This window comes from Erysipelothrix aquatica, assembly GCF_009828775.2.
In the GTDB taxonomy this organism is placed as follows: Bacteria; Bacillota_I; Bacilli_A; order Erysipelotrichales; family Erysipelotrichaceae; genus Erysipelothrix; species Erysipelothrix aquatica.
Genome location: NZ_WTSY02000014.1, coordinates 1 through 57,085, shown reverse-complemented (window position 1 = coordinate 57,085; position 57,085 = coordinate 1). Strand labels below are relative to the sequence as shown.

49 protein-coding genes and 1 riboswitch are annotated in these 57,085 nt (G+C 38.4%); of the genes, 35 read left to right on the top strand and 14 right to left on the bottom strand.

Annotated elements, in window-relative coordinates; translation table 11 throughout:
- Nucleotides 1–194 precede the first annotated feature (194 nt).
- The 3 genes from GVV20_RS05560 to GVV20_RS05550 all read right to left on the bottom strand — a co-directional run bounded on the left by GVV20_RS05560 (nucleotide 195) and on the right by GVV20_RS05550 (nucleotide 1,435).
- Nucleotides 195–401, bottom strand: a complete 207-nt coding sequence (locus GVV20_RS05560) for a hypothetical protein (protein WP_159740428.1) — start codon at nucleotides 399–401, stop codon at nucleotides 195–197.
- 130 nt (nucleotides 402–531) lie between these two features.
- Nucleotides 532–993: a hypothetical protein gene (locus GVV20_RS05555; protein ID WP_159740427.1), complete on the bottom strand. Its 462-nt coding sequence runs from the start codon at nucleotides 991–993 to the stop codon at nucleotides 532–534.
- A complete protein-coding gene (locus GVV20_RS05550; protein ID WP_159740426.1) occupies nucleotides 974–1,435 on the bottom strand; it encodes a VanZ family protein in 462 nt (153 codons plus the stop codon). Before GVV20_RS05550 ends, GVV20_RS05555 begins: the two co-directional genes overlap by 20 nt.
- Nucleotides 1,436–2,167: 732 nt before the next feature.
- On the opposite strand from GVV20_RS05550, the gene glpK reads away from it, so the two are divergent.
- From glpK to GVV20_RS05535, 3 genes are all read left to right on the top strand, one after another.
- Nucleotides 2,168–3,658 carry a glycerol kinase GlpK gene (glpK, locus tag GVV20_RS05545; protein ID WP_159740425.1) on the top strand — a complete coding sequence of 497 codons (1,491 nt, stop codon included), beginning with the start codon at nucleotides 2,168–2,170 and terminating at the stop codon, nucleotides 3,656–3,658.
- A gap of 261 nt (nucleotides 3,659–3,919) precedes the next feature.
- Entirely contained in the window at nucleotides 3,920–5,407 is a 1,488-nt protein-coding gene (locus GVV20_RS05540) for a sensor histidine kinase (RefSeq protein ID WP_159740424.1), read from the top strand.
- The gene (locus GVV20_RS05535; protein WP_159740423.1) at nucleotides 5,379–6,062 is read left to right on the top strand and encodes a response regulator; all 684 of its coding nucleotides are present in this window, start codon (nucleotides 5,379–5,381) and stop codon (nucleotides 6,060–6,062) included. The genes GVV20_RS05540 and GVV20_RS05535 overlap by 29 nt, the downstream gene beginning before the upstream one ends.
- 11 nt (nucleotides 6,063–6,073) lie before the next feature.
- On the opposite strand, the gene GVV20_RS05530 is transcribed toward GVV20_RS05535, so the two are convergent.
- The gene (locus GVV20_RS05530; RefSeq protein ID WP_159740422.1) at nucleotides 6,074–6,463 is read right to left on the bottom strand and encodes a tetratricopeptide repeat protein; all 390 of its coding nucleotides are present in this window, start codon (nucleotides 6,461–6,463) and stop codon (nucleotides 6,074–6,076) included.
- 373 nt (nucleotides 6,464–6,836) lie between these two features.
- Here GVV20_RS05530 and GVV20_RS05525 point away from each other — a divergent pair, with 373 nt between their 5' ends.
- Nucleotides 6,837–9,131, top strand: a complete 2,295-nt coding sequence (locus tag GVV20_RS05525) for an InlB B-repeat-containing protein (RefSeq protein ID WP_159740421.1) — start codon at nucleotides 6,837–6,839, stop codon at nucleotides 9,129–9,131.
- A gap of 60 nt (nucleotides 9,132–9,191) precedes the next feature.
- Here GVV20_RS05525 and GVV20_RS05520 read toward each other — a convergent pair whose 3' ends face one another.
- Both GVV20_RS05520 and GVV20_RS05515 read right to left on the bottom strand, forming a co-directional pair.
- Nucleotides 9,192–9,626 (bottom strand): hypothetical protein, encoded by a 435-nt coding sequence (locus tag GVV20_RS05520; RefSeq protein WP_159740420.1) that lies wholly within the window; start codon nucleotides 9,624–9,626, stop codon nucleotides 9,192–9,194.
- 77 nt (nucleotides 9,627–9,703) lie between these two features.
- Complete coding sequence (locus GVV20_RS05515; protein WP_159740419.1) at nucleotides 9,704–10,129, bottom strand: GNAT family N-acetyltransferase; 426 nt, start codon at nucleotides 10,127–10,129, stop codon at nucleotides 9,704–9,706.
- 164 nt (nucleotides 10,130–10,293) lie between these two features.
- Between GVV20_RS05515 and GVV20_RS05510 the strand changes: the two genes are divergently transcribed.
- Genes GVV20_RS05510 through GVV20_RS05500 form a run of 3 tightly spaced genes read left to right on the top strand, consistent with a single transcriptional unit; the run spans nucleotide 10,294 to nucleotide 13,670 of the window.
- Nucleotides 10,294–10,854, top strand: a complete 561-nt coding sequence (locus tag GVV20_RS05510) for a DUF1697 domain-containing protein (protein WP_159740418.1) — start codon at nucleotides 10,294–10,296, stop codon at nucleotides 10,852–10,854.
- 11 nt (nucleotides 10,855–10,865) lie between these two features.
- Nucleotides 10,866–12,209 carry an FGGY family carbohydrate kinase gene (locus GVV20_RS05505; RefSeq protein WP_159740417.1) on the top strand — a complete coding sequence of 448 codons (1,344 nt, stop codon included), beginning with the start codon at nucleotides 10,866–10,868 and terminating at the stop codon, nucleotides 12,207–12,209.
- Nucleotides 12,210–12,266: 57 nt separating this feature from the next.
- Entirely contained in the window at nucleotides 12,267–13,670 is a 1,404-nt protein-coding gene (locus GVV20_RS05500) for an amidase (protein ID WP_159740416.1), read from the top strand.
- A gap of 17 nt (nucleotides 13,671–13,687) precedes the next feature.
- Here GVV20_RS05500 and GVV20_RS05495 read toward each other — a convergent pair whose 3' ends face one another.
- Nucleotides 13,688–14,107, bottom strand: a complete 420-nt coding sequence (locus GVV20_RS05495) for an Rrf2 family transcriptional regulator (protein WP_159740415.1) — start codon at nucleotides 14,105–14,107, stop codon at nucleotides 13,688–13,690.
- Nucleotides 14,108–14,246: 139 nt separating this feature from the next.
- Between GVV20_RS05495 and GVV20_RS05490 the strand changes: the two genes are divergently transcribed.
- The 4 genes from GVV20_RS05490 (at nucleotide 14,247) to GVV20_RS05475 (ending at nucleotide 19,130) form a co-directional block, all read left to right on the top strand.
- On the top strand, nucleotides 14,247–14,879 hold the full coding sequence (locus tag GVV20_RS05490) for an NAD(P)-dependent oxidoreductase (protein ID WP_159740414.1): 633 nt from the start codon (nucleotides 14,247–14,249) through the stop codon (nucleotides 14,877–14,879).
- Nucleotides 14,880–15,009: 130 nt separating this feature from the next.
- Nucleotides 15,010–17,805 (top strand): cation-translocating P-type ATPase, encoded by a 2,796-nt coding sequence (locus tag GVV20_RS05485; protein ID WP_159740413.1) that lies wholly within the window; start codon nucleotides 15,010–15,012, stop codon nucleotides 17,803–17,805.
- A 5-nt stretch (nucleotides 17,806–17,810) separates the two neighbouring features.
- Nucleotides 17,811–18,455: a potassium channel family protein gene (locus GVV20_RS05480; RefSeq protein WP_159649287.1), complete on the top strand. Its 645-nt coding sequence runs from the start codon at nucleotides 17,811–17,813 to the stop codon at nucleotides 18,453–18,455.
- Nucleotides 18,456–18,467: 12 nt separating this feature from the next.
- Nucleotides 18,468–19,130: a potassium channel family protein gene (locus GVV20_RS05475; RefSeq protein WP_159740412.1), complete on the top strand. Its 663-nt coding sequence runs from the start codon at nucleotides 18,468–18,470 to the stop codon at nucleotides 19,128–19,130.
- A gap of 26 nt (nucleotides 19,131–19,156) precedes the next feature.
- Here GVV20_RS05475 and GVV20_RS05470 read toward each other — a convergent pair whose 3' ends face one another.
- Nucleotides 19,157–21,274 (bottom strand): InlB B-repeat-containing protein, encoded by a 2,118-nt coding sequence (locus GVV20_RS05470; RefSeq protein WP_159740411.1) that lies wholly within the window; start codon nucleotides 21,272–21,274, stop codon nucleotides 19,157–19,159.
- 333 nt (nucleotides 21,275–21,607) lie between these two features.
- On the opposite strand from GVV20_RS05470, the gene GVV20_RS05465 reads away from it, so the two are divergent.
- The 3 genes from GVV20_RS05465 to GVV20_RS05455 all read left to right on the top strand — a co-directional run bounded on the left by GVV20_RS05465 (nucleotide 21,608) and on the right by GVV20_RS05455 (nucleotide 25,572).
- Nucleotides 21,608–24,349, top strand: a complete 2,742-nt coding sequence (locus GVV20_RS05465) for an LPXTG cell wall anchor domain-containing protein (RefSeq protein ID WP_201287536.1) — start codon at nucleotides 21,608–21,610, stop codon at nucleotides 24,347–24,349.
- Nucleotides 24,350–24,450: 101 nt separating this feature from the next.
- The gene (locus GVV20_RS05460; RefSeq protein ID WP_159740410.1) at nucleotides 24,451–24,900 is read left to right on the top strand and encodes a nucleoside deaminase; all 450 of its coding nucleotides are present in this window, start codon (nucleotides 24,451–24,453) and stop codon (nucleotides 24,898–24,900) included.
- 21 nt (nucleotides 24,901–24,921) lie between these two features.
- Entirely contained in the window at nucleotides 24,922–25,572 is a 651-nt protein-coding gene (locus tag GVV20_RS05455) for a Type 1 glutamine amidotransferase-like domain-containing protein (protein ID WP_159740409.1), read from the top strand.
- Between the two features lie 28 nt (nucleotides 25,573–25,600).
- On the opposite strand, the gene GVV20_RS05450 is transcribed toward GVV20_RS05455, so the two are convergent.
- Both GVV20_RS05450 and GVV20_RS05445 read right to left on the bottom strand, forming a co-directional pair.
- Nucleotides 25,601–26,320, bottom strand: coding sequence for an SIS domain-containing protein (locus GVV20_RS05450; RefSeq protein ID WP_159740408.1), 720 nt, complete (start codon nucleotides 26,318–26,320; stop codon nucleotides 25,601–25,603).
- A complete protein-coding gene (locus GVV20_RS05445) occupies nucleotides 26,321–27,502 on the bottom strand; it encodes a hypothetical protein (RefSeq protein ID WP_159740407.1) in 1,182 nt (393 codons plus the stop codon).
- A gap of 87 nt (nucleotides 27,503–27,589) precedes the next feature.
- On the opposite strand from GVV20_RS05445, the gene GVV20_RS05440 reads away from it, so the two are divergent.
- The 11 genes from GVV20_RS05440 to GVV20_RS05390 all read left to right on the top strand — a co-directional run bounded on the left by GVV20_RS05440 (nucleotide 27,590) and on the right by GVV20_RS05390 (nucleotide 39,240).
- Complete coding sequence (locus GVV20_RS05440) at nucleotides 27,590–28,300, top strand: GntR family transcriptional regulator (RefSeq protein ID WP_159740406.1); 711 nt, start codon at nucleotides 27,590–27,592, stop codon at nucleotides 28,298–28,300.
- 165 nt (nucleotides 28,301–28,465) lie between these two features.
- Nucleotides 28,466–28,762 (top strand): hypothetical protein, encoded by a 297-nt coding sequence (locus GVV20_RS05435; RefSeq protein ID WP_159740405.1) that lies wholly within the window; start codon nucleotides 28,466–28,468, stop codon nucleotides 28,760–28,762.
- 36 nt (nucleotides 28,763–28,798) lie between these two features.
- Nucleotides 28,799–30,463, top strand: a complete 1,665-nt coding sequence (locus tag GVV20_RS05430; protein WP_159740404.1) for a hypothetical protein — start codon at nucleotides 28,799–28,801, stop codon at nucleotides 30,461–30,463.
- A 99-nt stretch (nucleotides 30,464–30,562) separates the two neighbouring features.
- Nucleotides 30,563–31,306, top strand: coding sequence for a MurR/RpiR family transcriptional regulator (locus tag GVV20_RS05425; RefSeq protein WP_159633140.1), 744 nt, complete (start codon nucleotides 30,563–30,565; stop codon nucleotides 31,304–31,306).
- Nucleotides 31,307–31,426: 120 nt separating this feature from the next.
- Nucleotides 31,427–32,980: a PTS transporter subunit EIIC gene (locus GVV20_RS05420; protein WP_159740403.1), complete on the top strand. Its 1,554-nt coding sequence runs from the start codon at nucleotides 31,427–31,429 to the stop codon at nucleotides 32,978–32,980.
- Nucleotides 32,980–34,317: a family 4 glycosyl hydrolase gene (locus tag GVV20_RS05415; RefSeq protein WP_328597879.1), complete on the top strand. Its 1,338-nt coding sequence runs from the start codon at nucleotides 32,980–32,982 to the stop codon at nucleotides 34,315–34,317. Before GVV20_RS05420 ends, GVV20_RS05415 begins: the two co-directional genes overlap by 1 nt.
- The gene (locus GVV20_RS05410; RefSeq protein ID WP_159740401.1) at nucleotides 34,314–35,480 is read left to right on the top strand and encodes an NAD(P)-dependent malic enzyme; all 1,167 of its coding nucleotides are present in this window, start codon (nucleotides 34,314–34,316) and stop codon (nucleotides 35,478–35,480) included. Before GVV20_RS05415 ends, GVV20_RS05410 begins: the two co-directional genes overlap by 4 nt.
- Nucleotides 35,480–35,959 (top strand): PTS sugar transporter subunit IIA, encoded by a 480-nt coding sequence (locus GVV20_RS05405; RefSeq protein WP_159740400.1) that lies wholly within the window; start codon nucleotides 35,480–35,482, stop codon nucleotides 35,957–35,959. The genes GVV20_RS05410 and GVV20_RS05405 overlap by 1 nt, the downstream gene beginning before the upstream one ends.
- A 237-nt stretch (nucleotides 35,960–36,196) precedes the next feature.
- Nucleotides 36,197–36,586 (top strand): RidA family protein, encoded by a 390-nt coding sequence (locus tag GVV20_RS05400; RefSeq protein WP_159740399.1) that lies wholly within the window; start codon nucleotides 36,197–36,199, stop codon nucleotides 36,584–36,586.
- A 275-nt stretch (nucleotides 36,587–36,861) separates the two neighbouring features.
- Nucleotides 36,862–38,451 carry a hypothetical protein gene (locus GVV20_RS05395; protein WP_250690173.1) on the top strand — a complete coding sequence of 530 codons (1,590 nt, stop codon included), beginning with the start codon at nucleotides 36,862–36,864 and terminating at the stop codon, nucleotides 38,449–38,451.
- Nucleotides 38,452–38,568: 117 nt separating this feature from the next.
- Nucleotides 38,569–39,240 carry an ABC transporter ATP-binding protein gene (locus GVV20_RS05390; RefSeq protein WP_159740397.1) on the top strand — a complete coding sequence of 224 codons (672 nt, stop codon included), beginning with the start codon at nucleotides 38,569–38,571 and terminating at the stop codon, nucleotides 39,238–39,240.
- 54 nt (nucleotides 39,241–39,294) lie between these two features.
- Here GVV20_RS05390 and uvsE read toward each other — a convergent pair whose 3' ends face one another.
- The gene (gene uvsE, locus GVV20_RS05385) at nucleotides 39,295–40,569 is read right to left on the bottom strand and encodes a UV DNA damage repair endonuclease UvsE (protein ID WP_159740396.1); all 1,275 of its coding nucleotides are present in this window, start codon (nucleotides 40,567–40,569) and stop codon (nucleotides 39,295–39,297) included.
- A gap of 208 nt (nucleotides 40,570–40,777) precedes the next feature.
- Here uvsE and GVV20_RS05380 point away from each other — a divergent pair, with 208 nt between their 5' ends.
- The 8 genes from GVV20_RS05380 (at nucleotide 40,778) to GVV20_RS05345 (ending at nucleotide 51,148) form a co-directional block, all read left to right on the top strand.
- Nucleotides 40,778–41,500 (top strand): LytR/AlgR family response regulator transcription factor, encoded by a 723-nt coding sequence (locus tag GVV20_RS05380; protein ID WP_159740395.1) that lies wholly within the window; start codon nucleotides 40,778–40,780, stop codon nucleotides 41,498–41,500.
- Nucleotides 41,497–42,801: a GHKL domain-containing protein gene (locus tag GVV20_RS05375; protein ID WP_159740394.1), complete on the top strand. Its 1,305-nt coding sequence runs from the start codon at nucleotides 41,497–41,499 to the stop codon at nucleotides 42,799–42,801. The genes GVV20_RS05380 and GVV20_RS05375 overlap by 4 nt, the downstream gene beginning before the upstream one ends.
- A gap of 88 nt (nucleotides 42,802–42,889) precedes the next feature.
- A complete protein-coding gene (locus GVV20_RS05370; protein ID WP_159740393.1) occupies nucleotides 42,890–43,447 on the top strand; it encodes an accessory gene regulator B family protein in 558 nt (185 codons plus the stop codon).
- 263 nt (nucleotides 43,448–43,710) lie between these two features.
- Nucleotides 43,711–44,145 carry a VOC family protein gene (locus GVV20_RS05365; protein ID WP_201287535.1) on the top strand — a complete coding sequence of 145 codons (435 nt, stop codon included), beginning with the start codon at nucleotides 43,711–43,713 and terminating at the stop codon, nucleotides 44,143–44,145.
- Between the two features lie 268 nt (nucleotides 44,146–44,413).
- Entirely contained in the window at nucleotides 44,414–45,952 is a 1,539-nt protein-coding gene (abc-f, locus tag GVV20_RS05360) for a ribosomal protection-like ABC-F family protein (protein WP_159740392.1), read from the top strand.
- Between the two features lie 172 nt (nucleotides 45,953–46,124).
- On the top strand, nucleotides 46,125–49,376 hold the full coding sequence (locus tag GVV20_RS05355; RefSeq protein WP_159740391.1) for a glycoside hydrolase domain-containing protein: 3,252 nt from the start codon (nucleotides 46,125–46,127) through the stop codon (nucleotides 49,374–49,376).
- Between the two features lie 105 nt (nucleotides 49,377–49,481).
- A complete protein-coding gene (locus GVV20_RS05350) occupies nucleotides 49,482–50,279 on the top strand; it encodes a GNAT family N-acetyltransferase (RefSeq protein WP_159740390.1) in 798 nt (265 codons plus the stop codon).
- Between the two features lie 11 nt (nucleotides 50,280–50,290).
- On the top strand, nucleotides 50,291–51,148 hold the full coding sequence (locus GVV20_RS05345; protein WP_159740389.1) for a hypothetical protein: 858 nt from the start codon (nucleotides 50,291–50,293) through the stop codon (nucleotides 51,146–51,148).
- 34 nt (nucleotides 51,149–51,182) lie between these two features.
- Here GVV20_RS05345 and GVV20_RS05340 read toward each other — a convergent pair whose 3' ends face one another.
- The 3 genes from GVV20_RS05340 to GVV20_RS05330 are packed head-to-tail and all read right to left on the bottom strand — an operon-like array spanning nucleotide 51,183 to nucleotide 54,670.
- The gene (locus GVV20_RS05340; protein WP_159740388.1) at nucleotides 51,183–52,361 is read right to left on the bottom strand and encodes a M20 metallopeptidase family protein; all 1,179 of its coding nucleotides are present in this window, start codon (nucleotides 52,359–52,361) and stop codon (nucleotides 51,183–51,185) included.
- Entirely contained in the window at nucleotides 52,361–53,107 is a 747-nt protein-coding gene (locus tag GVV20_RS05335; protein ID WP_159740387.1) for an amino acid ABC transporter ATP-binding protein, read from the bottom strand. Before GVV20_RS05335 ends, GVV20_RS05340 begins: the two co-directional genes overlap by 1 nt.
- Before the next feature lie 15 nt (nucleotides 53,108–53,122).
- On the bottom strand, nucleotides 53,123–54,670 hold the full coding sequence (locus GVV20_RS05330; RefSeq protein ID WP_159740386.1) for an ABC transporter substrate-binding protein/permease: 1,548 nt from the start codon (nucleotides 54,668–54,670) through the stop codon (nucleotides 53,123–53,125).
- Nucleotides 54,671–54,738: 68 nt separating this feature from the next.
- Nucleotides 54,739–54,905, bottom strand: a riboswitch (Lysine riboswitch).
- Nucleotides 54,906–55,229: 324 nt separating this feature from the next.
- Here GVV20_RS05330 and GVV20_RS05325 point away from each other — a divergent pair.
- Nucleotides 55,230–56,423 (top strand): coenzyme F420-0:L-glutamate ligase, encoded by a 1,194-nt coding sequence (locus GVV20_RS05325; protein ID WP_159812815.1) that lies wholly within the window; start codon nucleotides 55,230–55,232, stop codon nucleotides 56,421–56,423.
- 179 nt (nucleotides 56,424–56,602) lie between these two features.
- Complete coding sequence (locus GVV20_RS05320) at nucleotides 56,603–56,917, top strand: antibiotic biosynthesis monooxygenase family protein (protein ID WP_159741709.1); 315 nt, start codon at nucleotides 56,603–56,605, stop codon at nucleotides 56,915–56,917.
- Nucleotides 56,918–57,085: the final 168 nt, after the last annotated feature.

The following is a 57,085-nucleotide window of genomic DNA, read 5'->3' as shown; positions in this document are numbered from 1 at the left end:
CTAGCACCTTTCTTGGAGTGTAGTAACCTAAGTATATCGTGTTTGTCATCTATGTCTTTTATTATGTTCGAAATTAAGCATTAAAAAGTGTTGATGATTTCTCACCAACACTAGAATATGTAGAACCTTTTTATCGAGTATCAAATCAGATAATACTTTGATTTTGGGACTAATCTAAAGTGTGTTATATCTGACTAAACTATTTCGTCATAAAGGCTTTCATCTTTAAATATTAAACGCTCGCGTTTTCCAGTGATGAGATGTACGTTATTTATCAAAAAATTCCAAAGTAAGCCGTTTGCTTCTGATGGGCAATATCCATTCTCTTTCAAAAGTAACATTAAAGTAACGTAAGTACTATCAGACATTACGCGGATGTGTTCGTTGGGTGTGTTTGTCATAATTTTCTCCTAAGATATTGTCTTGTTGTCAATTTTTTACTGTAAGTGGAACTGCCCCAAGAAAAACTCAGGACAGTTTTAGTGCGTTTTGTATTGGTTGAAGATCTATACGTCACCTTTCCATAGAGTTTTAACGTGGGTTGTAGCTAATGGTGCCCATTCCAGTCTTATTTACGTGTTTAGATCCAGTAGAAACATGGAGGTAGTAGCGCTTATTGAAGTCACCAACTTGCCATGAAACATCAAAGGGTTTTCCGTTGCTCCAACTATTGTTGTCATATGAGTTCATCATCCCTAATGATTTTGTTTCGTACTGAATCGATGCAGGCCAGTTATCGCGCCGAAGTTGCATATACATTGTAGCCTCTCTGTATCCATTAATGGGCATCCAGTGCTTGCCTCGAACTCTAATTGTTCCCGGCCCTGCGTACCACATCTTGTTTTCATCGTAACCATTGGAGTAGCCCTGATCAAAGCTGACATAGTATGTACGACCAGATTCAGAGGCATGAATGTCGTTGCTAAAGAACGGGAGTGATGCCATCACGCATAAGGCAAAGATAAGACATGTTCTAATGTTTCTTGATTTCATAAATTGAGGCTCCTTTTGTGATTTTTGTATAAAACGGGGAAAGTACATATTTCAATAAAAGAACTCCAATGATGCCTCCAAGCGTATTCATGATAACATCATAGATATCAGCGATTCCCACCGGTGCATCGAGGATGAATGCGAGAACTATCTGGGAAGTATCCAGAATCATTGCTGTAAGAAATACAATCATAAACAATTTCTTTAAACTTAAGGTGTCTTGGAATAGTGCAATAAGCATGCCAAAGGGGACAAAGAAATAGAACTGTAAGAGCCAATTATTGATAACGCGAGCATTTAGATCTGTAAGTGGGGTTAGTAGATCGAAATGGTACGCAATATGAAGAAAATTGAAGTAACGTTCTCCTGACCTAAACATCTGATTAAAATCGAGAGGAAAGTACGTGACTTCTAAGATGGTGGAAGCATAGATTATCGCCATCGTGATAACGATTCGATAAGATACTTTTCGTTTTCTAAGAAAGAACAGTACAAAGGGGATGATGAGCAGCGTAAAGGGGTAGATCGATAAAATCTCCCATCCTCTACGATTGGTCAGTAAGGTGCCGATTAAAGTAGTTCTAAGAATGATATTAATCCTTCCTTTCTGTGCAGAATAAATGTGGGTAATTCTGAGTAGGCATGATTCCACAGGATGTATGTGTTATACATTGTACGAATCAGACCCAGCGATTTTGATACCAATTATTTTGATCCCTGCCTTTCTGGTTATGTAAAAAATTAAATCAATTTATGAATGATTTGTTAAGACTGTAATTTAATTTTTTTATATGCTAAAATCGTTGTTGAAATTACTATGATAATAATCTTAAAAACACTCTTATACGGCTTTAAGAGTGGACGATTTACAGTTTTGTTGTGGCTTTGATTTTGATGTTTTTTTCCTTTATCTGCGCATGAAATATGTCTAAGTGGTATAATGATTTTTTTCACATTATTTTGAACTTAATCTTAAACGAAAATATGTTCGAAAGGTAACCCCGGTTTTTAGATTATGAGGGTATAACCGACACAGGTTACGGACATTTCATTCGTAGGATTTTTTAAGTATAATTAAGAGAGAACTAAGTAGTATAACGCCTATTTTGAAAACACATCATCCACTACTGAGCTACTTGATAAGTTGGAATGATGATTGAGGAGATTATAACGTATGGAAAAGAAATATATTATTGCTTTGGATCAAGGAACGACAAGTTCACGTGCGATTATGTTTGATCGCGATCAAAACATTATTGCAGCCGCGCAAACTGAATTTACACAATTTTATCCGAAGGCGGGTTGGGTGGAGCATGATCCGATGGAGATATGGGCTACGCAATCAGCGGTTTTAAATGATGTAGTGGCACGCTCGGGTGTAGCGCTTGAAGATATTGACTCTATTGGCATCACGAATCAGCGTGAAACAACTATTGTTTGGGATAAGCATACGGGTCGTCCGATTTATCATGCGATTGTTTGGCAATGTCGTCGTACATCACAAATTGCTTCACAACTGGTAAGTGATGGTCATAAAGACTTAATCCAAGATAAGACAGGGCTCGAAGTCGATGCGTATTTCTCTGGCACTAAGATTCAGTGGATTCTTGATAATGTGCCCGGGGCTCGGGAAAAAGCAGAACGCGGCGATTTGTATTTTGGTACGGTAGATAGTTGGTTAGTCTACAATCTCAGTAACAAAAAAGTCCATATTACGGATGTCACTAATGCGTCACGGACGATGCTTTTTGATATTCATACATTGCAATGGGATGAAACGCTTTGTCATTTGATGAAGGTTCCGATGGTAATGTTACCGGAAGTGCGGAGTAGTTCGGAGATTTATGCTTATGCGAATATCCAGGGGCATGAAATTCCGATTTCTGGTATTGCGGGTGACCAACAAGCCGCATTGTTTGGACAAACAGCGTTTCATCAAGGGGAAGCGAAAAACACATATGGAACAGGGTGTTTCCTACTCATGAATACGGGAGCGACACCGGTCCGGTCTCAGAATGGTTTGCTTACAACTATCGCCATCGGATTAAAGGGAGAGGTTCAATTTGCCTTGGAAGGGTCAATCTTTGTCGGAGGAGCGGTAATTCAATGGCTGCGTGATGAACTTGGTTTGATTCGATCATCCGCTGAATCTGAACTTTGTGCCCAACGAGTTCAGGATAATAATGGCGTTTACCTGGTTCCGGCATTCACAGGTCTTGGTGCACCGCACTGGGATATGTATGCGCGGGGAAGTATTTCAGGTCTAACACGTGGATCGAATCGGGATCATATTGTCCGTGCTGCTTTAGAGTCGATTGCCTATCAATCGTATGACGTTATTAAAGCTATGGAAAAAGACAGTGGGGTTGCGCTCAAAGCACTGCAAGTCGATGGTGGCGCATCATCGAATGATTTCCTCATGAAGTTTCAAGCGGACATCTTAGGGATTGCAGTCCGTCGCCCAACGGTTTCGGAAACAACCGCATTGGGTGCTGCCTACCTTGCTGGACTCGCAACTGGATTCTTTGAAAGTCAGGAAGCAATTCGCCAGATGCATAAGTATTCGCAAACCTGGAATCCTACCATGGACTCTGAACTGCAATCACAATACCTGAAAGGGTGGCATAAGGCAGTAAGTCGTGCTGTTGCTTGGGAAGAGGCGTAGTGCTGATCATAATTGCTTCTAACTAAACTATGCGTGGTTGTCCAAATTTCCTAAGAATATAGAAAAATTCAAACATGAACACCGTCAATGATGTTGTATCCGATGATACATCACCCAAAGGCGGTGTTTTTTTTTTTGGAATGACGAGGAATTGTTTAAAATCCTTATTAAGGCGGTATTAAGAATGTTCAAACTGGGTATTCAAGGCGAAGAAATTTCCATATAATGGGGGCACATAAGCAAACAGAAAGGACAAACTTTATGAATACACGCCGTTTTCGTAATGTTGTGAGTATGATATGTATTCTCGCAGTCGCAACTGGAATTGGGATGATACTAAAGCATCAAGGGTATCAAGATATTAGTATCATACTTGTTATCTTTGTTGCGATTCAAATCATCGCTTGGCTGAATTCTTCGAAAATATCTGCAATTGTAAGTTCAATTTTAGGAACACTGCTGTTCAATTATTTCTTTACGAGTCCGCATTTTTCCTTACAGTTTTATGATCGATCGTATTTTGCAACGTTTGTTGTTATGACCAGTACTGCTGTTCTGATGAGCATCTTATCGATTCATGAACGGACATTACGCAAGAATGCTCAAGAAAATGAGCGTCTTAATTTGAGTTTGTTTGAGTACACACAAGCGCTATTGAAAGGGCATGATCTGGAAAGTATTGCGATACAAGCACAAGCAAGTGTTGAAGCGGTGATGGGTGTCTCCGTTGATGTTGTACTAAAAAATCAAAGTGACAAGCGTTTAATCGCAAGCATACACACAGGCAAGGACGTTGCTGTATATTCCGCATTATTAAATGAAGAAGATGTTACGTATCCATTACATGACATTCATTATCATATGATGAAATTTACAGGGCAGTCCTATGGCGTAATCGCGATGCAGCGAGTCCAAGGGTTTTCTTTGACACCTGCTCAGGTTCGATATCTTCAGGCAATGAGTGGTGCCATGTGTTTGAAAATCAATGAGATTTTCAAACATGAGATGAATGATGTGTTACAAGTGCAAATGCGACATGAGAAAAATAGAAGTCTGTTACTTCAATCGATTTCTCACGATCTTCGGACGCCTCTTGCAGCAATCTTGGGAACAAGTGATATGCTCTATAATACGTTGCGAGATCACGATCACAAAATTAAAGTTGGGCAAATCATGGCTGAAATTCAGTTGCTCCAACGAATCGCTGACAATATCCTGAATCTTATCAAAATGCAGGACGGGGCCATGAAGGCTTCGGTGCAATTGGAACCTGTCGATGAATTGATGGAACTTGCATATCAAACGATTAAGAGCCGCCACCCATTGTGTCGTTTAGAGGTTCAGCTTCCGCGAGAAACCGTGCTTGTAATGGTAGACAGTTCACTGATGCTTCAAGTCTTAATCAATCTCATCGAGAATGCATATGAGAACGATAACCAAGCGTGGATTAAACTTTCGGCTAAACGGGTCGACGATTCGTTGGTAATTCGTGTTTCCGATTCTGGTACAGGATTGAGTCCGACAAGTTTGGAACACTTTTTTGATCCGTACCCTTCAGATAAACCGCAGTCAAATTCTAAGCACTTGAAAACAGGAATTGGTATTGGTCTGGCTATTTGTAAAATGATTGTCGATATGCACCAAGGGCTGATCACAATCGAAAAAAATGATACATCAGGATGTACGTTTGCTATCAAACTTAAAGATGCGGAGGTGATGGATGATTATGGATCATGTACTGATTGTTGAAGATGATATGAAAATTAATGCGTACATTCAGTTTTTGCTCAAAAGTAATGGTTATCAATATACCGGTGTTGCATCTGCCAAGGAGGCGTATGAAGCCTTAATTGCGACATCCATCGATGTTATCATACTTGATCTTGGACTACCTGATGAAGATGGTACACAGGTTATGCGTCAGATTCGATCGTGGTCGGATGTTCCGATTCTTGTCGTATCAGCACGCAACCATGAAATGGAGAAAGTAAGTGTACTGGATCTGGGGGCGGATGACTACATGACGAAACCATTCTCTGGTCAAGAACTCTTGGCACGCGTCCGTTTAGCATTACGCCACCGGTACCGAGAACATCCAACAGATCCTGTGGTCCAGATTAAAGAACTTTCGGTTGATCGGGATAAGAAATTAGTAAAGCGTGCTGGTGTTGCTTTGCATCTTACCGAGATGGAGTATCGGTTATTGGATACGTTACTTCAAAACCAGGGAAAAGTCCTGTCATCGCAATATTTGATTCGCGAATTATGGGGGATGAATTATGGACCAGATACCCAAGCATTACGTCGGCTAATGGCAAACCTGCGACGTAAAATAGAAAAAGATCCTGCCATTCCTGAATTTATCATCACAGAAATAGGTCTGGGATATCGGTTTCTAGATTAAACGTCACAGAGCTACCGATTGAATAACGATGGTGAACGATGTATCGGTACAATAATTGAAGCGTTTCCGTGCTTTTCAAGGCGTATAGAGGAAAAGGTATGCTCTACCACACAGTCAGCTGGGGTTAGAGCATATTTTTTTGTGCGAAAACGGCTATCGAGAAGTGAAAGATTATAGTTTACAACGTGACTATGGGGTTCAAGAATCCAAGCAATGCGAAAGTGTATTAAGGCAAGCTTTGAGTCCCCCATTGCATCCAATACAACTGCTAACAAATTTTGTGGCATTGCAGCATAAGGGTTTTGAACAATGAGTTGACTCACGAAGTGATGCGCTTGATTGAAATCTCTTGATTCAAGTAATTGTCTAGTTTGCGATATTTCTATTTCAAAATGGTTCATGATGAATCTCCTTATGAAACGATTGTAACGAACTTTGCGTGACGATGCTGTTCGCTATCAAACGTTTTCTGTGAGTTTGGTGTGATTAATTGCGTATTATGTCAATAATCGTAAAGGTTTAAGCGCTTTAAGGCTTTCAATACACTAAATGAGTCGTGGTGAAATCAAGAGGATGTATTTCTTATCGGTCTTGCTAAATGAAAAGTAAACGAGAGTATCGCGTATTACTAGAAACAACTAGAAATATCTGTGTATGTCACAAAACATTAAATTTATGTGAGTAAATTCAAAAACAAGTGTCGTAAACAATTAATTTAAGTAGATTAAGTTATAATTAAGTGTAATATCGAAATAATCTTGGGAGGGAAATGAAATGAAAAAATTATCGATGCTATTCCTAGCATTCTTAATGCTTATCACACCAATACACGCGCAGAGTGATGAGGCGAATGCCGCAAAGCAAACTATTGTGACGCGTGAGGAAGCGCTAGCAGAAATACCGAGCGACATGCACGAGAAACTGAGTGCTGATCTTATTGAGTTATATATTTTAGGAAGAACAGGAGGACCTGCAGGAAACCCAACTTCTATTTTTGAACAGTATATTTCATACTTTGATGACTTTGAAAGTTTTCTTAATGTTGATACGTTATCGAACTATGTTTATACCGGACGGTACCTATCCTACGAAGAAGGTCATGACTTTTACATTCGTGATTTTTCAGGAATTGAACACTTCAACAATATTCGGGCATTGTTCTTTGTGTTAGAGACGAAATCTGATTTAGATTTCACCCCACTAGAATTACTCAAACAACCGACAGAAGATAAGTACGATCCTAATACAGGAACTTCCGACCCGAATCAACAAGTACCGTCAGACTTGGTTGTTAATTATTGGGCGAAACCCTTTAAACCGTTAAGTCATGGTGGTAAGGCAACTGTTTACGAACAAGAAAAAGAAATGCGTTTCATGGATAACTATGAACGTTTGATTCAAAGTTTGAGCACGCTCACATTTACTGATGGAAAGGCTGTCTATTTGTCGAACTCCTTTTCCGGAACCATTTTACCTGTATTAACGCAATATCAGCGTTTCAATTCTATCAATGCACCGTACACCGAATATGATCCATCTAAAACACTCCAAATCGTCGTACCTTATGACACAATTGGGGTCACGCAGCATTATACAATTGAAGATTTGAATGAGACAGATTTTAGAATTAGTTATACATTACCCTTCGAAACAGCAGAGCATGTGGATCCCATACGAAACCCTGAAGGGGAACTCGGTCTTCATTTTATGATAGAGGTGAAACGTCTTTATTTAGATGGTGTGGAAGTTGTGTCTGAGTTTGGATTTGATAACCAGTATCCGGCTATGAAAACGATTGCCTTTGATGTAAGTAAAGAAGATTACTACACCTACTTATCGTCATATGAAGCATCTTTAACTAGCATTTCAGAAGACAATCCAGATGTCAGAGCTGCTGAAATGAGTCATAATGCACTCATGATGATTACACAATATGCATCCAGTTATTCCAGTGCTTCACTGAAAATGATTCCCCACCGCTTAAGCTATGATGTGTTCTATACATTGGGTGCTATCAATCCCGGAGAACGTGTGGAAGTGATAGGAACACTGCCAACAGATATGGAGTACATTGAAAGTACGAAACAATACTATACACTTAGAGAGACTCTTGGTGAGAATGTCTTTGTCCCAAATTTAAGTTTAAAACGTGAAGGTTACACGCATGTTGGTTGGTATGACTATGTTAATCAAAAAATGTGGAATTTTAATACTGATAAGACAGCAACTGATTTATTCCTCGAAGCAGTCTGGGTTCCAAATGATGAAGTTGAGTCGGTATATGTTGATGTTGTTTTTGATGCTCAAAATGGGCAACCTACTACAACTCAACGTATCTTAAAGGGTTCGACAGTTACGCAACCAAGTGACCCAATTCAAGATCATTTCGTATTTTCAAGATGGTCAGCTAAGAAGAGTGGTCCAGCTTGGGAATTTCAAACACCAGTTCAAGAATCTATGACACTCTATGGTCAATGGGATACAACCGATGTTACAGTGACGTTTGTTGATGCGGAAACGAGAACTGATGTAGAAGTACCTTATAATACTGCAGTAGCACCAGGCGATGTTCCAAAAACAATCAAACCAGGTTCTACATTTAAAGAATGGAATACGCAAGCAGATGGAAAGGGCAGTGTCTTTAATACTGATCAATCAATCACTGAAGATGTGACAGTTTATGCCATCTACACGCAAGACCTACTACCAGTACAAACGCACACAGTCACATTTGTTGATGGAGTGGTTAAAACGCCGGTAGTCGTCGCAACGCAAACTAAAGTGCCTCATGATAAAGTTCCACAAACGCATGGCGAAGGAAAAACGTTTCTGCATTGGAATTTAAAGGCAGATGGAAGTGGCGATGTCTTTGATCTTGATCAAGTGATTGATTCAGATCAAGTTGTTTATGCAATTTACGCTGAAATTACGAAACCAAATCCTGAAATTCCAAATGAAAAGCTTCCTGAAACGGGGGTTTCGAATCAAACTCAAGGTTTAGTGATTGGTATTGCATTTGTGATAACGGGAACATTACTTGCTATCTATACTCGACGTCGTAAAGTGTAAACGAATCAACTCTAAAAACTCAAGAAAGGCTAATTTACCAATCTTGAGTTTTTTTTATTGTCAGTTATAAGAAAACGCATAGTATTCTATGCGTTCAGGATTATTGCTGTTGAATTTTGGTGATCGTAGGTGTAATTTCAAAGAAATAGTGCGTTTGGGATTTCGCAGATTTATGGTTAGGGCGTTATCGTTACTTTCTTTTAAATGTACATTCCATGTCTCATTGTTTTTATCAAAGACGACAGTATGATGCAGTTTCTGCTTCAATAAATCAATGTAGAAGCTAATACCTTGAATTGTGCATTGCGCATCGTCAGTATTTTGTAATATCACATGAATCTGTTGATCTGAGCGTGCTGTATATTTTTTGTGATTAAACGATGATACAACGCATCTCGCCGGCGGTGCGGGTTGATTCTTGTAGTGCCAAAAGACGGCAAAGCAGATAATCATTGTGGTTGTCAGTACAATACCAATTACAATGTTTCGTTTCATAAAAACTCCTTAATGGATACAAGTATAGCCATTTAGACATCAAAATTAAAGTTTTTATGTTTAAGCGGTAATTTTTTTTATATTGAGTCGTGACGAATCATTTTCACATAGGTGTGGCCATTTTTGTCATAAGGATAACCATAACTCTCAAAGCCGAATTTTTGATAAAACGATACTTTTTCGATGCGTGCGTTTAAAAGCAATGGTCCGCTGTATTGTTCGATAATATAGTTTAAAAGCACTGTCCCTATACCGTGATTTTGATATGTCTTAAGTGTCGCGAATTTTCGGATTTGAAACGCTGAATCGGTCTTGAAAACAGAAAGTACACTCACACATTGATTATCCAGAAAATAGCCATAGTGAACTGCTTCATGATCGCCAGGGACAAAGACACGATCGCGGGAGTCGAAGGGATACATTACAGTATGTCGCAGTGTATAAACCGTTTCAAGATCGACATAATCGATTCGGCCATTCAGAGTTTCAATCTTATTTTTCATCGTCATCCTCCATCTGTTTTTACTATTATAAATAAGCCATCACGTATACGCAACAGTGATAGGTTTTTAACAAAGAAATAGTTTCCAAAAACGGAACAGATAAACGATATAATGTTTGCTTTCCAGAAAGAGGTATGGCACGATAAAAGCATGAGGTGACGGTAATGACACATTATGTAGCTTTTTTAAGAGGGATTAATATTGGTGGTAAAAATATCATTGCGATGAAGGCATTAAAAGAGGCATTTGAAACGTCGGGATTTCGTGAGGTTCAAACGTATATAAATAGTGGTAATGTTATTTTTAGAACGGAAGAAACCGATGAAATACATTTGATTGGAAAGATCGAAGCCTTAATTCAAGTGTCTTTTTCACTTACCATTCCAGTCACCATTAGAAGTTATGAAAATTTAATACGTATAGTTCAGGAAGCACCGGAATGGTGGGGAACAAAAGATAAAAGCACCTATCACAATGCATTATTTGTTATCGAACCATTGACACCCCAAGATGTTCAAGACATCTTAGGACCGCATAAAGAAGCAATTGAAACAATGGTTATTGGTGATGGTCTTATTTATTGGAGTTGTGACCTTGCGTCTTTTAATAAAACTGTTGGTTCGAAACTTGCAAGTTCTAAAGCCAATCACGGTGTTACCGTTCGCACTGCAAATACTGTAAAGAAAATTATTGCACTTGTTGAACGTGCGGATCAAAAAAGGTAAGGGGTTTATCGATGGATTTAAAAATTGTAAGTATCGACATTGGAACGACAAATATCAAAGCCGCATATTTTGAAGGGCCCCGATGCCATGAGGTGAGACAGGTAACGATTGAAACCAGGACACGTGATAGAGAACAAACTCAAGATGCACCAGCAATTCTTAAACATGTTCAAGAACTCATTGATTATGGCGTACGTCATTTTGAAATTGGCCACGTTGTTTTAACCACAGCAATGCATTCGCTTATTTATCGTGATGAAAATCAGCGCGATGAACCAATGATTTTGTGGTCCGATAATCGATCAGAGCCGAGTATTGAAGCGTTACGGGTGATGGACATTCCATTTTATGAGTGCACTGGAACACCTTTGCATCCAATGTCGCCCCTCACAAAATTGTATCAGAATCGTGCTAAACCCATAGCGTTTGTCTATGATCTGAAGGCATATCTCATGGAGGCCTTAACGGGATTATTTGTAACTGATATTTCGAGTGCTTCGGCTTCGGGGTGCTTTAACATCCACACTCATACATGGGATTTGGAAATTCTAAATCTTATTCGCAAAGACATTACACAATTTCCGCGTGTCGTTCCCGTAACCTATCAAGCGCCAATGCAACACGGTGATCGCGTTTTAACAATTACGATAGGAGCAACGGATGGTGTGATGGCGTCAGCGTTCTTCATGCAAGATGCTTACCGCCATCAGACAAAGTATGTCATGAGTATTGGCACAAGTATTGGTGTTCGGTACTATGCAACGAAACCTGTCCTATCATCGACCCATACAACGTTTTGTTATATTTTTAAGAAACAGGCCTATTTATGTGGGAATGCTTCCAATAATGGCGGCAATCTCTATCAATGGGTAAGTGATACGTATTTTAACGGAACCTTGCCTTTTGAAAAACTCGTTGATTTCCTTGAAATCGCAAATCCCGAACATATCGAACTCTTGGCAAAACCGTATGTATTTGGGGAGCGCGGTCCTTTTTGGCGAATCAATCAGAACCTACAATTTAACATACAAAGCAGTGATCATACGATGACAGCTCAAGCAATATTTTTAGGGATGATTGCGAATATTGATCTGATGTTAGAGAGTATTGGATTTGATCATAATCACGCTATCTTTTTGACTGGGGGATTTTTGAAAAATTCGCGCATGGCCCAACGGGTAGCAGACTTACTAAATGTTACACTCTTGTATCTCGAGGATGAAAACAGTGTATGTGAAGCGGCTGTATCACTTTTAGGAGTAACATTACCAACCAAACCTATTATAAGAATTACACCGCACTCCATGCGTCAATCACTCCATCGGCAAAAACAATACATTCTGCAAGAACCTTAACAAGATGTGATGTAAGCATCAATGCCAAATATATCCACAACAATTAAAGGAGAAATTATGAATCTAAAACAGACACTTCAAGCTTTAGAACATGGAGATGTAACCCCTAAACAATTAGTGCAAGCATCCATCCAAGCAATTGAACAAAGCAATAAGAACTTCAATGCGGTGGTACATACACGATTCGAAGCGGCGCTTTCTGAATCCGAAAGAGATTTTAGCCAGACGGTGTTTAAAGGGACTCCAATCTTGCTCAAAAGCTTGGGTCATAGTCTCAAAGGAGAACCAAGCACGGCAGCATCATGCCTCTTTAAAGATATGAAAGCACAGCACACGAATAACTTCGTACAAGCCATCTTAGACCTTGGATTTATTGTTGTGGGACAGACCAATAGCCCTGAGTTTGGATTTAAGAATATTACAGATTCTAAACTTTATGGAATCACACGAAACCCACGAAATCGTGAGACGACACCTGGTGGTTCAAGTGGAGGCGCAGCTGCAGCGTTGGTTGCGGGATTTACCCCTGTTGTCGCAGCGAGCGATGGTGGTGGTTCCATTCGAATTCCGGCGAGCTATACTGGTCTAGTCGGCCTTAAACCAACACGTGGAAGTATTCCGACTGGTCCCTATTCGCATCGCGGATGGCAAGGGGCATCAATGAATTTCTTTTTAACACAAACCGTAACAGATACGGAATTATTGTTTGAAGCAATCAAGCAAAATACGGTCGCATCACCTTTTAATTATGTGGCGGAAAAAGCAAAACCGAATCGGCCGTTGCGAATCGCATATTCTGATGTTTCACCTGTAGGCAGTGTCGTCAGTGATGACGCTAAAGCTGCATTAATGCAAACAGTCCAACAACTTGAATCATTAGGTCATACACTTGTTTATGAGGCTCCTGATTATGATGGGATGACATTGATGGAAACGTATTACATGGTAAATGGTGTTGAAACGGCAGCGATGTTCAAAGAAATTGAATCATCAATGAACCGTTCCATACAAAAAGATGACATCGAACTCATGTCATGGGTACTCTATCACTATGGTCTGAAGGTTACGGGGTGGCAAATGGTGGATGCACTCAATTACTGGGATCGTGTCAGTGACATTATGCACCAGTTTCATCAAACGTATGATCTATATTTAACACCAACAACGGCTAAGGCGGCACCGTCTGTAGATTACATCTATCACACCGATGCGTTCGTGAAAAAGATGGAAAATATTGAAGATGATGCTAACCCTTATCAAGTGGTCTGGGATATGTTTGAAGTGTCTTTGGCTTATACACCATTTACGATGCTTGCGAATATCACTGGACAACCGGCATTAAGCCTTCCTGTATATAAGAATGAAGATAATGAACACTTTGGAGTCCAACTGATGGCGAGCAAAGGGAATGAAGCATTGTTGTTTGCAATTTCTAAGCAACTTATGCATGAAAAGGACTGAGATAAACTCAGTCCTTTTTAAACTTCAACTTTATGAATGACATCTTCGAATGTAGTTTTCTTTAATTCACTGATCATTGCGTTTTGAACATCATCAAGGTATCCATCAAGTACCGTGTGAACTTGTTTTCCGACGGGGCAATTAGGATTCGGATTATCATGAAAGGCAAAGAGATCATCCTGAATACTGTCGACGGCAATGAAAACATCATACAGCGTAAAAGCCGCAGGATCTTTCGCAATGTGGGCACCGCCAGCACCCCGTTGAATTGCGACAAGATCTGCTTTTTTTAATTGACCAAGAACATTTCGGATGATGACCGGATTGACATTGACGCTATCTGCAATAAAATCACTGGTGATTTTATGATCGCCATCAAATGTATAAATACAGATTAATGAATGTAAAGCAATGGTGAAACGGCTACTTATTTGCATAATACTACCTCTTGTTATGTATAAGTATAGGTACAGTAAGTTGTAATGTCAAAGGTTGTAACTCTTGACATTACAACAAAAGAGGTATAATCTATTGTTGTAATTGTTGTGGTTACAACCAAACACCAGGAGGAAAATTATGAAAATAGCAGTAATAGGAGCAAGTGGAAAAGCAGGAAGATTAATTGTTGATGAGGCGATTGCTCGAGGTCATGAAGTCACCGCTTTCGTCCGCGACGCAAATAAAGTAACCAATAAGGGTGCATCCGTGTTTGAAAGTGATTTATTTGATTTAAAATCAGAAGATTTAAAAGGTTTTGATAGTGTTGTTGATGCATTTGGATTTTTCGGTGAAGATCAAACCGTCCACGTTACATCACTTAATCACATCGCAAATCTTGTAGCTGGAACACCCACACGACTTTTAGTCGTTGGTGGTGCAGGGAGTCTCTATGTTGATGAAGCACTAACAACCCAACTGATGCAAACAGAAGGCTTTCCAGAAGCATATTTGCCAATGGCATCCAATATGGGGAAAGCACTAGATCAACTTCGCGAAAGAGCAGACGTGCAGTGGACATATGTCTCTCCTGCAGCGGATTTTAGAGCTGATGGAATTCGTACAGGTAGCTATACTTTGGCAGGTGAAGTGCTAACACTAAATAGTCAAAACGAAAGCACCATTAGTTATGCTGACTATGCCATTGCAATGGTGGATGAAATCGAACAAGCGCATCATATTCAAAAGAGAATATCAGTCGTCTCAAAATAAAACGAACCCCCTTTAAAAGAGTATCAAGGATACTCTTTTTTATGTTTTCAAGTCAAAAAATCAATCTTAATACCGTCTTAATACCGGTGGTGTTAGAATACTTTTATCTTTTGAAAAGAAGGGGAATAACATGAAGAAATATGACAATGAATCAGTCTATAAAGTTACGCCACAAGATGTCTACGAACACCTTGATGTTGATCGTAATGGATTAAGTACTGATGAAGTAAACAAACGTCAACACGAATACGGAAAAAATGTGCTTAGAGAAGTGAAAGGTGAACCAATGTGGAAGAAATTTTTACATCACTTTTCCAGCTTGATGGCTATTTTGTTATGGTTTAGTGGGGGAATCGCAATCTTTGCAGATATGCCTCAGTTAGGTATTTCTATTTGGCTTGTCAATGTCATCAATGGTGTTTTTGGTTTCTGGCAAGAATTCCAAGCAGGGAAAGCTACTGATGCATTGAAAAAAATGTTGCCGTCCTTTGCACGTGTTGTACGTGATGGTGAAGAACAACAAATTCTTACTGAAGAACTCGTTGTGGGTGATATATTAATTATTGCGGAAGGCGATCGTATCTCCGTTGATGCACGTCTTGTTGAATGTAGTGATTTGAATGTCGACCAATCGACCTTAACGGGCGAATCAAATCCCGTCCGCCGGAATGCGGATGCCGTTTTGGGTGATGATTTATCACGATTTGAAATTCGAAACTTAATTTTCGCTGGAACTTCAGTTTCAAGTGGAACCGGAAAAGCAATCGTCTATGCAACGGGTATGAATACAGAATTTGGAAAAATTGCTGATCTTACCCAAAACATGAAAGAAGAGAAAAGTCCACTCCAACAGGAATTAGATGTTCTAACGAAACAAATCTCTATTATTGCTACATCAATTGGTATTTTGTTCTTTATTATCTCAGTGTTCTTTGTCCAAGAAACACTTGCAAAATCATTCATCTTTGCCTTGGGGATGATTGTTGCCTTTATTCCAGAAGGTTTACTACCGACTGTAACGTTGTCACTTGCGATTGCTGTGAAACGAATGGCTAAAGAAAACGCATTAGTTAAGAAATTATCAGCAGTTGAAACCTTGGGTTCGACTTCCGTTATCTGTTCAGATAAAACGGGAACATTAACCCAAAACGAAATGACCGTTAGCAACGTTTGGACTTTGGATCATGAATATGATGTTAGCGGCCTAGGATATGCCCCCGAAGGTCAAATTACACTCGATGGAGAAGCTATCAAGGTGTATGACCACACTAATCTTCAAACAATTCTTCGTGCGGCTGCACTATGTAGTAATGCGAAAGTAGTTGCTCCAAATGAAGATAATGATCGATATACAGTCTTAGGAGATCCTACAGAAGCATGTTTGGGTGTTGTAGCTCAAAAGGGTGGCATCAATCTTGATTCCTTAACCACAGAGGCTTTACGTCTTCGCGAACTTCCTTTTGATTCAACGCGTAAACGCATGACGACGATTCATGATTATTCCTACAAGATTCATGGTGACCAACGGATTGCTTTTGTCAAAGGAGCACCTCGTGAAATTCTAGAAATCTCAAGTCACGTTGAACGTAATGGTGAACGCGTAGCGATGGAATCAGTGTTCTTTGATGAAGCAATGGAAGCAAATGATATGTACGCTCGTAATGGGTTGCGTGTCTTAGCAGTCGCTTATCGTGCTTTAGACCATGAAACGTCCCTTCCAAACACAATGAGTCAATATACACCTGAAATCATCGAGGACGACCTCACGTTCTTAGGTTTAGTTGTTATGTCCGATCCAGCACGTCCAGAAGTCAGTGATGCCGTAAAAATCTGTCATGATGCAAGTATCCGTATTATAATGATTACAGGAGACTATGGTCTAACGGCTGAAAGTATTGCTAAAAAAATTGGAATTGTAAAAACTGAACATCCACGTGTTATTACTGGATCTGAACTTTACAAACTTTCTGATGATGAACTAAAACATGCTCTTGAGGATGAGGTAATCTTTGCCCGTGTTGCACCAGAGCAAAAATATCGCGTCGTCGCAACGCTTCAAGAACTTGGACATATTGTTGCGGTTACAGGGGATGGGGTTAACGACGCACCAGCGCTTAAAAAAGCTGATATAGGGGTTGCTATGGGAATCACCGGAACTGATGTTGCTAAAGAAGCAGCCGATGTTATTCTAACGGATGACAACTTTGCATCAATCGTTAAAGCAGTTGAAGAAGGCCGTGCAGTTTATAGCAATATCCGTAAATTCTTAACATATATTCTCAACAGTAATATGGCAGAAGCCATTCCTTCTGTAGCCTTCCTATTATCACGTGGTGCAATTCCATTACCACTTACAATTATGCAAATTCTTGCAATTGACCTTGGAACAGACATGTTACCAGCACTTGGACTTGGTACCGAGCAACCTGAAGAAGGAATTATGAACAAACCACCACGTAAACGCGGTGAAGCACTCTTAAACAAGAAAACATTCATTATTGCCTTCTTCTGGTATGGCTTGATACTTTCAGCATTCGCAATGTTTGGTTACTTCTTTATCTACTTTATGCACAGTAACTGGCCACAAACAAGCCTTCTTCAAAATGGCAATGTCTACCGCCAAGCAACAACAATGGCACTTGCAATGATCGTGTTTGGTCAAATAGGGATGGTACTCAACTGCCGTACGGAAAGCCAATCAATCTTTAAACGCGGGATTTTCACCAATTCAAAAGTATTGATCGGAATTGTTGTAGAAATACTGTTGATTGCATCACTCATGTATGTACCAGCTTTACAAAATATCTTTGATACTGCACCATTGGGTTGGATGGAGTGGATGATCTTAATCCTAGTTCCTATTCCTGCTATCTTACTGGATGAATTACGTAAAAAATATATTCGCAATCATATCGTGAAAGGATAATTAAAATGAAAATTATAATAGTTGGATGTGGACGTATGGGAACTGAACTAATCCACACACTAAGCCAAGACAACAATGACATTATTGCTATTGATACCGATGCATCGGTATTAAAACGATTACCAGAATATGATAATGTTACCTACATGGTAGGCGTTGGTTTTGATAAAGAGGTCTTAGAAAATGCCGATATTAATCACGCAGATGCAGTCGTATCATGCACAGATAGCGATGAAACTAATGCTTTAATTGGTCGAATTGCCCGCAATCTATATGCAGTTCCTAAAGTAATTGCGCGTCAATACAATACAAAGAATGCTTCAATTTATGCAATGTTGGGTGTTCAAACTGTTTCGACGACAGAATGGGGAACACGCCGCGTTGTGAAACTCTTAACCAAAACAGATATGGATAGTATTGCAACAATTGGTAATAGTGATGTAGAAATTATTAAACTTATGGTTACACCGTTATTAATTGGGAAGAACATTGAAACAGTTAACAATTTAGGTGTTCAGGTTGTGAGTGTTATGCGTAATAACAACGCATTTATTCCTGAACGAGGTGCAGTGCTCGAAGCAAATGATGAACTGTATATTGCGGTACAAAACAATGACCTGGACACATTAAAAAGTGTCCTAGGTCTTTAGGGGGAAATCATAATGAAAGCAATAATTATTGGTGGTGGACAAGTAGGTTCATATGTTGCGAAGCTCCTTATTCAGAATGGCTACGATGTTTCAATCATTGAAAATCGTGAGAAACCTTTGGAAAAAATTAAGAATGATTTTCCAGAAAAAATGCTTGTACGCGGAACCGGAAGTGATCCAGATACATTAGAGCGTGCTGGAATCGTTTCTGCTGATGTTGTCGTTGCGGTAACAGGAGAAGACCAAGTTAACCTTGTGGTCGCTACCATTGCGAAATATGAGTATGGGATTAAACGCGTTATTGCCCGCGTGAACAATCCACGCAACACATGGTTGTTTAATCAATCCATGGGCGTGGATGTCGCTGTCAATCAGGCAGACCTTGTATCACGGATTGTTATGGACGAAATCGATATGAAGAGTTTATCAACACTCTTAAAAATCAATAAGGGAAAAAATTCTATCATTCAGATGGGAATTCAAGAGGGTTCTGCTGCTGCAAATAAACAAATTAAAGATCTACAGCTACCAGATGAAACGATTCTAATTACACTAATTCGCGAAGATGATGTGATTGTTCTTAACGGAAGTGTTGAACTCAAAGCCAATGATACAGTACTTGCGCTGACAAATGAAAAAGGGCAATTCGCTCTGAATGCACTTTTCTCAAAATAAAAGGACCCGAGGGTCCTTTTTTTATGCTATTGTTTATTTCTACGATTTGTAACAAATAATGCAAATCCACCAAGGATTAGGAAAGCACCAGCTGCTTGGAACGATTTATTGGCAATTCCAGTGTTAGGAAGCGTTTCAACTTCTTCAGGTTTTACAACCTCAGGTTCAACAGGGGTGATTGGAATAATCGGATCAATCGGATCAATCGGATCAATCGGATCAATCGGATCAATCGGGTCAATCGGGTCAATCGGGTCAATCGGGTCAATCGGGTCAATCGGGTCAATCGGATCAATCGGGTCAATCGGGTCAATCGGGTCAATCGGATCAACCGGATCAATCGGATCAATCGGATCAATAGGGTCAATCGGATCAATCGGATCAATAGGGTCAATTGGATCAATTGGATCAATCGGGTCAATTGGATCAATCGGATCAATTGGTGCATCTTTTACCCATTTGGCATATAATACAGTATCTGAATCAAGTAGGGTATCGAAATCAAATGGAGTTTCTAATGCTTCTGTCGTATACCATCCATCAAAAGTATAGCCTTCGAATGTTGGTGCTTCAGGAAGTTCTGCTGTTGTATTCTTATCAATGATTTGATTGTCAACATCAGATCCTCCCATACTATCAAATGAAACCGTAATTTGTTCCACGACGTCATTCAAGTTAATTAGAAGGCGGTATCGTGTATCGATATAGATGTTCTCATCAGGTAAAAGCCCCCCACCTGATTGAGTATCTTCATATGGAATTTCAGTACGTGCTGAGAATGAACCAATATATCCAGGGTGATTCACAAAGTCAACACCATTTTCATTTTGATCAAATTCTTTTTTCATCATTGAATACTGAAGTTCGGTTAAATATATATTGATTGATTTAAAAGTAATGTCATTTAGTTGATTATCAGAATCTGCTTCGATTAGAGATCCATCGGGTAAGATGTATTCAATTAAAACAGGCGCTTGTAGAAGTTCTAGATCTTCATCGCTAATTTCAAAACTGAAATTAGGGAAATAGTTAATGGATGAATCTGAAGTTTGATACATGTAGTTTGAATCGAGTGCAAGGTTATTGTTTTGATCCAAGTATACAAACATATTTGGGTTATTCATTGTGATCTTGTACATTGAGATTCCATTCTTATCAACCGCTTCAGCATCTGCATAGAAAGTGTTATAGATTTCTCCTGCATTGATTGATACATTGATTGGTAAATTCTCAACATTCCAATCCATTAGGAACGTTTGGTCAAAGAAACTTAAACTATAATCAAAATTGAGATATAAGGGATAGTCCTTTTGTCTTGTGGCTTCAAAATCCATGGCATTTAGATAGCGTACGATTTCATGTTGATAGAGAGTAGCATTGTCCTTATTATTTAAATTATCCGCAATATACTGTTCATACTCCATCCAAGATCCAGTGTATTCAATTGGTAAAATATCTTTAAATGTAAGGTATTGCACATTTTTAAGGGCACCAAGATATTCGAGCGAATCATCAGAAACTAAGTGTTCTTTATCGATTCCGAGTGTTAAGGTCTCAATATTCGTAAGATATTGAATCCCTTTGTAGTCATAAACAGCAACGTTCTCATATTCATTGGTGTCTTCATTGAAGAACAATTCTGTAGAGTCAAACGAATTGATGTCTTGTAACTCCAAATCACTGATTTGACCTGTTACTCCATAACTTAGTTCGAGTTTTCTTAGCATATCATCAGAGAATGCATCACGACTGATTTCACTACCCCAACGGGCATAGAGCGTGATGTCTTCTGTCAACCGTTGCCAATCAAAAAACATGTTTTCAAGTTCAGGATCGGTATACCACATATAGAAGACTGCATTTTCTTTTGACGGATCCAATTGGCTTGTATCAATCTTCGAGTTTTTTGGTATCTCAAGTTGTGTCTCTGACATTTGTCCACCATTTAAGTCAAATGTTACAGTGATTGTATCTTCATTTCTAGTTGTTATGTTCAATTCATTACGTGGTTGCTCGGCACTTTTTTGGTCTACTGAGACATCCGGTTTTGTAGTGGGTGATTCTTCTGCTTTAAGTGTTGTAAAGTTTGTAGTACCCAAAATAACCATACAAATCGTGCTAGCAGCAATAATTATTTTTTTCATCGTGTTTCCCTCCATGTTTAGCAACGAAAATATGATAAATATTACACATTGTTTTCGCCGGTACACAAATATTAACGGAAAATGAATTTTGTTTGGATGTGATGTCATAAAAAACATCTGTAATGTTACAAAAAGACCTTGAAAACAATATAATCTCAATTACAGAAGATTCAAATGTTAAGACGTTTAGCCTAAAATCTTTGATTCAAATGTGATAAATTTCAAAATATGATCAAACCTCAATTTAACATAAGGATTAAGCAATAGGGTGATAGCGGTTACAACAAAAGTTTCGATACAATAACTGTGCACATAAGTGTTTAGGAGGAACTGATGAAGTTAAGAAAACTTATAATAGCGATTGTTTTTTCGTTGATGATGGTTGTATGTGCTGTACCGATTGCGGCGCAAGAAACTTACCCTTCAACATCAACAATCTATTACATTGACAACATTCTTGGAAATGATGCCAATAGTGGAACTGCACCAGAACAAGCATGGCAATCACTTGAACGCGTTAATAACCATGTGTTTGAACCTGGTAATAAGATTTTATTCAAACGTGGTGGCAATTGGCAAGGAGGGCTTGCTCCACAAGGGAGCGGTACTCAAGGGAATCGTATTGTTATTGGAGCGTATGGAAATGGGGCATTACCACGACTAGACGGTAATGGCGTTGAAAATACCATTCTCTTGAAAAATCAAGAACATTGGGAAATAAGTCATTTAGAGATAACCAATGAAGATCCGAGTGGGTTAGCACCGCAATCACCACGACGTGGTGTTCACCTTTTAAATGTTAACTTTGGTGGTGAGGCGTTGACGGAGCATAATACAAAAACAACCACAACATTAAATGACTTCTATATTCATGATTTATACATCCACGATGTCAAGGGTGAAGATAAGAAAGATGCAAAAGGAAGTTCAGGAATTCAAGTAACTGTTAATATTCCAGATATGGTTGATGGAAAAATTCATAACAAAGACAGTATCAACCAACGGACAACATTTGATAATATTGTGATTGAAAACAATATTATTGATGATGTCCATCGTTCCGGTATTCTTTTCTGGACCGACTGGAAAAATAGAGACTTACTTCGACCAGAGGATCCTGCCTTCAATGAAAACTCTGTAACGCCATGGACGCCAATCACAAATGTTAAGATACGTGGAAATAAACTTTATAATATTGGAGGTGATGGTATTGCGCCGCACATGACTAAAGGAGCTCTTGTAGAATACAACTACTTAGATGGTTATAACTTAAAATCTACAGGTTATAATGCAGGAATGTGGGTATGGAATGCAGACGATACATTGTTCCAGTACAACGAAGTTACAGGTGGTTTCTCAACCCGTGATGGGATGCCATGGGACTTTGACCAAGGATCTCAAGGTGTAGTGTATCAATACAATTATTCATATAATAATGATGGTGGTACATTGTTACTGTGTGCTGAAAGCCGTGGTGGTGTTAAGGATGGAACCTTCAGATACAACATTAGTTATAATGATAAGTATCAAACTTTGACGGTTTGCCAAGGAAATAATCTTGAAGGAATTAATATTTACAACAATGTTTTTTACCTTGATGAAACGATGAGCACTGCACCTCTTGTCAACCAAGGCGGGAACGTTCAAGCAAATATTTACAATAATATTTTTGTAAATAATGGACGTGGCGGCTATGCAACTAAACCACGTTGGGAGTACTCAAACAATATCTTTGCGGGAAGTAATGTTCCAAAACCAAATCAAATTCCTGGTAACAATCTAACGGGTGTTGATCCGATGTTTGCGGATGTAACATTCCCAGGTACAGTTCTTAATAAGGATATGGAAACACGTGATGTAACTGATTGGTCTGCACTTGATGGATTTAAAATTAGTGCAACATCGCCTGCAGTTAATGGCGATCGATTTGTCAGTCTTGATATTGACAAACATCCTGGAACGACAGGAACAGATTTCTTTGAAAACTCAATTCATGACGGAGACTATGCTTACAATGGTCTCCCCGATATTGGAGCTCATGAATTTTCAGACGTTGAATTTGAGAAAGTAACACCATTCATACCGGCAACAGAGATTGAGCCTTCAATTCCACCATTCGAGGTAAAACTAGAAAACGGGACATTTGAAGATACAACGAAACACACAAATAAAAATCCTTGGAATTTCCAATGGAATGGCGCAATCACTTCAAATAATCCATTTGATGGAAAATATGCAGGGGAGATAAAGGCGGTTAATGGTGGCGCATCAATTGAGCATATTATCACTGTCGCCCCTAATACAGAATATCGCATTGATGCGATGACGATGCGTGGTGATGCGAATCAAAAACTGACACTTGGTGTGAAATGGAACGATAAGCAAGGTAAGGAAGATAAGCAGTTTGTGGAAATTAAACATACTGAATATCAACCAAGTTCCCTCACATTCACAACGCCTGAAGGTGTTAATACAGTGACTTTGTATTACTACAAAGCGTCTGGACCGGCCGTAGCTTCATATATTGACAATGTGTCCATTGAAAAAGTTGTTAAGGTTGATACTACAGAATTAGTGGCATTAATTCAAGAAACCGATGCAATAGACTCATCATTGTACACACCAGAAAGCATAAGTGTGCTTAAGACAGTGTCAGATAAAGCAACTAAACTTTTGCAAAGTGAGTCATTGAACCAAGAAATGATTGATAATCTAATCTTGGAAATCAGAAATGCAAAAAGTAACTTAGTAAAAATCGACCCAGTTGACCCAGTTGACCCGGTTGACCCAATTGACCCAGTTGACCCGGTTGACCCAATTGACCCAGTTGACCCGGTTGACCCGGTTGACCCAATTGACCCAGTTGATCCGGTAGACCCAATTGATCCGGTAGACCCAGTTATGCCGATAGAGCCAAATGAGCCCGCAACACCAATTACGGATGAAAGTAACAAAGAGACCGTACAGACATTACCAAACACGGGAATGAGTAACTCAGTGCCATTTAGCGCACTAGCACTTTCAAGTGTTGGGATTGTAATTGCTCTTGCTGCAAGAAGGAAAAATAAATCGTAAAAATTAAAAGGGGCGCAATAGCCCCTTTTGAGTCGATTCAACCACCATTGTATTATTTAGGTGATATAAATGTGCTAAAATGGATGAAAAGGAGCCGAAAGATGGATAAACATACAGTATTTATGATGGAGGCATTAGACCTAGCAAGACAAGCGATGCGTGGTGGTGACGAACCTTTTGGTGCGTTGCTCGTGAAAGATGGAAAATGTGTTGCCACATCTATGAATCGAATAAAGTCGTTTACTGACCCAACAATGCATGCAGAACTTGCGTTGATTAGTGAATTTTGCCGTATGAATAAAATTACAGATTTATCTGAGTATACACTTTACACGAGCTGTGAACCGTGTTTCATGTGCTCTGGTGCAATGGTGTGGTCGACGTTAGGAACACTTGTATTTAGTGCAGGAAGCCGTGATTTGAATTACATTTTAGGTGAACCTCAGGTTAATAGTAGCGAAACAGTCTTTGCACATTCGCATTATCAACCCAAGGTCATTCAACATGTACTTCATGAAGAAGGAATTGCAATTCTAACGTCATACTTTTAAAAGTGAAAGGATATCACTATAATGAGCACACATTATTACTTAGACTGGTATTATGACACGATGCCTTCTGACATTCAAAAATCGTTGCAACAAGTCATTTGTCATCGTGAGACAATTGCTTTGATTTCAGGAGACCCTCTTTACTATGAAGGAGACAATCCACCACTTGCTGAATGTGAATGGCTTCTTCAAGCAGGTATTGAGTTTAGAAATTATGTTTTTGTTGACCATAAATTAAGTGCTGAAGAGGCGCGTACAGTGGTCAGCCAAGCATCAGTTGTATTTATTCTAGGCGGCTATAATCTCGAACAAAAGAAAATGATTAATGACCTGGAACTTGATGATGTGATTCGCAATCATGAAGGTGTCATTATCGGAACTAGTGCAGGTGCCATAAATATGAGCGAAAAATGGATGTGCTCACCGCGAAATAAATATGACGTCAAGACAGCATCACTTCAAGTAGGATTAGGATTAAATAAATTATCATTTGAGCCGCACTTTGATTTAGAAAATCATGATTACATTGAAACAGATCTGATGCCGTTTTCGTATGAACTTCCAATTTACGCGCCTACAAAAAATGGTGCGATAAAAGTAGTTGACGGAATCGTGGAAGTGTTAGGAACCGTTTATAAGTTGTCGAACGGGCAGCTCCAAAGAATCAAGTAAAAAAGGGACGTCAGTCCCTTTTTATTATCTAACGAAGGTAAGTATCGAAGAGAACATCATTATATGCATCGGCACCGTCTAAGTTGGAACTTTTGAATACAGGTGGAACGATATTTCTGTGTACGAGTTCGTCAATGACATTCACAACAAGTGTCTGAGCAATTGTGAGACCAATAATGTTACTTAAGGCACCGGTTGGTGTTTCGAATCCATCAATGTAGAAAGCCGCATCTCCTGCAGGTGAAAGATTATCAATGGTAATATCTGCGATTTCAAACATGCGAAGGCCACTCTCATGGCGGGAAGTGGTGTGGCTTGAGTGCTTCAAGGATGTAATTGCAATAACATGCATTCCTAGGGCTTTGGCCTCTAAGCACATTTCAACTGGTACGTTATTTCTACCGGAATTGGATGTAACAATAATAACATCTCCTGCCCGAGGATTGTGAAGGTCAAGGATTGGTTTGGCATACCCAGAGATTCGTTCTATTTGAGTGCTTTTTCCGACAGTTCCGTGAAGCATAAGTTCTGATGGAAGTATCGCCTCAATCGAAGCAAGACCTCCAGCGCGGACATAGAATTCTTCCGCAATCATATGTGAGTGACCACTCCCAAAAGCAAAGATACGATTTCCTTTGGAAAGAGCCTCCGCCATGCAGGTGCTTGCTGCATCAATTGCGGGTGTTTGGGTTGTTGCAAGTTTAGCGATAGTTTCATTGATATATTCAAGATAAGTAAGTGTTTGCATTTAATGTGCCTCCATAGTTTTTTTTAGAAAATGTATCATTCGTTCTGCCTCACCATGATCAATCACACTTGCATAAGATTCATAGGTGTTTTGATCAAAAGATTCGCAGGTTGTGAAATAGGATAAGTAGCCATTAGCAAGTGTCACAAGCTTTGTATTGGCTAAGGTGAATGCGTGTGATAACTCCGCCGGAATCGTGACAATTCGTATGTTTTCAAGATTGATGATTTGAAAATGTACAGAGATTGTTGATGGCGGATTTGATGATAAGAAACTACGTTCAAGTATTAATCCATCCAATTGGGTAAGTAGGTGAGGATTTTTAGTATGCTCATACGCTAATTGTAGTTGTTCGATTTGACGATCATGATTCGTTGATGTTGGCTTTGTTTTCAGATCATAATAGCAGTCAGTAACTTCAAGATGCTCCACCCTAACAGGCGTGGCCGTGTCTCGAAGCTTACCTATTTGCTGCCACAATATGAGTCCCATACGCTCAATCTCGGCATATGAGGATTCTTGTCGCGTGAAACGGGTACTGATATCAGCGGAAGGTCCGTTCATAAACATGAGAACATCAACGTCTTTCGCAAGGTCAAGGCCATAAAGCAGATCTTTGCTATAGTGTTGATTTTGATTATTTAGAACTGTTGGATGACAAGGGAAAGAAAGCATCATTGTTGTCTTCGAAAAGGTTTTAAACTCAATAAACCATAATGCATTATTAATTGTTTTTTGAGGATGGATACGATGTGTCCATAAATTCTCAATAGAACTTTCCGCAAATGATGCCTCAAATGGTTCCATGGAAGCTAATGATTTGTTGATGGCATCAAGAACTTGAACGGCAACAAATTCAAGATAAGTATGATTGATATCTTGAAAAACATTTTGCATGCCATGGAGTACGGATGATGTATCTAAGGTTCCAATAGGACCTGCATGCGTGTGTGTAGCGAAAATAGAGATAGAGTAACCATCGGGTAACCGACACTTAATGTAACGATAAAGATACTCATCAATACCAACTAGATCAAGTGATACAAAAACATGGTTTTCGATAATAACTACAGTTGCATTCAAGGAATCGTGGCTGCCAAGAGCAGGCCGATGTCCCATGTAACCAGATAAAGGTAAGAGTTCGTTTGGAACAATAGAATTTACTGCAGAACCTATTCTCATAAAGTACCTCCTAAAATCATCATATACAGTTGTTTTTAACTTGTCAATACAAGTTGACTTGAAGTGTTTGTGAGAGATTGCTATAATATGACTATGAAAAATAAATACGAAGTTGTAATAGACTATATTAACCAAAGAATAGATTCGGGTTTCTATAAAGCACATCAAATGATTGATTCAGAAAATGAACTTGCGGAAGCCCTTAATATTTCACGGGTTACAGTTCGACGTGCGATTGACGAACTTGTAAGTGATCGTGTTTTGTATCGCCAACATGGACGTGGAACTTTTGTTCGAAGTATTCCGTCGTATAAAGAATTTCGAAATGGTGTTGGATTCACACGCGAGGTACTACGTCGTCATGAAATACCCAGCTCTAAAGATATGGAGCTACGTCGTATTTTTGCAAATGAAGAAATTGCGCAACAATTACAAATTATTGTGGGAGATCCTGTTTGGGAGGTTAAGCGAACACGATGTGCCAATAATGTTCCAATTGTCTTTGAACATGTATACTTTCCAGAAAAACTAGTTGGTATTCTTGTTGAAGATGATTTAAGTGGATCGCTCTATGCCCTACTAGAGGCAAGAGGCATTCAATTTGATTATGCGGATCAGGCGTTACAGGCTATCTTGGCAGACGCACCATTATCGAAACAACTTAACATTTCGGTAGGAGATCCCTTAATTAAAATGGAAGTTATCGCATATATGGAAAATGGGACACCCTTTAATTCAGGAAGCTCATACTATCAGACATCAAGTTTCAAGTTGTACCAAACTGTTTTTAATTCTTAAAGCTCACCAGGGTGGGCTTTTTTTTATGATTGCACAGCGCAATAAACCACTTAGTCGCAAAAAGGTGCCTTCGAGACATACCTCGAAAAAAATGAAATAAAAACATGATACTATGCGATAGGAAAAAGTTTAAAAAGAAGCTATTTGATATTAGAGAGGTGAATCATGAAGAACATTATGATAATGATTGCATTACTGTTAACAATGGCCACTGGAAATATTTCAGCAGATAGTGGTTGGTATAACGAAGGATGGTCGAACATAGACTTTGCAGGGAAAGCATGTAATTCCAAGACAACCGTCTATAGCCCAAACTACGAATATATCCGAACATGGGTTAAAATGGGGAATCGACGCCATACCAATACAAAGTATTTTCCAAATGAAGGTGATTCGGTTCATACCTGGATTGTTGGACGCTTCGACCAAACATGTGAATATGGCGGCGATGCTGATGATTAGATAATTTAAAGGAAGAATGTATTTTGGGGAGAAAATATGAAAAAACATGTAGGATTATGGATTAGCAATTTAATCGTTTCAAGTGCAGTTATCACAGCAACGTATGCTCTCATTCATCTTGGTGTAAAGCACTGTACGAGAGACTCTATAGCTCGAAGTTCATGTTCAATATTTACTTTTATAAATGAACAGAAGCTTCTGTCCTTGTTGATAGTGTTAGTGATCGCATCAGCAGGTTTGTTTTTCTTTAAAGTGTTAGAATACTGGATTTTTATTACGAAGGATATCTATAAGATACAACATATCGTTGGATACAGTCTTAGTGAGCAACGTAGGTACATGGTTCGAAAAACGATCATTAATTATCTATCAAGTTTTGCAGGAGCATTTATGTTGTTTATCATATTTATCCGACCTGCTAATGCTACCGCGGCATTTAGTGAAATTGTCGCAATAGTGATAGAAAGTGTTGCAGTCCTATGGGGAATTACCAGAATTCTACTTGAAATTGGTAAGCCAGACGATCATACAAGTCCTCGCTGCATACGTTATATTTCGAAATCGTTTAATGTAAGTTTAAATATTATTCAAGTAACATTAACTCTACTAGTGATTGCTTTCTTTACAACAGTGCTTGGAGACAAATTAAAAGATACTAAAGCATATCAGCAGTACACGAATAATGAAAAGTTATATGCCATACGTTTAATCGAAGATAGTGGTCCGAACAATATGTTCGTTCATAAACTACGTAAGCAGACAGCAGAAGAGAATTTATCGTTTCTTCGTAATTTTAAAGCGATGCTTATTGAACACGAACAGGACATGTTCACGTTCTATGAATCTGCTGGAAGTCCAACTTCAACACTCAAAACAAAAGTTGATCATTACTACAGTTCCAGTGAGTATGTAATGAATGCCAATGAGATTCAAGTTGCGTCGGGACGCATGATCAAGAATGGTGATTTTACGAGCGTTAGGGAACCAATTCCGGTTTTAATCGGATCAGAATTGTCGGATACGTTACGAATTGGACAAACGTATAATATGATGGGAAGTACCTATCAAATTGTTGGAGTTATGAAAGCAGGGGAAACTGTCTTTGCACCAAATGACTTTAAATCAACACCAGTAAATAAGAGTATCATTGCACCGTTTAATCCACGTTTAATCCGTGACGATACGCTTAAATTTCATGAAGCGATCTACAACAATCTCTATGTTAAAAATATGAATGAATCAAAACTAGAATATAATATCCAAAACATATCAATGAGTTCATTAAAGCACGAAGCTGTGGATATAAAGAACTCTGTAACGACGACGTATCAAGCTGCGCTGAAAATCGCATATTTTTGGTTAGTGTTAGCGGTGGTTTTCTTAGTGTTTGTATTTTTCACATTCACAAGCAGTGCAATCATGGAAATTGATAAAAAGGCATACAGAAATGCTATCTATCTGAAAGTTGGATATCGGGTGAAATACATTATTTACAAAACAATAATACCAACGATACTCTATTGTTTGGCTGGGTATATTGTTGCGGGTGCTTTACTTACTGGAATGGGTATTTTTACGTTACCCTATGCACTTCTGGCGGTTTATGTTTGTTTCTCAATTATTGGTGCAACAGTAATATGCCTCCAAATCAAATATAAGAAGCAATCGCTAAGTCATGATATGGGAGCACTTGAAGACTGAACACAATACAAATGTAACCGCTATCGAATTTCGTTGCATGACGGATAGAGACATAGTATGATTGACACAATCAGTATGTGAGTTAAGAAAGGATCTACTATGAATCGGATAATTGAAAAATTTGATACCTTAACTGAAAGTGAACGTCGTGTATGCAATTACATCGTGCAAAATATGCATGAGGTTGAAACCATTAATATCAACGAATTGGCGGACAAATCATTAACTTCGAAAACAGTTGTGATTACGATGTCCCAGAAGCTTGGGTTTTCAGGATTCTCGGATTTGAAGTATTACATTAAGACCTATAATGCGTCACAACATGAACATATTACAACGGAGGCATTCAACGATTCAGTCATTGCACTTACAAAAATGACGGGTAACTTAGTGAATTACAGTAATTTACAAAAATCTGCAGAAGCGATACTAAACGCTAAAACAGTTTACATAGCTGCTAGAGGAACATCAAAATCCGTTGCGCAGCATCTTAATCATTTACTGCTAACCATCGGATTAAAATGCATTATTTTAGATGACTATAATTTGCTATCAATTATTACGCCCACGATTGATCCTCGAGAAGTTATTATTCTGATTTCATTATCAGGAGAAACACGAAAAATAGTTGAAGCAGCTAAAATTGTTAAGTCACGAAATGTTCCTATCATTTCCATTACATCGTTCACACATAATGTGCTTGCTCGAATGTCTGATATTAACCTGTACACTGCGTCAGATTCTGTCGCGACAGCAACGAATGATGGTATCTCTCGGGTAGGGATGTTTATGATTGTCGAGATGCTCGCAAACGAAATTTTGTATCAGAAAAATCCGACCTAGGTCGCAAGACACGACCTAGGTTTTCTAATGCGTCCAAATCCGTGAGAATAAAAGAGTAAGCGGTTACGAGGTTTTGTATTATAGTCTTAGAAACGTGATATACGTTACAGGAGGAAGAAGATGTTCAAGAAGTATAGTAAGCAAATTCAGACATTTGGTCGATCACTGCTTCTTCCAATTGGAGTATTAGCTCCGGTTGGAATGATTCTTGGTATTAGTGGTGCGTTCGTACAACCGTACATGATTGATAAATTACCATTTCTCGGAAATGAAATTATTCAGACTACGCTAAAAAGTACGCGAACGATTATGAGTGTTGTCTTTGACAACATTCCATTACTATTTGCAATGGGGGTTGCATATGGTATGAGTAAACGCGATAAGGGGATCGCGGTCTTTGCATCTGTTGTTGCCTATTTGGTGCTTATCATTACGATGAGTGTTTGGCTCACGGTTACTGGAAACTTAGCAGATCCAGAACTTATCTCACAAATGGGACAAATCAAAGTACTCGGTGTTCAAACCATGAACCTGAACACGGCAGGAGGTATCTTTGCCGGGTTAATGGCTGCATGGGCTACTGACAAATTCTACAACTTAGAATTACCGATTGCATTTGCTTTCTTTGGAGGAAAGAAATCGGTTCCAATTATTACATCAGCACTTATGATTGGATTTGGTTTGTTAATTCCATTTGTATGGCAATTCTTTGTTCAAATGCTAACGCATCTATCAGTTGTTATTTTAAGTCCACTTGGACCACTCTTTACAGCAGGTGGAGAACGTTTATTCATTCCATTTGGTTTACATCACATTTGGAATGCAATGTTCCGCTTTACCGAAGCCGGGGGGACTTACGTTATTAACGGTACAACCTTTGTAGGTGTTGTTCCTGCGATGCAAGAAATTCTATTCAACCTTGGTCCTAATAGTGAATACTGGTCAATGATGCCTAGCCTCACTCGTTTCATGGCACAACAACAGATGTTAGTCACGTTGTTTGCTTTCCCAGCAATCTCATTGGCGATGTATCATACAGCAAAACCAGAAAACAAGAAATTTGTAAAACCATTACTGATTACTTTATGGATGACCGCATTGCTTGGAAACGTCACTGAGCCGCTAGAATTCACATTCGTGTTTATAGCACCTTTCTTATACGTAATCTACGCACTCATAATTGGTATTAGTGCAGCAATTTTACCACTCTTTAACGTTGCGATTGGCTACATTCGCGGAACTATCTTTGATTTTGCAATCTTCGGATTAATGTATGAAGATACGCAATGGATTTACTTTGTTTTAGTGGGAATAGTGATGGCGGTCGTCATGTATTTTGTATTCCGTTGGTACATTCTCAAGTTTGATATTAAGACACCTGGACGTGAAGATGAACAAAATCTCGACAATACACTCATCAAAGAAAAAAATTATAAACGAATTGCTGAATTAGTAGTTGAAGGGCTTGGTGGAAGCGGAAATATTGCCCATGTCGATAACTGCATCACTCGACTTCGCATTGATGTTGTGGATACCCAATTAATTAATAATGATATCTTGAAGGAATCTGGAACAACCGGTATTTTCCTTCCTTCAAAAAACCATATACACATTGTATTTGGTCCATTAGTAGAGTTTGTGCGTAATGCAGTAGATGATGAAATTAGAAAGTAGTGATAACCGTGAGACAAGCATATTCAATCACAATAGTAGGGGCAGGGAGTTCGAGAACTCCCGCTCTTGTAGGATCAATAGTGGACTACAAAGAACGTTTTCCATTAAAACAGGTGGTATTCTTCGACATTAACAATGATCGTATGAGCAAGATGGATGATTACATTCGATTAGTGTTGGCACACGAAATGCCAGAAACTGAAGTAATCTTTACGACCGATAAAGCGGTCGCCTATCAACAAGCAGATGCTGTGCTTGTACAAATGCGCGCTGGCGATACTCATATGCGTAGTTTAGATGAGAAAATACCCTTACAATTTGGTCTTGTAGGTCAAGAAACATGCGGTCCAGGCGGCTTTGCATATGGAATGAGATCCATTGGTGCTATGGTTGAAATGGTCAATGACATTCGCGCTGTTAATGAAGACGCATGGATATTAAACTATACGAATCCAGCAGCGATTGTTGCTCTTGCTCTTCATAAGATTTTTCCGAATGATAAGCGATTGCTTAACCTTTGTGATCAGCCGTACTCAATGATGCGTTCATATGCGAAAATTTTAGATGTGCCTCAGGAAAGTCTACGGGCCACGTATTTTGGACTGAATCATTTTGGATGGTTTACGGATATATATGATACCGAAGGAAATTCGCATTTTGATAGCTTAAAAACATTCTTAAAAGACAATGAATTCAAACCGTATAATGCAGAACAACGATCGGCATCATGGCTCGAAACCTATAAGCGGGTAAATAAATACCTTCAGTTTTTCCCAGAATATCTGCCGAATACATATCTGCAATATTACTTCTTCCCAGAAGAAATCGTTGCTGAAAGTAATCCGACATATACTCGCGCAGATGAAGCAAAAGATAGTCGCGAGAAAGAAGTATTTGAATTGTGTGCTCAAGCAGTTGGTCGAGATACACTCGGCGATCTTGAAATTTTAACTGGATCGGTTTTCGGTAACTTGATGATTGAGATAGCGGAGTCAATTCTGCATAATCTAAACAACGAGTTTGTGATTATGGTACCGAATGACGGATTAATTCCGAATTTCCCACAAGAAGCGATTGTTGAGCTTGCGGGAAGATTAGGCTCTAATGGTCCAGTATGTAAACCGTACGGTGACATTAAGCCGTTCTACAAAGGGCTCATGGAAGGACAATACGCATATGAATTGTTAACAGTGGAGTCATGGATAGAACGTGATTATACGAAAGCACTTCAGGCTCTAACTTTAAATCGTAGTGTTGTTGATCCGCAAAAAGCAAGGGCAGTTTTAGATGCACTCATGGAAGTCAATAAACCGTATTGGACGCTTGAAGTGAAATGAGTAGAGCATTAAATTTACATGCTAAACTTCAAGGAAAACTAACGATTGAGGCGAAGTATGATATAGACACTGCCGATGATTTAGCTTTAGTTTATTCACCAGGAGTTGCAGATCCATGTCTTGAAATTAAAGCAGATGTGACGCAAGCCTATACCTATACATGGAAGCAAAATACAGTTGCAGTTATTTCTGATGGTAGTGCGGTTCTCGGGTTAGGAAATATAGGGCCCGAAGCTGCACTACCCGTTATGGAAGGCAAAGCTATACTTCTCAAACGATTTGCAAACATTAACGCAGTTCCAATTGTTCTAGATACTCAAGATACGGAAACGATTATTGAAGTATGCAAAGCGATTGCTCCTGGATTCGGTGGAATCAATCTTGAGGATATTGCCGCGCCCCGCTGTATAGAAATCGAACAAAGGTTAGAAAAAGAACTAGCAATCCCCGTTTTTCATGATGATCAACACGGAACCGCGATTGTGACACTTGCGGCACTCATGAATGCCCTAAAAATCGTCAACAAATCTGCGGACACAATAAAAGTAGTGGTAAGTGGAACCGGTGCCGCTGGGAGTGCAATTATTAGACTCTTAAAGGACTTCGGTATAAAAACTATCTATGCATTTGATGTTCACGGAATTGTTACTTTAAAAACTGCGATCACAGAGCATCAAAAAATGATCGCAACCTTAACAGAAAATCTAGATAATGTGTTAACAGTGGACGAAGCATTAGTTAATGCGGATGTATTTATTGGTGTGTCAGCTGGAAATATTATTAAATCTTCAATGATCAAACGTATGGCAAGGCGTGCTATTGTCTTTGCGATGGCAAACCCAATACCAGAGATTTCTTACGAAGATGCACTTGCTGCAGGTGCAGCGGTTGTGGGGACAGGACGTAGTGACTTTCCCAATCAAATCAATAATGTACTCGTTTTTCCCGGGCTTTTTAAAGGACTTCTCGAAGTTAAGGCGGCATCTGTTCCACAATCAATACACCTCGCAGTCGCTAAGGCAATTGCAGAATGCATTGATGAAACAGACCTTAATGCAACAAATATAGTGCCTTCAGTATTTGATCCGCGTGTTGTAGATAATGTTGCGTATGCCGTTACGACTACCGTCAAGACACTCAGAGCAAAAGGAGCGACAATTTAATGTTAAAGAAATTATTTGGAAAGAAGGAACTTGAATTTTTTGCACCAGTCTCTGGCCGTATTATTCCATTAACTGAAGTATCCGATCCTGTTTTCGCATCCTTTGCAATGGGTGATGGGTTTGCTGTAATTCCAATGAGTCATGAAATCTATGCACCTGTTTCAGGAACTGTTGTTGCAGTATTTCCAACAAAGCATGCGATTGGCATAAAAACACTGAACGGTACTGAAGTGTTAATCCACATTGGTATTGATACAGTGACGCTTCAAGGAAAGGGCTTTAACAACTTCGTTGATGTTGGCGATGAGGTCACAGAGAATTCAAAGATTGCAACGGTGGAATTAGCGCTACTTCAAGATAAGAACATTGAGGCAACGACAATGGTCATTGTTACGAATCAGCCGACCACACGGTTTAGGGCCGCAGAGAATCATAATGATGTAAACCAAGGACAACGCATTCACCTTCAAAAAATATAAAAGGAAAAGCTCAACTGGCCTGTCCTTTTAGTATTTTTGTTGTCAAAAGAAAACGGGGATGATATGATACAGAAAATGCAGAAGGAGTTGCTGATGAAACGTATCAATAAATTATCTTTATCATTTGGAATCAGTAATATGACTGCTGTTTTCTTCGAAAAATCCCATTAAGATGGGATAAGTGCGTCCAAACTAAGCCGAAATTGCACTCAGCAGGATTAGAATAGAGGACTAGTTATGAAAAAAATAATAAGAAAAACACCACATAATGTAAATCAACCAGTCGGCAAGTACGCGCATATTACGCGTATTCCCGCAGGTCTGGACACCATTGTATTCTCAGGACAAATTGGGGTCCAAGAAGATGGAACACTACCAACTGATTTTAAAAAAGAAATAGAACAGATGTTCGCTAATATTCGCGATTTACTCGATCATGAAAGCATTACACCTGAAGATATCACAAAAGTTAATATATGGTCTGTTAAGGAAATAGATTGGGACCATTTCTATGCTACATGGGATGTATTCTTTAGTTACGATTATCCTTCCATGACAATCGCATATATTAGCGCGCTTGGTTTGCCAGAAATCAATATCGAAATCGATATTTGGGCAGCTAAATAGTTTTAAAGGCTTAGTTTAATTGGGTTACCCGTAGGTAACCCTTTTTTGTGCGAACGGCTGTTCAAATAACCCTTTATACAAAAAAATATGCCGTTCATTATCAAAGTGTCAATCATTTTAAAAAAAGTGATACAGTGATTGGGTAATTGCAGGAAAATCATAATCTCACGAATATTTAAAGTAGAACAGATGAAAGGAGATTGAAGCTGGGGTTTCATACCTGATAAAAAGACATTATGACTTCCAGTTTTTGAAAAGAGCTTAGGAGATAATTAATGAACTTTGATAAGTCAATTAAACTAAAGATACTCATGTGGGCAAATCAGTTTATAACCTCGATACTCTTCATTTGCATTATCGAAGTTATTATGTCAAGTTTTGAAGATCACTGCTATCATCAATCAAAAAGTACACCACCACAGCTATGTACGATGCAAAGTTACATTTTGGAACAAGGATTTATCTTGATAAATGTCATTGCATTGGTAACTACAGGAGTGGTAGCTTTGAACCTCGTCATTAAATACTGGATCTACTATCATGCTGATATTACAAAGGTGCTTAGACTTGTTGGATATTCGACTTTGGAGCAGGTTCAATATCATAGCGTTGCTCTTAGTTGGATCACCGTAAGTGCGTACTTAGTAAGTACTTTGGTAATCAGGTTTCATTACGGAAGTTTGAAAATAAACATTCTAGTTGCATTATTTCTGAGTTTTTTGATTATTCATATTTTAACGTACATCAAAGTACTTTTTTGCGTTAGAAAAGAATACATTAATATCACAGTAGGTATTAACAAATACAGGAATCGATGCGTTAAAGTGCTTGAAGGTATCATGAGTATAATTCAAATTGCAGTTCCTCTGACATTTACTATGTTTCTCGTTATAAATATGCAAAACGCATATACTGATTTTCAAATGCAGCAGACATTTAGTAAGAGTAAATCGTTAACTCATTTCGACCCAATAGAAAACGATGCATTACATGAAAGCTTTGAAGGTCATATTGAAAAACTTAATGATACTCAATTAAATCAGTATAAAACGCGGATAGAATATTTACTCAATCAACATGAGAAGCAACTAGTTCTACTTTTTGAGCAAGTTGATCAAGAAAAATTTAACTTGAGAGTGTCCATAGAAAAATATCGATCGATGAGCAAACTGGTTGGTGAGTTCAATGACTTAGAAGTAGTAGCTGGAAGGGGTTTGATGGAAAAAGACTATGAGTTTGAAGATGGAAGAATTCCAGTATTAGTTGGATATAATTTGAGGAGAAATATTTCCATAAATCAGACATTTGAGAAGGATACGATGCAGTTTGTCGTTGTAGGGATTATGAAGCAACATCAAACAATTACATCACCTCAGTATTTTCTACCAGAAGTTATCGATAACGATATTGTGATTCCGTTTCATCCAAAACACATACAAATCATGAATTTTGAAATAAATCATCACATATTAAAAAATATAATCATCAATGACTTATCTGACAATCAAATTAAGCAAGTACTCCAAACGATGAATTTTTCGCCAATTTCATTTAAAACGATTGATGGGCAAAAAGAACTTGCAGAGGCTTTAGAATCGAAGCTTTCCTATGCAATGGTTTGGGTATATATCGGTCTATTCACAATGTTTTATGCGCTACTTTGCTACTTTATTTCTATCTTTCTCGATTTGGAAATAAGTAAATACAAGTATGCAGTTATGCAAACCGTTGGTTACTCAAAAAAAACAGATTACGATTCACTTAATCATGAAAAAACTAATACAACTTATGATGGGTTTGTTTCTTGCACAGCTCATAACGACAGGAATGGGTGCTGCAACGCAAATAGGGATCCTCACAAATAGCATTATTGCGCTAACAATAATTGCTGGTATTTGGTATCTTGCGTGGGGAAAAATCGAGAACTTAGAGATTACTAAAATCATTGCTGGAAAACGATAGCAAGATAGGAAAGGCAGTTTATGAAAATATACGAAGTGAGGCGCTTGGAAAAAGTGTATGGTAAAAATGCTGCAACAGGAACAGCATTAGATGGCATTAACCTAACAATAAATAAAGGTGAGATGGTTGCAATCATAGGAAAATCTGGTTCCGGAAAGAGTACACTTTTGAACCTACTTGCAGGGCTTATTCCGTTGACACAGGGGACTATTTTATTTAAACAAGAAAATATGGACACATTCAAAGATAAACAAATGGCATCATATCGAAATAAAAACATTGGATACATCGTGCAAAATTTTGGACTAATATCAACGATGACTGTACTCAAAAATGTCCTGCTACCGATGAAGCGTAAGAAAGACGCATTGAAAGCGCTAGGTATTTTGAAACAACTGGGAATGGAAGAGAAAGCTGACAAATATCCTCACGAACTCTCAGGCGGTGAACGGCAACGTGTCGCGATTGCACGGGCTCTCATCAATGATCCGGATGTCATCTTGGCTGATGAGCCTACAGGTGCCTTGGATAGTGAGAATGGTGCTAATTTAATGGACATATTTAAAGCTCTAAACCAAAAAGGATTGACACTTGTTATTGTGACCCATGATGAAGGAATAGCATCACAATGTAATCATCGCATTAAGCTAAAAGATGGAAAAGTCATTGAGGATATACTGGTAAACCAATAAAAAACTCAACAGAGCCGGATCTTAAAGGGGGATTTGGATCTGTTGAGTTTATTATTAGGTAGTCGATGAGATTAAAAAGTAAGATTCGCGTAAATATGAACTTTGATACTTCACGGCAAGTTTATACAGGTATTTTGTGATAGGTTGAATCGTAACCGTTTCCGCTCTTAACGCGTCCAAGTAGGAGAAGAAACGTTTCTGTTCTGAAGTCGATGCGTGATGTTTAAAATATCCCCACGCATGTTCCAAAGCATTAATTTGAGTTCCAATTGTGGTGGGACCTGCTAGTGTTTGATCAACAACACGATAAAAGGCTACAGGATTAACGATTTTATTTTCTCTAAACAGTAGCCGAAGTTCGTTGTACGCATGCGTTGAGTAAGACATGATTAAATACTTATAGCGAGCCCACTCTTGTTCCAATACCAATTGAGATGGGTGAAAGTATTGATTTACTTTCATAAATGAACGATTCTTATCTTTGACTTCCAACATAATATCAAGGTCAAATGGTAAATATAATAACTTATAGTCTTCTATGAATTGTTCGAGATTGATGGTGTCCGTATGTGCTCCGGGCCGTTTGTTGTAGGCTTGTTGACTGTAATGAACTTTTGGTTTTCCATCGTTTTCTTTCCATGTACCAATTACTTGAGCAACAATTTCTTGAGGTGCAAGCGTTTCTAAAGAGGGGTTAATAAGGTGATGGAGGTTATCATAGATTAAAGGTACTCCCGTTTTTTCAGAGAGATACAATATGTCAGCCACAGTATAAAGACGATCATCATTCTCGATCACAAGATATTTTTTTATTACTTCGGGTAAACGATGATTGTAAACATTGATGAAACGATTCATCGCAGCTTCTTTATCGCCATAAACGCCACCAACATGAAGAATTATTTTATGATTAGCATTCCCTGATAATAGTTCCATAAGTTGTGCGTGATATCTCAAATCGTCAATGGAAGCAGCAACTACTGCTTCATTTTGAGCGTTTAGCACGGTGTATTGTCCAGGGTGGCAGGAGATACGTATTTGATGTGTTTGTATTTTGGTTCGAAGTTTGGTGAAATACTCTGAAAACTCATCAGACCAATTGAGCATATTCAAAGGTGATGAACCAAAGGGGATGAGTGACGAAGAAATTCTAAAGAAGTAATTGTTGTGCTTAATGTTATAATCAAGCATCGTATCCAAAGTAGCCAAATTATCACGAATTAAATCACGGAGTAGGGTTTCCGTAAGATCGTCTTTACGACAGGTTCGAAACCGTGCATGAGTATCAATATTTAAACTCGCATATCCAATTCTTGGAGTATTAGACATTATCAAAACCTCGCATCTCTATTAATTCAATAATATCGTAAAGATTCGATCCGTGCAATGACAAATGATTCTTGAAAATAGCACAGTTTATATACAGACAGAACCTTGAGAAAATACTCTATTTTGACAAAATATGGTACAATAAAACAAACTGTGAAATAATATTCACAATAATAGAACTTGACCAGAATTGATGAAGGAGCGCTCAATGTTTAAAATTGCGATTGTTGATGATAACCCACTATTTAGAGATCAAGTATTTCAGTTAATTTCAGAATCATCGGATACTCTTAATATTGCTACAATTGACACATATGAGTCATCAGAGGCCTATATTAATCGATCACCTTTCATTATTTATAACCTAGTAATTTTAGATATAGAGATGCCTGGAATGGATGGCGTATCGCTTGCCAAGCAAATCCAGCAGGCAGAACAAGCAACAAAAATAATCTTTCTAACGTCCTATGTACATTATATGAAAGATGCTTTTGGGCTGAATGTTCATAAATACATCATGAAAGAAGATGTTGTTCACGAGTTGTTACAAGCTATTGAGGAAATACGCGATGTATTTGTTAAATCTAAAAGCAAGAAAATATCGCTTAAAACAAACAATAAAGAAATCCAAGTAGATGTCAATGACATTATAATTATCGAATATATTGATCGTCACCCCTATGTCTACACGGAATCACATAAAATTAAAGTTATCAATGCATCCTTGACAGATATCTACAAGCGTTTGGATTCACGTTTTTTTGTTCGGCCAAATAGTGGTACAATTATCAATTTACTTCATGTTGATTCTGTCTCATCCAAGAGCCTAGAAATGCGCTCATTTGATAAAGAGATTAGCATATCGCGTGGGCGATACAAAGAGATTATTCGTGTCTATACTGAATATCTCATGTTGGGAGATACACTATGACACTCGACATCATCCTACGAACTGGTATCGAAGTCATGTTGTGCTTCGTAGATATTATTTTGTTAGATTTTTATTGTGGTAAGCTTGCAACTAAAAAAGATATTCCGACGCCTTTCAAAGCAGTTGTAGCGATCTTGACCGCGGGTTTATTGTATTTTGCAACGAATACCCTTTATTCGAATGAAGGAACAATTTTTTCGCTGTTATTAATGCTCACTTACGCATTTGTGTTATTCGAAGGAAGCAATACCAAAAGAGTTTTCGCAGTCTTTGGTTACTATGTATTGAGCGGAATCGTAACTTTGTTAGTAACGTCCCTTGCATCATGGATTTTCGGTATATCATATGTCGAACTGTTACAACAATTTAGTGTTTGGGTTGTCGTAGCACTAATGATTAAGCTTGTGATGTTAATGATTGGGATTGTGCTGAGTACAACACTGTTACCAACTCAAACCCGACGTGAAAATCTAATTGGCATTGCGCAATATCTAGGCGTATCGTTTATCGTTCTTGTACTTTTGTATGATTATTTGTTTATCAATGCGCTAACACATATTGAAAATATTATTATCCTGATGACCTTAACTTATGTTGTAAGCTTTGCACTCATCCTCGCATTAATTACACGATACTTTAAGGAAAAGAATGAACGAATGCTCATGGAATCAGCCTTATTTGAGGCCAATCAAAAAAATGAAGCATATATTCAAAGTGTCCAAGATAAAATTGAAACTGCAAAGCTCAAACACGACCTAAAGAACCACCTGATTACACTACAAAGCTTCATTGAAAATGACATGAATGAAGAATCCCTTCGATATATTCAGACGCTTCATGCATTACCAGAACTTAAGTCGTATGTTAACACCAACAATCTAACGATAAATGCAATCTTAAATTCAAAAATATCGTCATACCCGAACATTCGCTTTAAGGTGCGTCATGATGAAGGTCGTTTTGCGATTCCGCACGATAAACTGACAATTATACTCGGAAATGCGCTGGATAATGCAATTAATGAAACACTGCTATACGCACATGATCCCAAAGAAATCCAAATTGTGATTAGTGAAAATCATCAGTATATAAAAATATATATTGCGAACAAAATCTCGCACCCAGTCACAATGGTAGATGGAAAGCCAATTAACAAATCCGGAAAACGTGTCGGTCTCGGGGTAGGTAACATCCTTGACGCCGTAAAATTTTTAAACGGTAGGGCTATGTTTACAAGTGAAGGGGATACCTTTCAATTCAAAGCACTCATTCCACTTTCAAATAAACAAAGGATAAAATGACAACTTAAACCTTAAAAACGACGATATAAACAAAAAATCTTTAAACAAAGTATGAATAAACGTATTATAAATTCGGTGGGGGTATGCCATGGAATACATTTCACGAATGATAAGCAAATCGTTTTGCAAATTAGGCTATATAGAAGCAAACCAAATTGAGGATTTGCGGTATGGATTAGAGGTCGTAATCTCTAATGCGATTACACTTCTTTCAATTTTAGGATTTGGGATTGCCATCCATAGATTTACCGAAACAATGATTTTCTTCTCGATATTCATTGTTTCACGTAGTCTACGTGATCGCTATCATGCAAAAACATTTATGTCCTGCTTCATCATGACATTCGGTACGTACTTACTTGCTCTGGTACTATCGTATGTGATTGCAGCAGAAGTCCAAATGTATTGGGGAATATATTTGGTACTCTTAAATTGTTTAATTGTATACTATACCAATGTATTGGGAAATGACGACCCGGAGAAACACAGTGATAAATTTGATTATTTCTTCTATGTGTTAAACTGTGTACTCTTATTAACTAGTATTCTCGCGCCATCTCAACTAACTGTTTTCTCGAGTGTCGTTACCCTAGTCATTGCTTCTACATCCTATTTCAATGTTGAAATGATAAACGAAAACGCATAATGTTTCGTTATCCGAGGTATTTACATCACGTTTATTTGGCGCTGTTTTAAAACCAAAGGAGGAGAGCAATGAAGTTCTTCATTAATGCGTTGTTGGGTCTCGCAGAGCGATCCACAACTCTTTCTATCTGGGCGTTCTACAGACCAAAAAAGTAGAAACTCTATAATAGTAATTCAAAAGGATGGTGTGATTGCCATCCTTTTGCGTTTGCAAGGATGAAACAAAAAAAATACCATGCTATAATTTTGAAAAGGAGGCAGACAATGATGCGAGATATCGAAATAAATTTTGTTGTATCAGATAGCTTGAATGCACTGGAAACATATCGAGAAATTTTCGAGGTGGATATCCTCGAAGTAACCAATTTCCCTCAAGGCAGCAATGAAGCAATCTTCATAATCTATGGGATGAAGTTTCATATGCTTGATGAAAATGCTGAGTACGGTCTGATAGCACCATCTGGAGAAATTCAAGCGACAATTTGGTTTAATGTAACAGTACCAAATATCATGCAAACCCATCATAATGCGCTTAGGAGAGGGTGTGTGGAATTACAAGCTGTAACGCCGATGTTGGATTATGGTGTAAGCAATTCGTTGTTCAAAGACCCATTTGGGTATCTTTGGATGCTTCACGAACAACATGGGGAAGTTGCCGATGCTATGCGAGATGATATTCTAGCAGAGGTTTTTGAGTAATATTTACATTAATCAGATTTCGTGATAAACTATAAAAAAATAAGGAGGTGATGACTGTGTCCATCTGTATGATTAAAAATATTAGTAACAATAATGATCCCATCAAGTACTTTGATGCTTTTAGTCGTACAGTTACTTTTACAACTCTTTCAATAACAAAGGGACAAGTGCGTCCAATTTAATTGAAAGAAGTGTAAGAACAGTCATTATCATGGCCTAGTTTACGCTAGGCTTTTTTCTTACCCTTCTTTAAGAAAGAAGGATAAATATGAAAATAAACTTAAATAATATAACAAAAATCTATGCTGATGAAGCAATTCTTGAGGCATGTGACCTCGAAGTAAAATTAGGCGATCATATCGCGATTGTCGGTGAAAATGGAAGTGGGAAATCCACACTCCTTAAAATAATTGCAGGCCTTGAGAACTATCAAGAAGGTCAACGTATCGTACCAAAAGATATCAAAGTTGGGTATATGAATCAACAATTCCCAGTCTTTGAGGGTACAGCCCATGCATATGTTATGGAACAATTTGGTGAACTTCAGGAGTTAGAACGAAGAATGCAAACCCTTGAGCAAGGATTCGCAACCAGTGATGATCTTGAGTCAGATCTCGAAAAATACGAAAAAGTAACCCACCAATTTGAAGTGCGAGGTGGTTATCAAGTCGGCAATGATATTCAACGAATCGCGACGGGTCTTGCTATTAGTAATGCTTTGGAACAAGACTATAATGAGCTTAGTGGGGGCCAAAAAACTCGAATAGAACTCGTTAAACTATTGGTCTCAAATGTAGAGGTGCTCTGTTTGGATGAACCAACAAACCATCTTGATTACGATGGCATCCAATGGCTTGAAAACTATTGCAAATCACTACGTAAGACACTAATTATTGTGTCCCATGACCGAGAATTCCTAAATCAAGTTGTTGATGTAATTCATGATATTGAAGACGGAAGTATCGTAACCTATCATGGCAATTATGATCAGTTCCAAATTCAAAAGAAAGAACGCTTTGCTCGGTTGGTTTTGGATTATGAGGCACAGCAAAAAATTATTCAAAAACTCAAACTTGCAATACGCCGTTATCGTCAATGGGGTCATGAAAGTGATAATGAGGATTTCTTCAAACGCGCGAAAGCAATTGAGAAACGCCTCGAAAAAATGGAAAAACTGCCAAGGCCAGAAGAACTGGAACGGAAATTGAACTTGAGCTTTGAACTGAATAATCGAAGTGGTAAACAAGTTCTTGTTGCTCAAGCGCTTGATGTTGGATATACGCATCCTCTGGGTAATTCGAAGAATCTGAATATTTTTTGGCAAGAGCGAGTTGCACTTTTAGGTGCGAACGGTACCGGAAAGAGTACGCTTTTAAAAACGATAATGGGGGAGATTCCGGCATTGGGCGGAACTCTGAAAATTGGTGAAAGTGTATCAATTGGATACCTACCGCAACAACATGTATTTGAAGACGAAAATGAGCGGATATTAAGCTATACGCAGCAGTCGCTGAGTATGAGTGAATTTGATGCACGCCGGATGCTTGCTCAGTTTGGGTTTTACCAAAGTGATGTCTATAAACCAATTCGGTACCTCAGTGGAGGTGAAAAGGTTCGAATCAAACTGATGGAAATAATGCATCGTAAGCATAATTTGATTATTCTTGATGAGCCTACAAATCACCTTGATATTCAAAGCTGTGAAATCCTTGAAGATGTGCTCATGCAGTATCAAGGGACACTCATTGTTGTCAGCCATGATCGCTATTTCTTACGCCGTCTTAATGTCAAAAATATTGAAATCTAAAAGAGAGTTATGCTCTCTTTTCTTTGTGATATAAATAACGTTGTACAAATCAACACGTTGTTTATAAAAAATAAGAAAGCACTTACATTTGTGCATTGCCCCGTTATACTAAGACTTATAGGAGGAAAAACTGATTACTATTTATTCAATAAAGTGTTAATAGGGAGGACATATGTTGATAAAAAGAATTCAAAAGTTTTTAGTAGTTTTACTATGCTTAGCAATTTTTCCGTTTGTAACAAATGATTTGCATGCAGAAGCCATTACCGATTTTGAAACTAAAATAGAAGATTCATCAATTGGTGAGGGACAATTCCAAGTGAAATATACTGGAGGTTGGTCAAAGAGTACAGGTTATCCTGATCGTTTTAGTAATGGTGATGAGCATTGGGTTAATCTTAAACCAGGTGACAAACCGTATTTAGAAGTTAATTTTATTGGAAATAAAATTGATGTTGTTGCGACCAAAGCACCGAATCATGGAATCTATGAAGTACAAGTCGATGGTTCAGAGCCTGTCCGTTTTGATGCTTACGCGTCAACAAAAATGGATCAACAAGTACTGGGAACCATCGCAGACTTGGATGAAGGTCCTCATACATTAAAACTTACAGTAACAGGGGATAAAAACCCAAAAGCAAGTGCAAATAGTGGCGAGATTGACTTTTTTAGAGTTTATCATAAAGCCATCAATCCAGAATCACTTGATTTAATTCAAAGCAACGAAGTTCTTGATAAAGGCCAAACTGAGATTGTAGATGCTACTGTAAAGCCATTCTATGCAACTAATAAGACAATCGAGTGGGAAACTTCAAATCCTGAAATTGCAACGGTCGATGCCCAAGGGAAAGTGACAGGAGTCGCACCAGGAACAGTAACAATTACAGCAACTATTCCGAACACGGATTTGACCAAATCGGCTACATACGAAATTATTCATGATACACGTACATTCAATGCTTTCGTAGGAGACAGTAACCGTCATTACTTACAAAGTGATTACAATGCAATAAAAAATAGAACGAATAAGTCATATCATGATACAGCATGGCGTAATGATGTGCTATCATCATCAATCGTTGTAACGACACGAAACAGTGCAATTGAAGGTCTTGATGCGACAGTTTCTGACTTTTCAAATGGAACAGATATATTTTCAAACGAAAACATATCAATAAAAGGACTTAAAGAAACAAATGCGTATATTGGACGTGGTTTTAATTGGGGAAGTGTGCCAACTGGACCCAAAGAGATGGTTCCTGATGTGATTCATACAACCTTACCAATGAATGTAGCAGCAGAGCGAGTTCAGCCACTTTGGGTTTCAATTGAAATTCCGGAATCTACGAAACCAGGCATCTATACGGGAACCATTCAATTAAATGATGATTCAATGACAGAAACTATTGAATTAGCATATTCATTTGAAGTTCTGGATTTAGTTGTCCCAGACTTGAATAGTACTGAAGCATACGATTTTGGAATGGATATTTGGCAATATCCTTACACATCTGCTCGCTACTACGGAATTGAAGAAGCAGATTTATTTGGTCCATATCATATGGAAGTACTCACCAATCAGTTGAAATCATACAAAGAAAGTGGTGGCGATACCATCACTGTTACGATTGTTGAGGATCCATGGAACCAACAGACAACCGATAAATATCCATCCATGATTAAATGGACGAAATCTGTAGACGGAACCATGACTTTTGATTATGAGCACTTCGATAAGTATGTTGAATTGGCAATGAGTCTTGGGATCGATAGACATATTAAGAGTTTTTCAATGATTCCTTGGGAAAATAGAATATTCTATTTTGATGAGGCGCAAGGTAAAGAAGTTCAAGTAAAACCTGCACCAGGTTCCGAGCTTTGGAATAAACTTTGGGATGAATTTTTGGTCAGTTATGTCGATCATTTAGATTCTAAAGGTTGGTTTGAAAAAACATACATTGCAATGGACGAACGCCCATTGTCAACAATGCAACCAGTCATCGATATTATTCAAAATCATCCAAACAAAGATGGTAAAACATTAAAAATTCATGGAGCGATGAACTATAACTCAGTCTCAGCAGATATTCTAGATAAGATTGATGATATTTCAATTAATCTTGGACATACGAATCACGATAGTAACGAACTTCGAGAACTCTCTGAACATCGACGTAGTTTAGGTCTAACAACTACTATCTATACCTGTGTTGGAGACTACCCAAGTAGCTTTGCATTCAGTAATCCTGGTGAGAGTGCTTGGATAATGTGGTATGCAGAGTCTCATGGTGTGGATGGATTTATGCGATGGGCATTTGATGCTTGGGTCGCAAATCCACTGGAAGATATTAGCCACTGGTATTGGGAGAGTGGTGACCCATTCTTTGTATATCCAAGAGAAAAAGGTCAAGATTCAACAGTACCCTATACAACACCACGTTACGAAAAACTTAAAGAAGGGACACGTGATGTCACGAAAGCGCGTTACCTAAAGAGTCTTGATCCAACGTTGTCCGAAGAAATTGATACATTAATTCAATCAATTGGTCGTCGTTATGGAAAAGGAAACGGTTATGGTGCAGCAGTAGCATCAAGTCAAGCTGATAAAGATTTCATTGATGCTGAAGTGCAACGCATGCGTACAGGTATCAATGACATCTCTCGAAAGTATATTGAACAAGAAAATACAGTTCGAGAAATTATCATTACCGATCTTAAACACTCCGTTGATTTGAAAGATCGTCAGCAAGTTGTTCCAAGTGATTTTGTGAAGGCAGAATATCGCGAAACATTACCAAATGGAACAGTCACAGTTAACGAAGATATTACGGATCGTGTCGTCATGGATTTAGATAATATCAAGAATGCTGTGCAAGAAGGAAGTGTTGAAGTTGTTGTAAACGTTGACTATGGGGCATCAAATTCAACAAAGACAATTCCAGTCCTGATTTACGACAGTACACGCGTATATGCTATTAAAATGAATGATAGTAAAACATCACTTTCAAAAGCGAAGCTTCAGGAACTCATTAAAGACGGCAGTCTTGAGTCATATCTTGCGACAACACTTACGATTGAAGGTGTTGTAACAAGTGAGGTTACCGGTACTCATACGATGCCTGTGACACTTGATGTCAAGAACCTGTTGTTGGATAATGTGACAGGAGATGTCGTGGTTACAGCGTCTATCCTCTCGCACGACCTTCAGGTACTGACAACAAAAGTACTCACTGTAACAGTTATTAATTCCACGGATCCAGTCGATCCGGTGAATCCTGTAACCCCTGTCGAACCTACGAACCCAGGTGAGGTAACAGAACTACCAAAAACAGGAATTAGTAATACGGTTATGATGTATGGTAGCATCATACTTCTTGGTGGAATTGGAATCGTCATGATTTCAAAACGTCGAAGAAAATCATAGCTTTCAAAGAATCTCGTAAGAGATTCTTTTTTACAGTATCGAAGAGTTATAAATTATGAAAAAATAGACCGGTATGGTAAAATAAATAAAATGTGAGGTAGAAGAATGATTGCAGTAAAACAGTTAAGTGATGTGAAGTTTGAATCACTTGTAAAAACCATCAATGAAGCGTTTCAAGATTACCCAGTACCCATGGAATTCACTTCAGATACACTCAAAACAAAACTTGAAGGTGTGAATACCAATTTAGATTATTCATTCGGAGTCTACGATGAAGAAGAACTTGTTGGCTTTGTAATCCATGCCTTGAACGGTGCAGTAGCTTACAATGTGATAACCGGAATCGTTCCTCGTTATCGAAAGCAAGGGCTGTATACGATGATGTTTGAAGCAGCATTGAGTTATTTCAATATGTTTGGCATCGATACCTATCAATTAGAAGTTCTCAATGATAATGACAATGCCATTAAAACTTATAAGAAAAATGGATTTGAAGTCACAGCGACTTACAACTGCTACAAAGGGAGTGTAAAGACAAAACCTACGACTCCGTATGAAGTGAATTTGGATTTTGGGTCGGATGTATCATCCTTGCGTCATCTTGAGAATCATCATCCATCATTTGCTAATTATATTGGAACACCGCAAAATCAAAATATTTACACGATTCAAGAAAATGCTGAAATCGTTGCTTTTATTGCGGTTCTCAACAATGGATCCGTGCGTCATTTTGGTTATACCCATCCGGACCAATTGCAAGCATTACTATTTAACGCATCAAATATGTATGAAACACTAACCATTAACAATATTGAAACGTATGCTGAAGATGTTATCGAGTTGTTGGAAACACTAGGATTTCGTGCCTATACGTATCAATACCAAATGGAATTAACAATCTAGAGGAGTATCCTATGAAAAAAGCACTGAGTATATTTATTGTTATGATCATGGTCATTACGACAGTTGCACTTGTAAATCTAGTGGCGGCACAGAGTCTTGTTCAGAATCCAGAAACGATGTTTCCAACAACTGAAATTGTCGAAAAGCTTGAACCAACTAAGCTCATTGAACCAATCTTTCAAAATGTCCCAGTTGAGTACCGAGATACAGTCACGCAGGTTGTTGAACAAATTTCCAAAGACCCTGAAATTGAGGCAGCCATTAACCAACAAATCGGTGGTGCGTACCAAGATATTCTAAATGGAACATCTTCTTTTAATGAAAAAGAACTTCTGGATGATATGAGTGCGATTATTGGAAATTATTCGAAAGAAATCGAAGCAATTACCGGTCAAACCATTACGACAGAAACGATTCGAACTGAAATGGAATCCGTACTTGTGGGGTATGATGTACAAACGGTATATGAGACGGTTCTGACTGAAGTAACCAAAAATCTAACGCCGCGCCAACAGCAAGTGCTTGAATTAACCCGTTGGTTTAATTCGAATAGTCCCCTTCTTATTGGTGTTGCTACAGGTGTTCTGATAGCATTGATGGTGCTACTCTTTGTGTTAGAACGTCATTATTTCTGGATTCCATACATCGTGGGTGCATCAATCGCTTCAGCAATTCTGTTGTATCCGACATATATTGTTGCAACCATGATCACAAAATCAATGATTTCCCGGCTCGGTGTTCAAGTGTCATCATCAATAATCTCTAACACCCCTTATTTGATCACTATTGGCGTGTTGGTGGTTGTTGCAATCGCAGGCATCATTTTTACCAAAACATCAATATATCAAGATGTTGTATACGAAAATTAAAAGGGAAGGCGAATAAATCGCTTTCCCTTTTTAATTACTGATTTAAGAAATCTAATGCTACAGTTGCTAAAGAAGCGCTTGTGACTTCCAAAACTTCATCATCCCAAACAAATTTTGGATGGTGATGAACTGGCTCATCATAGCCTTCGCGGTTGATACCGACATTATAATAAGACGCGGGTACTGCGAGTGTTAAGAAAGCGAAGTCCTCAGCACCCAGAGTTGGGAACTCTTTTTCAATAACCTGATCAGCACCAAAGTACCCACTCAAGCTATCCTGAACTAAAGCAGTCATTTCTTGATTGTTAATTAACGGTGGATAAGAAGGTAAGAAACTAAATTCATATGTTGCTCCGTGTAGCTCACAAGATGCATTTAAAGTTTGTTCCAACATTTCTGACACAATTGCACGTGTATCTGGATACAATGTTCGAATTGTTCCGCCAATGTGACATACTTCTGGAATAACATTTAGGCCATCACCAGCATGTATTTTTGTGAATGAGATGACGGCAGGCTTAACCGGATCAATACGGCGTGTAAGGATATGCTGTGCGTTTTGAATAAACTGCACCGCAATACTGATTGGATCAATCGTTTGTTCTGGACTGGCGGCATGACCACCACGTCCACGAATTACGATTTCAAATTCATCAGGTGCTCCATACATAGCACCATAACGGACTTGAAGTTTTCCATGTTCTACGTCACCTGCAAGATGTAAACCAAATGCTGCATCAACGTTTGGATTTAGAAGTATTCCTTCATCAATCATCGGTTGTGCACCACCATCTGTTTCCTCAGCAGGTTGAAACATCAGCTTAACATTGCCATGAATTGAATCTTTCATTTCATTTAGAATCATAGCTGCTCCTAAAAGACCGGCGGTATGACCATCGTGGCCACACGCATGCATTTTTCCATCAATACCTGAACGGTAGGGAACGTCTGCTTCTTCATGGATTGGTAAAGCATCCATATCTGCGCGAAGTAAGACTGTTTTTCCTGGGTGTGCACCTTGAATAAGTCCAACGACACCAGTACCAAATAATTGATGATTTTCGATTCCTAAAGCATCAAGTGTTTGTTGTACATATTTTTGAGTTTCATATTCTTCGTGTGCAAGTTCGGGGTTTTGGTGGAAGAAGCGACGTGCCTCTTGCATTGCTGGTAAAAATTGATGTGCGTATTTTTTGATATTTGAATGTGTCATTATTGAGCTCCTTGGTTTCTATATCTTGCTAAAAATGCTTGTGTACGTACTTCTTGAGGGTTGTTGAAAATTGCTTCAGGGGTTCCGGATTCAAGCACAACACCATTGTCCATAAAGACGACGTGTGACGAAACATCCCGCGCAAACCCCATTTCATGGGTGACAACGATCATGGTTAGTGATTCATTAGCAAGATCTTTCATGACTTGTAATACTTCACCAACCATCTCTGGATCAAGAGCACTTGTCGGTTCATCAAACAACAATACTTTTGGATTCATTGCTAGAGCGCGGGCAATCGCAACCCGTTGTTTCTGTCCACCCGATAATTGAATGGCATTCTTATTGGCAAACTGTTCCATACCAACTTTACGAAGTAAATCTAAGGCTGTTTCCTCAGCGGCTTCACGTGTGCGGTTTAAGACAACCATTTGCGGCTTAACACAGTTCTCAAGAACTGTTAAATTATTGAAAAGATTGAAGTTTTGAAACACAATCCCGACGCTTGTATTGAGTTCACGTCCTTTTAACTGACGAATTGAGGTTCCATCAATGGCGACATCACCATCATCAAAAGACTCTAAATCGTTAATGCATCGTAACAACGTTGATTTTCCTGAACCTGATGAACCAATAATGGATACGACATCACCCCGATTTACATCGAGCGTGACACCTTTTAATACCTCAAGGGATCCAAAACTTTTATGTAAATTTTGAATGGATACCAATGGTGTTTCTGTCATAAAATTTCCTGCTTTCTATATATTTTGTCCATCAGTAATTGATGATGGATAGCTACTTGCTTCTGTTTTTGTCTTATCGAGTTTTAATTCGATAAAGCGAAGCAGTAACGTTAAGAATGTAGTTAGAACTAAGTAAATTACAGTCGTGATCGTGAATGTTTGGAATACTTGATACGTCGTTGATGCAATTCCGTTTGAAACAAAGAAGAGTTCAGTAACGGCAATAACGTTAAGAACGGATGTATCTTTAACATTAACGATTAATTCATTACCCAATGTTGGAATTGCATTTCGAATTGCTTGTGGCAAGATAATGTGTCGCATTGTTTCCCAGCGTGTAAAGCCAAGACTCTTAGCTGCTTCAAACTGGCCATCATCAATGGCCTGTATACCACTTCGCATTGTTTCAGCCATATAAGCACCGGTATTGATGCTTACAATGATAATCCCCGCAAGGATGTTACCCATTGGTAGGTTGGACCAACGGAATCCTGTAAACATCATTGAAATTCCGTAGTAGAAGACTAATGCTTGTACCATCATTGGAGTTCCGCGGAAGACGGTAATATAGACTGAGGCAATGGCATTTGTAACTTTCGTATTTCGTGAAATTGCAACGAGAAGTCCAATAATAAATCCAATCAATGTTGCTGTAAATGAAATCCCGATAGTGGTAAGTGTTCCCCGTATTAAAGCTGGATAATTATGCGATAAAATTGTCATTACTTGTTCAAAGAAATTTCCAGTAGAGAAATCTCCAGCATTAACCGCTGTATTCATCAACTCTTTTTGTGTGTCACGGGAAATAAGGGCAAGTGCGTCATTAACTTCACTAAGAAGTTGGGTATCATCTTTACGAAGCCCAATAGCAACTCCAGCCATTGATTCAGTGACCGTATATCCCTCAGGTCCATCTAATTGGATATACATTAAGTCTTTATTGGTTGCATTGATACGATCGCCAGTACCGCTATCAGCAACAAATCCATCTAATTCTCCAGATTGCAAGGCAACTGTCATTGTTGGGAAATCTTTCATGGCTTGTGCTGCATCGATATTCTCAAGTTGTTCCAATAATTCAGTGTGGAATGTACCAACTTGCGCAGACACACGCGCATTTTCGAAGTCTTTTATAGTTTTTCCTTGACTAAATGGTCCGTCCCGTTTGACGACGATTCCAAATGCAGTTTCATCATCGAGATAATAAACATTGCTAAACGCAACTTCTTTTTTACGCTCATCAGTTGGAGACATTCCCGCAATGATAGCATCAATCTCTCCGGTTTGAAGGGAAAGGATCAATCCATCCCAACTGGTCTTACGAATGACCAATTCTTTATCCATTGATGCTGCCACACGTTTTGCAATTTGGACATCATATCCTTCACAAAACTGGTTGCCATCAATTGCGACTGCAGAATCATTTGATTCTGATTGAGTCCAGTTATACGGTGCATAACCACACTCCATCCCAACTGTAAATGTTTCCCGATCTGTTGGTTTTACACCACAACCAACTAATACCAGAAGCATTACAGCAAATACTGTTACTATCCTTCTCATAGTAATCCTCCTATCAAATTGAATGATGGTTGGGGGAATAAAAAAACTCTAGCGGTTGGCTAGAGTTTTAGTTTCATAGTGCCAATCCGAATGGATCGAGTGATAGTGATATTTTCACTAACCCCATAGGTTAATTATGTCTAATTAATCTATTCGGCGATGGTTACCTTTCTGAAGCGTCAACGTATACCTACTCGACTTCATACTCTGATGCACCGCTACCTCTATATTCAATTTCATTAACCATATCGCTTAATGTAAAGATAGTCAAGCGAAATGATAGTTTTTCATCGTGAAGTCGATTGTTTCATAGATTTTCATCAATGAATTACTTCTCAATAGACACATTAACAACCATAAAACAAAGAAGGAATATTTATAAAATCATCTTGAAGCAAAAAAAATGATAAGAAAGCGTATCCAAATCATGAAATTTGTTACATCGACAAGTCGTTCTTTCATATCAATCCCACACATGATAGAATAGTACAGGAACAAGAACATCTGTTCTCAGTATAAATACTGTTTCTATGAAAAAAGAAAAGGAAGGTATACTAACATGGGAAGAAAAGTTGGTACAGTCTCACGTGGAATTCGTGGTCCAATTATTCGAGAAGGAGATGACTTAGCGTCGATCGTAACACAAAGCATCCTCGAAGCAAGCAAGAGTGATAATTTTGAGGTTCGTGATCGTGATATTATTGCGATGACCGAATCAATTGTAGCGCGTGCTCAAGGTAACTACGCTAATGTAGATGCGATTGCAAAGGATATCCGAACCAAGTTTGGAACAGATACAATTGGAGTAATTTTTCCAATCTTATCACGAAACCGTTTTTCAATGTTACTCAAAGGCGTTGCACAAGGAGTTAAGAAAGTTGTGCTTATGCTCAGTTTTCCATCCGATGAAGTCGGTAACGAATTAGTTACTTTAGATCAATTGGATGAAGCAGGTGTAAACCCTTATAGTGATGTTTTAACATTAGAGCAATACCGCGCATTATTTGGCGAGAATAAACACTCATTCACAGGTGTGGATTATGTAGCCTATTACGGTGAAATAATTGAAGCAGAAGGTGCCGAAGTTGAAATTATCTTCTCAAACCGCTGTGAAACCATTTTAAATTATACAAAGCATGTTTTGGCTTGTGATATTCACTCACGTGCACGTACTAAACGTATCTTAAAACGTGAAGGTGCAGAGCTTGTGCTTGGTTTGGACGATATCTTAACCGAGAGCGTTGATGGAAGTGGTTATAATGCTGAGTTTGGTCTTTTAGGATCAAACAAATCAACAGAAGATTCTGTCAAGTTATTCCCACACAATAGTTTTGGACTCGTTGAAGACATCCAAAAACGGATGCTTGAAGCAACTGGGAAACATGTAGAAGTTATGGTTTATGGGGATGGCGCATTTAAAGACCCAATGGGAAAAATTTGGGAACTAGCCGATCCAACGGTTGCTCCTGCATATACAAAAGGCCTTGAGGGAACACCCAATGAATTGAAACTCAAGTATTTGGCAGACAATGATTTTAAAGACTTAACAGGTGAGGCTCTTAAAGAAGCTATCGAAGCTTCAATCAAAGAAAAAGGCGATGACCTTGTTGGCCAAATGGCTGCACAGGGAACGACACCACGTCGTATCGTAGACCTCGTTGGGTCACTCTGTGATCTCACAAGTGGTTCGGGTGACAAAGGAACCCCAATCGTGTTTGTCCAAGGTTATTTCGATAATCTTTCAGACGAATAATATACAGAAAGCCCTGGATGGGGATCCAGGGCTTTCTAGCATGTGTGTGTAATAAACTGTGCACGTTGAGTGCATTGATATAATATCTCACATAGGTGAAAAGGTCAAGCGATTTACCTTGGCATTTACAGATTAAAAGATGAAATAATAATTACTATGATCAAATAATTGGAGGATCAATGATGCAACATAAATACAAAGAAATTAAACGCTTTGAAGTTACTAAGGATTATAGCCAAACCCATATGACAAATTTTATGGAAAACTCAATTGTTAAAGGATTACCTGGATTTGAATCAATCGAAATGGGGTTGAATTCAAGTAATCCGGATTATGATTTGGTAGTCATCTCGTTCACTTGGGAAAATAAGGAAGCATTTATGAATTTTAAGAAAAGTGATGTGCACTTACAGTCTCATAAAAAAAGAACACCGAACCCCAAGATTTTGAAGTATAGTGCTATGCATTTCGAAGTTACGGATGAATGGAATTAATAACTAAGATTTAAAAAGCTCTCACAATGAATTGTGAGAGCTTTCCTAAATTCAAATCTCAACCGCACCACCAAGGTGCGGTTGTTTTTGTATAATAAAAGGAGCCCACCCGACTAAAAGGAGCTCCCATATGAAGTATAAGCAATTAAATAAAAAAATAAAAGACCA

Excerpts from the sequence above, each read along its gene's own strand:
- GVV20_RS05555 (WP_159740427.1), bottom strand. The coding sequence starts at position 993 with ATGAAATCAAGAAACATTAGAACATGTCTTATCTTTGCCTTATGCGTG.
- GVV20_RS05515 (WP_159740419.1), bottom strand. The coding sequence starts at position 10,129 with ATGAAAAATAAGATTGAAACTCTGAATGGCCGAATCGATTATGTCGAT.
- GVV20_RS05370 (WP_159740393.1), top strand. The coding sequence starts at position 42,890 with ATGGAATACATTTCACGAATGATAAGCAAATCGTTTTGCAAATTAGGC.
- GVV20_RS05390 (WP_159740397.1), top strand. The coding sequence starts at position 38,569 with ATGAAAATATACGAAGTGAGGCGCTTGGAAAAAGTGTATGGTAAAAAT.
- GVV20_RS05475 (WP_159740412.1), top strand. The coding sequence starts at position 18,468 with ATGAAAGCAATAATTATTGGTGGTGGACAAGTAGGTTCATATGTTGCG.
- GVV20_RS05455 (WP_159740409.1), top strand. The coding sequence starts at position 24,922 with ATGAGCACACATTATTACTTAGACTGGTATTATGACACGATGCCTTCT.
- GVV20_RS05470 (WP_159740411.1), bottom strand. The coding sequence starts at position 21,274 with ATGAAAAAAATAATTATTGCTGCTAGCACGATTTGTATGGTTATTTTG.
- GVV20_RS05350 (WP_159740390.1), top strand. The coding sequence starts at position 49,482 with ATGATTGCAGTAAAACAGTTAAGTGATGTGAAGTTTGAATCACTTGTA.
- glpK (WP_159740425.1), top strand. The coding sequence starts at position 2,168 with ATGGAAAAGAAATATATTATTGCTTTGGATCAAGGAACGACAAGTTCA.
- GVV20_RS05335 (WP_159740387.1), bottom strand. The coding sequence starts at position 53,107 with ATGACAGAAACACCATTGGTATCCATTCAAAATTTACATAAAAGTTTT.
- GVV20_RS05550 (WP_159740426.1), bottom strand. The coding sequence starts at position 1,435 with ATGGCGATAATCTATGCTTCCACCATCTTAGAAGTCACGTACTTTCCT.
- GVV20_RS05375 (WP_159740394.1), top strand. The coding sequence starts at position 41,497 with ATGACACTCGACATCATCCTACGAACTGGTATCGAAGTCATGTTGTGC.
- GVV20_RS05400 (WP_159740399.1), top strand. The coding sequence starts at position 36,197 with ATGAAAAAAATAATAAGAAAAACACCACATAATGTAAATCAACCAGTC.
- GVV20_RS05325 (WP_159812815.1), top strand. The coding sequence starts at position 55,230 with ATGGGAAGAAAAGTTGGTACAGTCTCACGTGGAATTCGTGGTCCAATT.
- uvsE (WP_159740396.1), bottom strand. The coding sequence starts at position 40,569 with ATGTCTAATACTCCAAGAATTGGATATGCGAGTTTAAATATTGATACT.
- GVV20_RS05340 (WP_159740388.1), bottom strand. The coding sequence starts at position 52,361 with ATGACACATTCAAATATCAAAAAATACGCACATCAATTTTTACCAGCA.
- GVV20_RS05435 (WP_159740405.1), top strand. The coding sequence starts at position 28,466 with ATGAAGAACATTATGATAATGATTGCATTACTGTTAACAATGGCCACT.
- GVV20_RS05505 (WP_159740417.1), top strand. The coding sequence starts at position 10,866 with ATGGATTTAAAAATTGTAAGTATCGACATTGGAACGACAAATATCAAA.
- GVV20_RS05450 (WP_159740408.1), bottom strand. The coding sequence starts at position 26,320 with ATGCAAACACTTACTTATCTTGAATATATCAATGAAACTATCGCTAAA.
- GVV20_RS05460 (WP_159740410.1), top strand. The coding sequence starts at position 24,451 with ATGGATAAACATACAGTATTTATGATGGAGGCATTAGACCTAGCAAGA.
- GVV20_RS05445 (WP_159740407.1), bottom strand. The coding sequence starts at position 27,502 with ATGAGAATAGGTTCTGCAGTAAATTCTATTGTTCCAAACGAACTCTTA.
- GVV20_RS05480 (WP_159649287.1), top strand. The coding sequence starts at position 17,811 with ATGAAAATTATAATAGTTGGATGTGGACGTATGGGAACTGAACTAATC.
- GVV20_RS05430 (WP_159740404.1), top strand. The coding sequence starts at position 28,799 with ATGAAAAAACATGTAGGATTATGGATTAGCAATTTAATCGTTTCAAGT.
- GVV20_RS05525 (WP_159740421.1), top strand. The coding sequence starts at position 6,837 with ATGAAAAAATTATCGATGCTATTCCTAGCATTCTTAATGCTTATCACA.
- GVV20_RS05510 (WP_159740418.1), top strand. The coding sequence starts at position 10,294 with ATGACACATTATGTAGCTTTTTTAAGAGGGATTAATATTGGTGGTAAA.
- GVV20_RS05500 (WP_159740416.1), top strand. The coding sequence starts at position 12,267 with ATGAATCTAAAACAGACACTTCAAGCTTTAGAACATGGAGATGTAACC.
- GVV20_RS05345 (WP_159740389.1), top strand. The coding sequence starts at position 50,291 with ATGAAAAAAGCACTGAGTATATTTATTGTTATGATCATGGTCATTACG.
- GVV20_RS05380 (WP_159740395.1), top strand. The coding sequence starts at position 40,778 with ATGTTTAAAATTGCGATTGTTGATGATAACCCACTATTTAGAGATCAA.
- GVV20_RS05490 (WP_159740414.1), top strand. The coding sequence starts at position 14,247 with ATGAAAATAGCAGTAATAGGAGCAAGTGGAAAAGCAGGAAGATTAATT.
- GVV20_RS05355 (WP_159740391.1), top strand. The coding sequence starts at position 46,125 with ATGTTGATAAAAAGAATTCAAAAGTTTTTAGTAGTTTTACTATGCTTA.
- GVV20_RS05320 (WP_159741709.1), top strand. The coding sequence starts at position 56,603 with ATGATGCAACATAAATACAAAGAAATTAAACGCTTTGAAGTTACTAAG.
- GVV20_RS05405 (WP_159740400.1), top strand. The coding sequence starts at position 35,480 with ATGTTAAAGAAATTATTTGGAAAGAAGGAACTTGAATTTTTTGCACCA.
- GVV20_RS05485 (WP_159740413.1), top strand. The coding sequence starts at position 15,010 with ATGAAGAAATATGACAATGAATCAGTCTATAAAGTTACGCCACAAGAT.
- GVV20_RS05560 (WP_159740428.1), bottom strand. The coding sequence starts at position 401 with ATGACAAACACACCCAACGAACACATCCGCGTAATGTCTGATAGTACT.
- GVV20_RS05535 (WP_159740423.1), top strand. The coding sequence starts at position 5,379 with ATGATTATGGATCATGTACTGATTGTTGAAGATGATATGAAAATTAAT.
- GVV20_RS05440 (WP_159740406.1), top strand. The coding sequence starts at position 27,590 with ATGACTATGAAAAATAAATACGAAGTTGTAATAGACTATATTAACCAA.
- abc-f (WP_159740392.1), top strand. The coding sequence starts at position 44,414 with ATGAAAATAAACTTAAATAATATAACAAAAATCTATGCTGATGAAGCA.
- GVV20_RS05530 (WP_159740422.1), bottom strand. The coding sequence starts at position 6,463 with ATGAACCATTTTGAAATAGAAATATCGCAAACTAGACAATTACTTGAA.
- GVV20_RS05425 (WP_159633140.1), top strand. The coding sequence starts at position 30,563 with ATGAATCGGATAATTGAAAAATTTGATACCTTAACTGAAAGTGAACGT.
- GVV20_RS05420 (WP_159740403.1), top strand. The coding sequence starts at position 31,427 with ATGTTCAAGAAGTATAGTAAGCAAATTCAGACATTTGGTCGATCACTG.
- GVV20_RS05395 (WP_250690173.1), top strand. The coding sequence starts at position 36,862 with ATGAACTTTGATAAGTCAATTAAACTAAAGATACTCATGTGGGCAAAT.
- GVV20_RS05465 (WP_201287536.1), top strand. The coding sequence starts at position 21,608 with ATGAAGTTAAGAAAACTTATAATAGCGATTGTTTTTTCGTTGATGATG.
- GVV20_RS05365 (WP_201287535.1), top strand. The coding sequence starts at position 43,711 with ATGATGCGAGATATCGAAATAAATTTTGTTGTATCAGATAGCTTGAAT.
- GVV20_RS05410 (WP_159740401.1), top strand. The coding sequence starts at position 34,314 with ATGAGTAGAGCATTAAATTTACATGCTAAACTTCAAGGAAAACTAACG.
- GVV20_RS05495 (WP_159740415.1), bottom strand. The coding sequence starts at position 14,107 with ATGCAAATAAGTAGCCGTTTCACCATTGCTTTACATTCATTAATCTGT.
- GVV20_RS05330 (WP_159740386.1), bottom strand. The coding sequence starts at position 54,670 with ATGAGAAGGATAGTAACAGTATTTGCTGTAATGCTTCTGGTATTAGTT.
- GVV20_RS05540 (WP_159740424.1), top strand. The coding sequence starts at position 3,920 with ATGAATACACGCCGTTTTCGTAATGTTGTGAGTATGATATGTATTCTC.
- GVV20_RS05520 (WP_159740420.1), bottom strand. The coding sequence starts at position 9,626 with ATGAAACGAAACATTGTAATTGGTATTGTACTGACAACCACAATGATT.